Below are 56,285 nucleotides of genomic sequence, written 5' to 3'. Positions count from 1 at the left end.
GCGCGCGCGGCGCGCTCTGGATGAATTCGAGGTCGCGGGCCTTCCGACCGTCCTGCCGTTCCACCGCAAGGTCGTCCGCGACCCCGCCTTCACCGCCGAGGACGGCCGGTTCGGCGTGTACACGCGGTGGATCGAGACCGAGTTCGTCAACGACATCCCCGCCTGGGACGGAGAGCTCGAGGCTCCGGCAGCCGCAGCCGCGCGCCACACCGTGGTCGTCGAGGTCGCCGGCAAGCGTCTCGAGGTGAGCCTGCCCGACCGCGTGGCCGTCGCCGCCGGGACCGCCGGACGCCCCGCCGCCGTCCCCCCGTCCCGGCGCAGCCACGCCACCTCCGTCTCCGCCGGAGCATCCGGCGACGCCGTGAAGTCGCCCATGCAGGCGACCGTCGTCAAGGTCGCCGTCGAGGACGGTCAGCAGGTCGTCAAGGGCGATCTGGTCGTCGTTCTCGAGGCGATGAAGATGGAGCAGCCCCTTCAGGCGCACAAGGACGGCGTCATCGGCAACATCAACGCGGACGCCGGAGCCACCGTCTCGGCCGGGCACCAGCTGCTGACCATCAGCTGACGCGCACGTAGACGGGAAGGGCGCCTCACCGCGGTGAGGCGCCCTTCCCGTCTGTCCGGAGATGCTAGGAGATGTTGACGAGGTGCATCGCCCGTGAGGCATCCGTGATGCTCGACGACAGCGACGGGTACGCCGCGAACACGCGCGAGACCTGATCGACGGTGAGCCGCCGCTCCACCGCCACGGCGATGGGATAGATCAGCTCGGACGCCTTCGGCCCCACGATCACGCCGCCGATGACCGTCCCCGATCCCTTGCGGGCGATGAGTTTCACGAAACCGTCCTTGATGCCCATCATCTTCGCGCGCGGGTTCGCGGCGAGCGGGAGCTTGTAGACCATGCCGTCGGCGACGCCGTCCTCGACGTCCTTCTCGGAGTAGCCCACCGTCGCGATCTCCGGTGCCGTGAAGATGTTCGACGTGATCTTGATCTGCTCGAGCGGGATCACGATGTCGCCGAGCGCGTGGAAAACCGCCGTGCGTCCCTGCATCGAGGCGACGGAGGCCAGCGGGAAGAAGTTCGTGCAGTCGCCGACCGCGTAGATGTTCGGCACCGAGGTGCGTGCCACGCGGTTGACGCGGATGTGGCCGCCCTCGCTGAGCTCGACGCCGGCCTCCTCGAGACCGATGGATGCCGTGTTGGGGATCGACCCGACCGCCATGAGGCAGTGGCTTCCCTCGACAGTGCGCCCGTCGGACAGCGTCACGAGCACGCCGGAATCCGTCTTCTCCACCTTCTCGGCGCGCGCTTTGGAAAGCACCTGCATCCCGCCGCGCTTGAAGACCTTCTCCAGCACGCGTGCCGCGTCCTGGTCCTCGCCGGGAAGCACCTGCTCGCGGCTGGACACCAGCGTCACCTTCGCGCCGAGGTTCATGTACGCCGAGGCGAACTCCGCGCCGGTGACACCGGAGCCGACGACGACGAGGTGCTCAGGCAGCGCCTTCATGTCATAGAGCTGCGTCCACGTGAGGATGCGCTTGCCGTCGGGCCTGGCCGAATCCAGCTCGCGCGGCGACGCGCCGACGGCGACCACGATGGTGTCCGCCTCGACGCGGTCGAAGTCCGTGCCGTCCGGACCCGTCGCGACGATGATCGCGTTCGTGCCCTCGAGTCGTCCGTGCCCGGACAGGATGCGCACGCCGGCCTCGAGGAGCGACGAGCGCATGTCCTCGGACTGCTGCGCGGCGAGCGCGAGGAGTCGCTTGTTGACGGCGGCGAGATTGATCGCGATCTCGGGCTTGAGCGGCTTGCCGTGCTCCCCCTTCGCGAAGAACTGCACGCCGAGGTCGCTGGCCTCCGAGATCGCGACCGCGGCGTCCGCCGTCGCGATGAGGCTCTTGGAGGGCACGACGTCCGTCAGCACCGCCGACCCGCCGACGCCGACGCGCTCGACCAGGGTCACCTCGGCTCCGAGCTGGGCGGCGGCCAGAGCCGCCTCGTATCCGCCGGGGCCGCCGCCGAGGACGGCGACGCGCTGAGTGCGCTCGAAGGGAGTTGAGGACATGACCCTATTCTTCCTCACTCCGCACCCGAGCGCCGTCCGCCTTTCCCTGGGCAGTCCTCCTCACTCCGCACCCCGTGCCGCCGCTCTTCCCGGAGCATTCGTCCGCAATCCTGGCCCCGGTGCCATCCGCTTCCTAGAGTGGATCCATGACCGACATTCAGCACCACCCCCTCGACGACCCGAACGCGAACCCGTTCGAGGTCGCAGCCGCAGCGGCCGCAGACATCGCGCGCATCACCGGCGTCGAGAAGCACGACATCGCCCTCACCCTCGGCAGCGGCTGGGGGAAGGCCGCAGACCTGATCGGCGAGACCGTCGCCACGATCCCGGCCACCGAGGTCACCGGGTTCTCGAAGCCCGCTCTCGAGGGGCACGTCGGAACGCTGCGCTCGATCCGCACACCCGGCGGCAAGAACGTGCTCGTGATCGGCGCGCGCACGCACTACTACGAGGGGCACGGCGTGCGACGCGTCGTCCACAGCGTCCGCACCGCCGCCGCCACGGGCGCTTCGATCATGGTGCTCACCAACGGCGCGGGCGGTGTGCGCGAGACGTGGAAGCCCGGCCAGCCCGTCCTCATCAGCGACCACATCAACCTGACGGCGGACTCGCCGCTGGAGGGCGCGACCTTCATCGATCTCACCGACCTGTACGCGAAGCGGCTCCGCGACATCGCGCGCTCGGTCGACCCGACGCTCGACGAGGGCGTGTACACCCAGTTCCGCGGACCCCACTACGAGACCCCGGCCGAAGTGCAGATGGCGAAGCACATCGGCGGCCACATCGTCGGGATGTCGACCGCGCTCGAGGCGATCGCCGCTCGCGAGGCGGGCATGGAGATCCTCGGATTCTCCCTGATCACGAACCTCGCCGCGGGCATCCAGAAGACCCCGCTCAGTCATGCCGAGGTCATCGAGGCCGGTCGCGAGGCGGAGCCGGTGATCTCCGCCCTGCTGGCCAAGGTGGTCGAGGCGCTGTGAGCGACGCGCTGCTGACCACGGCGCGCGCCTGGCTGCGCCAGGATCCGGATGCCGAGACGAGGGACGAGCTCGCCGGTATCATCACGCTCGCCGCGGGCGGGAACCCCGCGGCTCTGGCCGACCTCGCCGATCGCTTCGGCGCACGCCTGGCGTTCGGCACCGCGGGTCTGCGCGGCGCTCTCGGAGCCGGGAGCAACCGGATGAACCGCGTGCTCGTGGCGCAGGCCGCTGCGGGCTTCGCGGCATACCTGCTCGAACGCGCCGGCGGCGCAGTTCCCACCGTCGTGATCGGCTACGACGGGCGCCGCAACTCGCGCCGGTTCGCGCAGGACTCCGCCGAGCTGTTCGCCGGCGCCGGACTCCGGGCGATCCTGCTGCCGAGGTTGCTGCCGACGCCCGTGCTCGCGTTCGCCGTGCGTCATCTCGGCGCCGATGCGGGCGTCATGGTGACCGCCAGCCACAACCCGCCGAACGACAACGGCTACAAGGTCTATCTCGGGGGCGCGGACCAGGGCTCGCAGATCGTGTCGCCCGCGGATGCCGAGATCGCACGGCACATCCAGCAGGTGGCCGACGCCGGGGACGTCGGGAGCCTTCCCCGTTCGGACGCCTACGAGATCGCGGACGAGCAGGTCGTCGAGGCGTACGTGGCCGCCACCGCCGCCGTCGCGCCCGCCGGAGAGGGCGCGCGCGGACTGCGGTGGGTGTACACCGCCATGCACGGGGTCGGATGGGAGACGGTCGAGAAGATCGTCACGGCAGCCGGATACCCGCGACCGACCGTCGTGCGTGCGCAGCAGCATCCCGATCCGACGTTCCGCACGGTCGCGTTCCCCAACCCCGAGGAACCGGGCGCGATGGATCTCGCGTTCGACATCGCCCGTTCGACCGGTGCCGAGCTCATCCTCGCCAACGACCCGGATGCGGACCGGCTCGCCGTCGCGATCCCCGACCCGGACGCCGACGGCGGCTGGCGGCGTCTCAGCGGGAACGAGGTCGGCCTTCTGCTCGGCGCCCGCGCGGCGCGCGCCGCCGAGGGGACGCCCGGGGCGGCACTGGCCTGCTCCCTCGTCTCCTCCCCCGGTCTCGGCGTGATCGCCGAACGGCACGGTCTGGGCTTCGCCGAGACGCTCACTGGGTTCAAGTGGATCTCCCGCGCGCCCGGCATCGTGTTCGGATACGAGGAGGCCCTCGGGTACCTGGTGAATCCCGGGACCGTGCGCGACAAGGACGGCATCTCGGCCGCCGTGGCGGTGCTCGGCCTCGCCGCGGAGGCACGGGAGCGCGGCGAGAGCCTCGCGACGCTGTTGGCCGAACTGGGCGAGACGTACGGCCACTTCGCCAGCGGGCAGGTCTCGGTGCGCGTCGAGGACCTCTCCGTCATCACGGCCGTGATGGCGTCCCTCCGGCAGGTGCCGCCGACCGCCGTCGGCGACGCTGCGGTCGCTTCCGCCGAGGATCTGCTGGTCGCAGCGCCCGGGCAGCCCGCCGGGGACGTGCTGCGCTACCGCCTCGCCGGAGGCGGTCGTGTCATCGTGCGCCCCAGCGGTACGGAGCCGAAGCTGAAGGTGTACATCGACGCGCAGGGGGACTCTGCGGATGCCGCGACCGCAGCCGTTGCGACGATCGAGTCCGGCGTGCGCGCGCTGCTGGAGGAGCGTTCCTGAGCCGCACGTCCCGATGATCCTCCTGTTCGCCGGCGCGGCCGCGGCCGTGGCCGCCGTGATCCAGCGTCTCACCGGTCTCGCCTTCGTCCTGGTGCTCATCGGTCCGGCCGTCCTGATCTACGGCGCGGTCGAGGGCGTCACCGTGGCCGTGCTGCTCTCGGTCGTGGCGGCGCTCGTCGCCGTGCCCTCGGGCTGGCGACTGATCGACTGGCCGCGCACGCTCTGGCTGCTCGGCGCCGGGATCGCGGCTGCGCCGTTCGGAGTGCTCGTGACGCGTGTTCTTCCGGAGGCGGCACTGCTGCTCCTCATCGCGGGACTGGGGATCATCGCCCTGCTGACGCCGCGGTTCGGCGGTCCTGCCGCGGCCGTGCTGAAGGGTCGCAGGGGCGCGCTGTACGCCGGGGCGACGGCGGGGTTCCTGCACGCCTCCAGCGGGCTGTCCGGACCCGCTCTGGCGGCCTACGCGCTGGGCGACCGATGGGAGCAGCGGCGGTTCGCCGCGAGCGCCCAGGTGGTGTTCCTCGGATACGGCGCGGTGTCGGTGCTCCTGCGCGGCCTCCCCGCCGAGCCGGCCGGCGAGATGCTCGTCCTGAGCACCTGCACGGCGGTGGGCATCGTCGCCGGCGCCGCGTTGACCCGCGTCGTCCCGGTGCGGGTGGCACGCGCCATGATGCTGTCCTGCGCGTGGGCGGGGATCGCCGTCACCCTGGTCAGGGGCGTCCTCGCCCTGGCCGGGTGAGTGCGGATAGCATCGCTGCATGCCCCTGCGCCAGGTGACGATCAGCACGCTCGGCGGTGCGCACGCGCGGCCGGTCGCCGAGCTCGCCCGCCTCGCGATGGCGCACCCGGCTCCGGTCACGCTCGCGACCGCCACGGGGGCCGTGGTCGAGCTCGCCAGCATCCTCGCCGTCATGGACCTCGCGCTCACCGAGGGAGACGTGGTCGTGCTGGAGACGCCGGCATCGCCCGACGCCGACGCCGTCCTGGACGCGATGGCCGAGGTCCTCGCGCCGCGCTGACGCGCCTCAGCCGTCGATCACGGCGACGAGTTCATCGAGGAACGACTCGAAGGTCGTCCCGCGGCGCACCAGCCGCTGCACGCTCTCGCGCTCGCTGAAGACCTCGACGAGCTGCTCGAACACCGTCTGGAACGCGGCGCGATCGCTCTCGCTGAAGGCGGCGAGCGCGACCACCTGGACGCGTCCGTCCCCCCACGCCACCGAGCCGTCCGCCACGCCGATCGCGATCGCCGTCCGACGGGCCGTCATGTGCAGCGAGTGCGGCACGGCCAGGGCGTCGGTGAACGCCGTGGACGACATGCGCTCGCGCTGGACGGTCTTGTCGACGTAGTCCTGATCGATCAGCCCCGCCTGCACGAGGAGCCCTCCGAGCCGCCGGATGATCGCCTCGTCCCCGACGTCCTCGAGCGGGTGCACGAAAGCGCTGGCGTCCAGATAGCGGGCAAGTTCCGTCCGCAGGCGCGCGAGGCGCCGGGCTCGCCGCAGGCGCGCGGCGGCCTGCTGGACCCGCTCCACATCCGCCTCGCCGAGGAACGGCTGCACCCGCACGAACCGGTCGCCCCGCAGCCCCGGTTCGATCGTGGACAGCACGAGATCCGTGTCGAAGGCACGCCAGTCCGGGTCGACGGACGTGACGACGTGCGTGACCTCGATGGCCGAACCCAGCGAGCGATCGACGCTGGAGCGCAGCAGCTCGTGCAGCTCGTAGTACCCCGGGCAGACGATGGTGGCCGTCAGGATCGACTCGGACTTGCGACTGCGCTCCAGTCGTCCCCCGATGTGCATCGCGATGTACGCGATCTCGTCGTCGTTGACCGGAAGGTCGAGCCGGTCGTGCAGGCCGCTTGCGATCGACACGGCCACCTCGAAGATCATCGGGTACGAGGACTTCAACGACCGCGTCAGAGGATTGCGCGTCCAGGCCTGCTCCTTCGCGCGTCGCAGGAGGTTCTGCACGTGCAGGGCGAGCCGCAGCAGGAACGCGTCGTCGACCAGATCGACCTGGTAGTCGCCCGCCGCCCGCGCCACCTCGGCGCGCACGGCTTCCTCCACGACAGGATCCACTCCACTGCGCGCGAGGTCCGACCCGCTCCCCCGCCCCGGCGCGACGACCCGCGTCAGGACGAGCGTGGCCAGATGCGCGGCATCCCCCTCGCCGAGCCGGACGCCGAAGTGCTCGTGCGCGAGGCGCGTGATCTGCCCGCCCACGCGGCCGATCTCCCCCTGCGGGTCCCGCGCGGGTCCGGAGCCGGTCTCGGTCTCCAGCGCCCTGCCCGCCGCCACGCGGTCGGCTGCGATCGCGATGTGCAGCAGCACGTCCGAGATCGCCAGTTCGTTGACGAAGTATCCGAGCGCGCCCAGCTCCCGGACAAGCGCGATCTTGAAGGCCGCGACCGCCTCGGGCCCCACGACGTCACCCGCGAGCGCGTGCCGGATGCTCTCCGGGTGGAAGGATCCCGCATCCATCTCGTCGTGCGCGAGCCGGCTCAGCAGGCGTCGCTGCGCGGCCTCCGTCCCCCGCAGTCGGATCGTCTCGCGCTCGCGTTCCAGGACGAGTTCGGTGCCCTCCAGAAGAGCGCGCACGCGTGCGAGGTCGGACTCGACCGTCGCCTCGCTCACGTGCAGCCGGTCCGCCGTCTCATAGAGGTCGACCCCGCCGGGCTCGTCCAGGAGCAGCCGGACCACGGCGTGCAGCCGATCCCGCGGCGCGGACTCGTCCGCTCGGGCGCGCAGGGCCGCGCGGGCGCCGGCCGCGGCGCGATACCCGGCCGGCCCGGATTCCACGGCGTCCGCCTCGTCGACCCTGGCGTTCAGCGCCGCGACGTACGAACGGACGCTGCGCGGCGTGACCCCCAGCTGGTCGGCGAGGCTCGCCGCCGTGGCCCAGCCGTCCTGGCGCAGCAGAACGGACAGGAGCTGGTCCTGGCGCTGACGCGTCATGGTCCCTCCGAATCCCGAGTGCGCTTCGTCGCCTCCCATGATGTCAGCAGGCGACGGGCGGCAGGACCCCGCCGTCGGTTCCGCGGGGGCGGAAAGAACCCTGGTGGTGCGGTTCTCAGCCGGTTCCCAGAATGGAGTCATGGCATCGAAGAGGATCCTCGTGGTGTGCGGGGCGGGTGCGTCGAGCACGTTCGTCGCACAGCGCCTGCAACGCGCGGCCTCGGTCGCAGGGCTCGCCTGGCAGGCATCCGCGGGTACCGAGACGTCCGTCTCGGCCCACGCCGCCGATCTCGTCCTCGTCGGGCCGCACCTGGCCGACCGGATGGATGCCGTCCGCGCAGCGGCGGGGTGCCCGGTCCTGCATCTGCCCGACGACGTCTTCGCCGACCGCGACGGGACGCGCACGCTCGCGCTCGCGCGGTCCGCCCTCACCGCCGAGAAAGGAACATCATGACCGCCGTCTCCCGTACCGTCCGCATCGGATCCTCGCACGGGCTGCACGCCCGACCGGCCAAGCTCTTCGCACAGGCCGCGAAGGATGCCGGCATCCCCGTCACGATCGCCAAGGATTCGGGCAAGCCCGTCAACGCCGCGAGCATCCTCGGCGTCATCGCGCTCGGCGTGGAGCACGGCGACTACGTCACGCTCACCGCCGACGGCGACGGCGCCGACGCGGTGCTGGACACCCTGTCCGAACTGCTCACGACGGATCACGACGAGGACCCGGCCTGATGGGCGTCCTGCGCGGTGTCGGGATCGGATCCGGCGTCGCCACCGGCCCGGTCGTCCGGATGGCGGAGCCCCTGCCCGCTCCGGAGAACGCCCCCAGCGGTGCTGGTGCGGATGCCGAGCGCGTCCGCGTGCGCGAGGCGATCGCCGCCGTCGCAGCCGAGCTGACCGCCAGGGCCGAAGCGGCAGGCGGCTCGGCACAGGAGGTCCTCGAGGCCCAGGCGATGATCGCCGAGGACCCGACCCTGCTCGACGAGGTGGATGCGCGCATCGACGCCGGCAGCACCGCCGAGTGGGCCGTGCACGACGCGTTCGCCGGGTTCCGCGCGACCCTCGAGGCCGTGGGCGGGTACCTCGGGGAGCGCGCCGCCGACCTCGACGACATCGCGCAGCGCGTGCTCGCACGGCTGAGCGGAGTGCCGGCTCCCGGCATCCCGGACCCGGGTCACCCGTTCGTCCTCGTGGCGCGCGACCTGGCCCCGGCCGACACCGCGCTGCTGAACCTCGATCAGGTGCTGGCCCTGGTCACCTCGGACGGCGGTCCCACCTCGCACACGGCGATCCTCGCCAGGGAGAAGGGCATCGTCGCCGTTGTCGGGGTCGCCGAAGCCGCTCGGCTCGCAGACGGCGAGACGGTGATCGTGGATGCCGCGGCGAGCGCGGTCACGACGGATCCATCCGCCGACGAACGCACGCGCGCCGAGGAGCGGGCGTCCGCCCGGCTCAGCGCCGAGGCGCTGCCTCCCTCCCCCGGCGCCCTCGCCGACGGCACCCCGATCGCGCTGCTGGCGAACCTGGGCAAGCCGGCCGACGCGGCCGACGCGGTGGCGCGGGGCGCGGAGGGCGTCGGGCTCTTCCGCACCGAGTTCCTGTTCCTGTCGGCCTCGCAGGCGCCCACTGTCGCTCAGCAACGAGAGGCGTACCGCGAGCTGCTCGCGGCGTTCGGCGGCCGCAAGGTCGTCGTGCGGCTGCTGGACGCCGGGGCGGACAAGCCGCTCGCCTTCCTCAACGACGCGCACGAGGAGAATCCGGCGCTCGGTCTGCGCGGACTGCGCGCGCTGCGCGCGAGCGAGGACATCCTGCGCGAACAGTTGACCGCCCTCGCCGAGGCGGATGCCGACACCGGCGCCGACCTCTGGGTCATGGCTCCCATGGTCACGACCGTCGAGGAGACCCGCTACTTCACCGACCTCGCCCGCGAGTACGGCCTCAGGACGGCCGGCGTCATGGTCGAGGTGCCGGCGAGCGCGCTGCTCGCGGATCGCGTCCTCGCCCACGCGGACTTCGCGTCGATCGGCACCAACGACCTGACCCAGTACACGATGGCCGCGGATCGGCTGCTCGGCTCGGTCGCGGATTTCCAGGACCCCTGGCACCCCGCCGTCCTCCGGCTGGTCGGCGAGGTCGGAGCCGCCGGGGCGCGCGCCGGCAAGCCGGTCGGCATCTGCGGCGAAGCCGCTGCCGACCCGCTGCTCGCCGTCGTCCTCGTCGGCCTCGGCGCGACCAGCCTGTCGATGGCTCCCGCCGCGCTGGCCGACGTCCGTCTCGCTCTCGCACAGCGCACTCTCGACGACGCGCGCCGGCTCGCCGAGATCGCGCTCACCGCCGACGACGCCGCCGGCGCTCGCGCCGCCGTCGCCGCGGCGGCCGAAGACCTCACCCCCCACCCGAACACACAGCAGAAAGAGACGACATCATGACGACGACGTCACCGACACCGAAGCAGAGCGGACTCCGCGTGGGCGTTCAGCGCTTCGGCACGTTCCTGTCCGGCATGATCATGCCGAACATCGCCGCCTTCATCGCCTGGGGCTTCATCACGATGCTCTTCATCGCGGTGGGCTGGTTGGGGTGGTGGACTCCTGTCGCACCACTGCTCGGAGGCTTCGGCGATGCTGACGCCATCAACTGGCCCGGTGCGATGACAGCCGTGGCGCTCGACGACAACGGCGATCCCTTCAACCAGTTCGTCGGACTCGTCGGTCCCTCGATCACCTATCTGCTGCCGCTGCTCATCGCCAACACGGGCGGTCGTATGGTCTACGGCGAACGCGGCGGCGTCGTCGCCTCGATCGCGACGATGGGCGTGATCGTCGGCACGAACATCCCGATGTTCCTGGGCGCGATGATCATGGGGCCGTTCGCGGCACTCATGACGAAGTGGATGGACAGGATCTGGGACGGCAAGATCAAGCCGGGCTTCGAGATGCTCATCAACAACTTCTCCGCCGGCATCCTGGGCATGCTCCTCGCGATCCTCGGATTCTTCGTGTTCGGTCCGGCCATCCTGTGGGTCAGCGACGTCCTCGGATTGGCGGTCGGATGGCTCGTCGCCTACAACCTCCTTCCGCTCGTGTCGATCATCGTCGAGCCGGCCAAGGTGCTGTTCCTGAACAACGCCATCAATCACGGCGTGTTCACACCCCTCGGGATCGAGCAGGCTCAGGAGACCGGCAAGTCGATCCTGTTCCTCATCGAGGCCAACCCTGGTCCGGGCATCGGACTGCTCCTCGCCTTCACGTTCTTCGGCATCGGCGCGGCGAAGGCCTCGGCGCCCGGAGCCGCGATCATCCAGTTCTTCGGCGGCATCCACGAGATCTACTTCCCGTATGCGCTGAGCAAGCCGATGACGATCCTCGCCCTGATCGCCGGCGGCGCCACGGGCGTCACCACGAACATGATCCTCGGCGGCGGCCTCGCCTTCCCGGCGGCTCCCGGCAGCATCATCGCCGTCACCGCCGCAGCGGTCAGCCCCGCTGCCGGCGGCGTCGCGAACCTCCTCGTGGTGTACCTGTCCGTCCTCCTGGCTGCGACCGTGACGTTCCTCATCACCGCCGTCATCCTGCGCGCCTCGCGCAAGCGCGACCTGCTCGCCGAGGCGGACACCTTCGGAGCCGCGATCGCGCAGACCGAGGCGAACAAGGGCCGCAAGTCCGCCGCCATGGACGCCCTGCGGGTCAGCGGCGATGCCGCGTCCGTCGCCGCGGCCGAGGAGGTCGTGGACAAGCTGGAGACCCAGGCTGAGACGGGCGGTGCCGCCGACGGCGGCACCGTGACCACGCGCACGATCACCGACATCGTGTTCGCGTGCGACGCCGGCATGGGCTCGTCCGCCATGGGAGCGAGCGTGCTGCGCAACAAGTTCAAGAAGGCCGGCATCGACGGCATCACCGTGGTCAACCAGGCCATCGCGAACCTCGACGGCACCGCCGACGTCGTGATCACCCAGCAGCAGCTGACCGATCGCGCGCAGGCCAAGTCCCCCGAGTCGATCCACATCTCCGTGGACAACTTCATGAACTCGCCGAAGTACGACGAGGTCGTGGAGATGGTCCGCGACCAGCGAAAGGAATCATGATGGGCGTTCTCACCCCGGACCGTGTCCGCATCCACGCCGGCACGGCGACCCAGGACGCCGCCCTCCAGGAGGCGACCGACCTGCTCGTGGCGGCGGGAGCCGTGACCCCCGCCTATCTCGACGCGATGCGTCAGCGCGAGCAGACCGTGTCGACGTTCATGGGCAACGGCCTGGCGATCCCGCACGGCACCAATGACGCGAAGGACGCGATCCTGGCGTCGGCGCTGTCGGTCGTGCGCTACGACGGCGGGGTCGACTGGGCCGGGGACCCGGTCACGTTCGTGATCGGGATCGCCGGCGTCGGCGACGAGCACCTGGAGATCCTGTCCCGCATCGCGATCCTGTTCTCGGAGGAGGACGACGTCGCCCGGCTCTCGGCCGCGCAGACGCCGGAGGATCTGTACGCGCTGCTGGCGGAGGTGAACGAGGAATGAGCACCGCCGTCCACTTCGGCGCCGGCAACATCGGGCGCGGCTTCGTGGGGCTGCTGCTGCACGAGGGCGGGTACGAGGTCGTCTTCTCGGACGTCGCCGAGGCCCTCGTGGACGCCTTGAACGCGGCCGACCGATACACCGTCCGCGAGGCCGGTCCCGGCGGCGTCAACCGGATCGTGACCGGATTCCGAGCTGTCAACAGCCGGACGGACCCGGAATCCGTCATCGCCGCGGTGGCGACCGCCGACGTCGTCACGTGCGCCGTCGGTCCCACGGTGCTGCGCTTCATCGCCCCCGTGATCCTCGAGGGACTGCGAAGACGATCGCCGGATGCCGCGCCGCTGGCCGTGATGGCCTGCGAGAACGCGATCGGGGCGACCGACCAGCTGCGCGGCGAGATCGAACGCCTCGCCGAAGAGGCCGGAGAGGACCCCGCCGCGATCACGGCCCGCGCGGCGTTCGCGAACACGGCCGTGGACCGTATCGTCCCGGCGCAGCCGGAGGGCGCCGGGATCGATGTGACGGTCGAGCCGTACTTCGAGTGGGCGATCGAGGCGGGTCCCTTCGGCGCGGATCGGCCGAGCATCCCTGGCGCGCATTTCGTCGACGACCTCGCTCCTTACATCGAGCGCAAGCTGTTCACGGTGAACACGGGGCACGCCGCCACGGCATACCTCGGTGCGCTGGCCGGCCACGAGCGGATCTCGGACGCCCTCACGGATCCCGCGGTCTCCTCGGCCGTCGGCGAGGCGCTCGAGGAGACCTCGGCCATGCTCTCCGCCGTGCACGGGCTCGATCCGACCGAGCTCGCCGCGTACCGCGCGACGATCCTGGACCGCTTCCGCAACCCCGAACTCATCGACACGGTGCAGCGCGTGGGACGCCAGCCGCTGCGCAAGCTGTCCCGGAACGAACGGTTCATCGGACCGGCCGCCGCCGCGGCGGAGCGTGGTCTGGCCACGGGCGCCCTCGTCGCCGCCGTCGCTGCGGCGCTGGCCTTCGAGGATCCCGAGGACGAGCAGTCCGTCGAGCTGCAGCGGCGACTGGCCGAAGAGGACCCGGAGGCCTTCACGACGTCCGTCACCGGGCTAGAGCCAGGGCATCCGCTCTTCCAGGCCGTGCGCGACGCAGTCGCGGCACGGCAGCGCGGCATCCGCACAGGACCGGGCCGATAGCGTAGGAGGGTGCGGAGAAGTCGCGGCCGGAAGGTCGTCATCGGGATCCTGTGGGGGCTGGTGGCCCTCCTCGTGCTCGGCGTCGTCGGCATCCTCGTCTGGAGCCAGGTCGGCGTCATGGCGGCCGAGCCCGAGCCGCTCGCCGCGGTGCGGGAGAACCCGGACATCGTGGTCGAGGACGCTCCGGAGGGCATCGTGCTCTCCCCCGCGGACGGCGCAGGCGACGTCGGGCTGGTGTTCATCCCCGGCGCGAAGGTCGACCCCTGGGCCTATGCCGCGATCCTGCAGGGCATCGTCGCCGAGGATGACGTCACCGTCGTGATCACCCGGCCGTGGCTGAACCTGGCGTTCTTCGATCCGCGCGGCCTGGACGCATTCACCTCGGCGGCGCCGGAGGTGGACGCCTGGGCGGTGGGCGGGCACTCCCTGGGCGGCGTCCGTGCCTGCCAGCTGGCACCGGATGCCGAGGCGCTGGTGCTGTTCGCCTCGTACTGCTCGTCGGACATCTCGGCGTCGGACGTGCCGGTGCTGAGCCTCGCGGGCAGCAAGGACGGCCTGTCCACCCCGGAGAAGATCGCCGACGCCCGTCATCTGCTGCCGGCGGACGCCGACCTCGTGGAGATCGCCGGCGCATCGCACGCGTCGTTCGGCGATTACGGACCGCAGCCGGGGGACGGGAACCCGACGATCCAGGACGAGCAGATGCACGCCGAGGCCACCGATCTCCTCGGCCGCTTCGCGGACTCGCTCGCCCCCTGAGACCGGGAAACGCGGCCCCGCACGCGAAGCGGTGACGCCTTCAGAGCAGGATCGGATCCAGCAGCGGGTGGAGATGGCGCGTGCCGAGGACCGTCGATGCCGAGCGCGCGCCGGCTTCGAGCGCCCGCGGGACGTCGAGACCCGAAAGGCGGGCATCCAGGACACCGGCGAGGAAGGCGTCTCCCGCCCCGTTGGTGTCGAGGACGTCGGCCACGACTGCGGCGACGCGGTGCTCGACGCCCTCGGCGTCCACGGCGACCGCCCCGTCCGCTCCCAGCGTGCAGACAGCGAGCGACGCCCCCGCGTCGATCCGGCTGCGCAGGAAGCCCACCGGGTCGGCGAGCCGATCCGCGTTGCAGAAGACCGCGTCCGCGACCGCGAGGAACGGCCGATGGAACTCCGCCTCGCCGTCATAGTCGTGCACGTCGACCCAGATCGGCACTCCGGTCCGCGCCGCCACGGGCAGCAGCCGCGCGGGCTCCGCCGCGAGGTCCAGCACCAGCGCGTCGGCATCCGCCATCGCATCCCGCAGCAGGGCGTCCTGCGCACCGGACGCGGCCTGCGGGGCCGACAGGTACAGCGAGACCCGCTCGCCCGCTCGCGTCATGAGGTTCACGTGGCGTTCGGTGTGCGCGCTGCGATCCCAGAGCGCCGGCACCCCGGCATCCGACAGTGCGGACCGTATCCGAAGACCGTCCTCGTCCTCGGCGCTGAGGCCGTACAGGAGCACATCGCGTCCGAGAGCGGTGAGGCTCAGCGCCTTCCCCGCACTCGTGCCGCCCAGCGTCTCCCAGGAATCCTCGGCGAACTGCATGTGCGGCACGGGCTCGGGCAGCCGATCGAGCAGCACCAGGCGGTTCCAGGATGCCGGTCCGGCGATGAAGACCGCCACCCGGGTCAGTCCTCGAAGCCTTCGGCGATCATCTCGACGAGCTCCTCGCGCTCCTCGACGGGGAGGAAGGCCGCGGCGGCCGCATTGAACTGGAACGTCTCCAGGTCGTCCAGGTCGTACCCGAACGCATCCACGAGCAGCGACAGCTCGCGGGTGAGCGACGTGCCGCTCATGGTGCGGTTGTCGACGTTCACGGTGACCGCGAAGCCCAGCTGGTACAGCAGGTCGAAGGGATGGTCGCCGAGCTCGGTTCCCCACGCGGCGATCGCTCCGGTCTGCAGATTCGACGACGGCGACAGCTCGAGCGGGATCTCGCGATCACGGACCCAGCGTGCGAGATCGCCGAACTGCACCTGGACCTCGTCGTCCTCGCGGCTGACGACCCGCAGGTCCGAGGCGATGCGCACACCGTGGCCGAGTCGCAGCGCGCGTCCGTCCAGCAGCGCCGAACGGATCGACGCCAGCCCCGCGGCCTCGCCCGCGTGCACGGTCACGGGGAAGAACTGCTCGGCGAGGTAGTCGAACGCGGCGCGGTGGTCGGACGGCGGGAAGCCCTCCTCGGGACCGGCGATGTCGAAGCCGACGACCCCGCGTGTGCGGTACGCGACCGCGAGCTCGGCGATCTCCCGGGAGCGGGCGGTATGGCGCATGGCCGTGATCAGCTGACCGACGCGGATGCTGCGCCCGTCGCGATCGGCCGCGTCCTCCCCCTCCTCGATGCCCTGCTGCACGGCGTCGACGGCCTGCTCCAGCGTGAGTCCGCGCGCCAGATGCTGCTCCGGCGCCCAGCGCACCTCGCCGTAGATGACCCCGTCCTCGGCGAGGTCCTCGACGAACTCGCGGGCGACGCGCGTGAGCTGCTCGGCGGTCTGCATGACGCCGGTCGTGAGATCGAAGGTCTTCAGGTACTCCACGAGCGACCCGGAGTCGCCCTGCTTCGCGAACCAGGCGGCCAGCCGCCGGGCGTCCTTCTCAGGGAGGTCGAGTCCCGCCTCGTCGGCGAGTTCGATCACAGTCGACGGGCGCACCGCGCCGTCGAGGTGGTCGTGCAGCGAGACCTTCGGCAGGCTCCGCAGCGAGACGCCCTGGACGGTGGCGTCGCCGGTCGGTTCGATCGACATGGAGGACCTCTCAGGAGAGCGGATGGAGGGGCGGGTCACAGCCTACGCGGTGATCCGCTCGCGGACGAGCGGTCCGGACTCCGGCCCATCCGTCCCGATCGCCCAGGCGCCGTCGACGGCCTCGAGAGCGCGCGCGAACCGGGCCTCTTCGTCGGCGGACAGCGTGAACAGCGGCTGCCCGGCGACCACCCGGTCCCCCGGCTTGGCGTGCAGATCGATGCCGGCCGCGGGGACCACGGCGTCCTCGGCCCGCGCGCGCCCCGCCCCGAGCCGCCAGGCGGCGATGCCGAACGGCAGAGCCTCCATCCGGGTGACGACGCCGTCCGACGGCGCCGTGACGACGTGCGTCTCCCGCGCCGTGGGGAGGGCTGCGTCCGGATCCCCGTCCTGGGCGCGGATCATCGCCTTCCAGCTGTCCATCGCGCGGCCGTCGTCGAGAGCGGCCTCCACATCGGCATCGGGATGGCCCGCGAGCGCGAGCATCTCCCGAGCCAGCGCCACCGTCAGCTCACGGACGTCGGCCGGTCCGCCTCCGGCGAGCACCTCGACGGATTCGCGCACCTCGTTCGCGTTGCCGATCGCCAGGCCGAGCGGCACGTTCATGTCCGTGAGCAGCGCCGTCGTCGCCACGCCGGAGTCGGTCCCGAGCTCGACCATGGTGCGCGCGAGCTCGCGAGCACGGTCGATGTCCTGCATGAACGCCCCCGAGCCGAACTTCACGTCCAGCACGAGCGCATCCGTGCCCTCGGCGATCTTCTTGGACATGATGCTCGACGCGATCAGCGGGATCGCCTCGACGGTGCCCGTCACGTCGCGCAGCGCGTAGAGCTTCTTGTCGGCCGGCGCGAGGCCGGAGCCGGCGGCGCAGATCACGGCACCGACGTCGGACTGCATCTGCGCGAACATCTCGTCGTTCGACAGCGCGGCCCGCCAGCCGGGGATCGACTCGAGCTTGTCGAGCGTCCCGCCGGTGTGCCCGAGTCCGCGGCCGGACAGCTGCGGGACGGCGACCCCGAACGAGGCGACCAGGGGTGCCAGCGGCAGAGTGATCTTGTCCCCCACGCCGCCGGTCGAGTGCTTGTCGACGGTCCGCTTGCCGAGAGAAGCGAAGCTCATCCGCTCCCCGGAGGCGATCATGGCGTCGGTGAGGACCCGGATCTCGTCGCGCTGCATGCCCCGCTGGAACACGGCCATCGCGAACGAGGCCATCTGGGCGTCGGACACGTAGCCGCGCGTGTACGCGTCGACCATCCAGCGCAGCGCCGGCTCGGGAACGGTGCCGCCGTCGCGCTTGGCACGGATGACGTCGACGGCGTCGAAGGCCTCGACCATCAGCGCACCTCCTCGAGGTCGCGCGGGCCGAAGGCATCGGGCAGCACCTCGTCGATCGTGCGGATGCCGGACACGGTCTCCAGCAGCATCCCCGGTGTGGCGTGCTCGAACAGCAGCTGACGGCAGCGGCCGCACGGCATGATCGTCTGGCCCTCGCCGTTCACGCACACGAACGCGACGAGACGCCCGCCGCCGGACATGTGCAAGTCACCGACCAGCGCGCACTCGGCGCACAGCCCGACGCCGTACGACGCGTTCTCGACGTTGCAGCCCGCCACGATCCGGCCGTCGTCGGCGAGCGCCGCGGCGCCCACCCTGTAGCGCGAGTACGGGGCGTAGGCCTTCCGCATCGCCTCCGTCGCGACGGCGCGCAGTTCGTCCCAGTCGATGTCAGTCATGTCCTCGGTTCTGTCCGATCAGCTCTTGATGTAGGGAACGCCGGATGCGGCCGGAGGACGGGAGCGCCCCACGAGACCGGCGACGGCGAAGATGGTGACGATGTACGGCAGCATCAGCATGAACTGGCTCGGCACAGGCGAGCCGATCACGCTCAGCACGCCCTGCAGGTTCGACGCGAAGCCGAACAGCAGTGCGGCGAGGGTCGCCTTGATCGGATCCCACTTGCCGAAGATCACGGCGGCGAGCGCGATGAAGCCGGCCCCCGCCGTCATCTCGGAGTTGAAGCGCGGGACGGACACCAGCGTGAAGAACGCGCCTCCCATGCCGGCGACGGCACCGGCGAGCATCATGTTGCGGTACCGGGTGGCGGCGACGTCGATGCCGACGGTGTCGGCCGCCTGCGGGTGCTCGCCCACGGCGCGCAGGCGCAGACCCCAGCGGGTGCGGTACATGCCGAACCACACCAGGAACACCACGATGTACATCAGGTAGACGACGACCGTCTGGCGGAACAGGATCGGTCCGATGACCGGGATGTCGCTGAGCACCGGGATCGCGATGGCCGTAAAGGGCTGCGGCGAGTTCAACGTGGCCTGGTTCGGGTCGAGCACCTGACGGAACAGGAACGTCGTCACGCCGACCACGAGCACGTTGAGCACGACGCCGACGATGACCTGGTTCACGAAGTACGTGATCGCGAACACGGCGAGGACGAGCGAGACGAGGACGCCGGCCACCATCGCGGCGACGAGACCCGCCCATGGGCTGCCGGTGAGCGAACCCACGAGCGCCGCGCAGAAAGCGCCCGCGAGCAGCTGAGCCTCGATGGCGATGTTCACGACGCCGACCCGCTCGCCGATCACGCCGCCCAGTGCTCCGAAGATCAGCGGCGTCGCCAGAGCGAGCGCGCCCGAGAGCAGGCCGATCAGCGGCAGGGTGGCGCCGGCGGACGCCCACACCAGGAAGCCGAGCAGCAGGAACACGACGTACACCGAGATCAGCCACAGCGGCACGGAGCGCCGTCCCGCCACGAGCACGAACGCGACGACGGTCAGTGCCACGAGGATCCCCACGCACACCCATGCGGTGGCCGTCGACGGCAGGACGAGGTCCGGCAGCGCGATCGCCTCGCGCCCGGCGACCAGGCGGAACGTGCTGACCCCCTCGCGCGGTGCGAGCAGAGGCAGGAGCGCCACCAGCACGGTCATCACCGCGAAGATGATGGGCGTCTTCCACGACACGACCGCGACGTGGCGCTGCTCCTCAAGGGGAGCCTGTGTCGTCAGAGCGCTCATGCCGCCACCTCCTTCGACGTCTTCGCCGCGCGCTTGCGTCGTGGCCTGCCGTCCGGCTGCGGAAGCCCGAAGATCGCCCGCACCAGCGGAGGCGCGGCGATGAACAGCACGATCAGGGACTGCACGACCAGGACGATCTCCACCGGGACCCCCTGAGAGCTCTGCATCGTGAAGCCTCCGGCCTTGAAGGCGCCGAACAGGATGCCCGCGCCGAGCACGCCAAGCGGCGTCGACCTGCCGAGCAGGGCGACGGTGATCGCGTCGAAGCCGATGCCGGCGTCGATGCCCTCGCTGAACCCGCTCGTCACCGTGCCGAGCACCTGGCTGGATCCGGCGATGCCGACCAGCCCGCCGGCGAGCACCATCACGAGGAAGTACATCCGCCCGACACTGATGCCCGCGACCTTCGCGGCTGCGGGGTTCTCCCCCACGGCGCGGAAGCGGAAGCCCAGGCTCGACCGCTCAAGAAGCCACCAGGTGAAGGCGACGGCGAGAAGCGCGATGATGAAGCCCGCGTGGAGCTTGAACTGCGGTCCGAGGATGCCGGGGAGCACCGCCGTCTCCGCCATCGGCGCGGTCTTCGGGTTGCTCGAGCCCGGCGCCTGCAGTACGCCCTGCGTGGCCAGCATCCAGGCGAGCAGGTAGACCGCGATGTGGTTGAGCATGATCGTGACGATCACCTCGTGCGCGCCGGTGCGTGCCTTGAGGAGTCCGGCGATTCCGGCCCAGATCGCGCCCGCCACGATGCCGGCGAGCACGGCTGCGAGCATGTGCAGCGGCCACGGCATGTCGACCGCCGTCGCCACCCAGCCGGCAGCAGCCGCGGCCATGAGCATCTGTCCCTGACCGCCGATGTTGAACAGGCCGGCACGGAAGGCCAGCGCGACGCCGAGTCCGGCGGCGATCAGCGGGGTCGCGAACTTGAGCGTCTCGGTGAGCGGACGGATGCCGACGATGAAGCTGTCCGCCGTGAAGTTGTAGATCGAGCCGCGGAACAGCGCGGCGTACGCGCCGGCCACGGCATCCCAGATCGCAACGAGCGTGTCAGTGGGCCGCGCGAAGAAGTAGGTCGACGCCTCCTGCACCTCGGGGTTCGTGAAGGCGATCATGATCGACCCCACGATGACGGCGAGCAGCACCGCGAGCACCGAGATGATCGCGTTTCCGGTCACCACCCGGCGCCAGGCCGCGTGCCAGCGCGATTCCTCGGGGACGGGCTGCCCGGACTTCGGGGGGTCCGGCAGCGGTACGCCGGGTGCGGCGAGTCCGGACGCGGATCCGGCGGCTCCGGTGACCGTGCCGCCGGTGCGGTCCGGTCCGCTCTGGCCGGCCGAACCGGGTGCTGCTTCGGAGTCGCTCATGCGGTGGCTCCTTCTTCGGTCATGCCGGCCATCATCAGGCCGAGGCGGTCTCGCGGGGTGTCGCCGGGGACGATGCCGACGATCCGGCCGCGATACATCACCATGATGCGATCGGCGAGCGCGGTGGCCTCGTCGAGCTCGGTCGAGATCACGACGACCGGGACGCCGGCGTCGCGGGTCGCGATGATGCGCTTGTGGATGAACTCGATCGAACCGACGTCCACACCGCGGGTGGGCTGGGCTGCGACGAACAGGGACAGGTCGCGGCTGAGCTCCCTGGCCAGGACGACCTTCTGCTGGTTCCCTCCGGAGAGCCGGCCGACCGGCTGGTCGGGGCCCTGCGTGCGGATGTCGAACTCCGCGATCTTGTCGGAGGCGAAGCTCTGCAGAACGCCCCGCTGCACTGTTCCCGCCTTGACGAAGGGCGCGCCGTCCGAGCGGTCGAGCATCAGGTTCTCGGCGATGGAGAACTCCTTGACCAGCCCGTCGACGCTGCGGTCCTCCGGGACGAAGCCGACGCCGTCGTCGAGGATGTCCTTGACCGATCGGCCGACGAGTTCGCGGCCGTTCAGGCGGATGCTTCCCTGCACGCGGGGCTGAAGACCGACGAGGGCCTCGGTGAGCTCGGTCTGCCCGTTGCCCTGCACTCCGGCGATCGCGAGCACCTCGCCCCCTCGAACCGAGAAGGTGACGTCGTCCACCAGCACGGTCCCGACATCGTCCGTGACGGTGAGCCCGGTGACGGTGAGCGCCTCCTCCCCCAGGTTCGGGGCGCCCTTCGCGACGGTGAGCTCGACGGCGCGCCCGACCATGAGGGAGGCCAGCTCCTCGTTCGTCGCTGTCGGCGACGCCTCCCCGACCACCTTGCCGAGCCGGATCACGGTGATGCGATCGGCGACCTCGCGCACTTCGCGGAGCTTGTGGGTGATGAAGACGATGGATGCGCCGCCGTCGCGCAGCTGGCGCATGGTGGCCATCAGCTCGTCGGTCTCCTGCGGAGTCAGCACGGCGGTCGGCTCGTCGAAGACGAGCACCTTCGCGTCGCGCGAGAGCGCCTTGATGATCTCGACGCGCTGCTGCACGCCGACGGGAAGCTCTTCGACGACGGCATCCGGATCCACGTCGAATCCGAAACGATCGGAGATCTCGATGACCATGCGCCGCGCCGCGGCCAGATCGAGTCGCCCGCCGAACCGGGTCTGCTCGTGCCCCAGCATGACGTTCTCGGCGACCGTGAACACGGGGATCAGCATGAAGTGCTGGTGCACCATGCCGATGCCGGCCGCCATCGCGTCGCCGGGGCCGGCGAAGTGCTGCACGACGTCGTCCAGCAGGATCTCGCCCTCGTCGGCCTGATACAGACCGTAGAGCACATTCATCAGCGTGGACTTGCCGGCGCCGTTCTCACCGAGGAGGCAATGGATCTGCCCCGGTTCGATGGTGAGATCGATGTGGTCGTTGGCCGTCAGCGCGCCGAACCTCTTGGTGATGCCGCGCAATTCGAGCTTCATGTGTTGATCCTAGTCAGCGGGCAGGGTGCGCCCTCAAGCAGATGGCGCGGGTCGGCGCCGTGGACTGGGGAGAGGGAGGCCGGCGGTGGCCGGCCTCCCTCTCAGCGTTTTCGGTCCTCGATCAGTCGAGGTACGACGTGACCGTGACCTCGCCGTCGATGATCGCCTGCTGCAGCGCCTCCACCTCGGAGACGAGCTCGGCGTCCACCTTGTCGGCGAAGTTGTGCAGGTCGGCGATGCCGACGCCCTCGTTCTCCAGGGTGCCGATGTACGGGGTCGCGTCGAACTCGCCGTTGGCGCTCGACATCACGGCCTCGTAGGTCGACAGGTCCATGGCCTTCAGGATCGACGTGAGCACGTAGTCCTCGGTCGTCGGGTCGGTGACGAACAGGTCGGCGTCCGTGCCGATCAGGGCGATGTCGCGACCGGACTCGGTGATCGCCTGGAGAGCCGACTGGTAGATCGGACCGCCGACGGGCAGCAGCACGTCGACGCCCTGGTCGATGATGTTCTGCGCGACGGTCTTCGCCTCCTGGTTGGCCTCGAAACCACCGGTGAACGAACCGGTCGAGCCGTCCCAGCCCACCACCTGGACGGAGGTGCCCTTCTCGGAGTTGTAGTAGTCGACGCCCTGCTTGAAGCCGTCCATGAAGATCGTGACGGTCGGGAACTCCATGCCGCCGAACGTGCCGACCTTGCCGGCCTCGGAGTAGCCCGCGGCGAGGTAGCCGGCGAGGAACGCCGCTTCGGCCGTGTTGTAGAGCAGCGGCTTGACGTTCTCGGCATCGGCCTGGCCGTCGAAGTCGGCGTCGGCGGCGTCGTCGACGAGGATGTAGTCGACGTCGGGGTTCGCCTGCGCGCTCTCGACCGTGGCAGCCGAGAGGGCGAAGCCGACCGCGACGATCGCGTTGCAGCCCTCGGCGACGAGGTTCTCGACGTTGGGTCCGTAGTCGGTCTCGGTGTTCGACTCGACGTCGTTCAGCTGCACGCCCAGCTCGTCGGCCGCCTTCTGGGCGCCCTCGAGGGACAGCTGGTTGAACGACTTGTCCTGGAACCCGCCGAAGTCGGAGACGATGCAGGGCAGGAAGTCGAGCGCTTCCCCGCCCGGTCCCTCGGACTCCTCCGGGGCGGCTCCACAGCCTGCGAGCGAGAGGGCGACACCGGTCGCCACGAGCGCGGCGAGTGCGCGCTTCCGGGTGGAAATGGTCACGTAAGCCTCCACGGACTACTGGCCTGCGCCGATCGCAAGGCCCCAGGCATAAGTTACCCAGTGTTACGCGACGCCCGCCCGTCGCCGCGGTTAATGGTTACAAACCCGAAATAGATCCGACATCCGCCCGGTCAGAGCACATCTCCGCGACCGGTCACCTTGAGCGATTCGACGACGCCCTTCACGCGCTGCGCGTGCTCCGTCGTGGTCACCAGAAGCGCGTCCGGAGTGTCCACGACGACGATGTCCTGCACGCCGACGAGGCTGATCACGCGCGAGGTCTGGCTCACCAGGATCCCGGTCGCGGCGTCCGACAGCACCCGCGCCTTCGGCCCGAGCACCGCGAGGTCGTTCTTGCGTCCGCCGGTGATGAGCTTGGTGAGGGAGGCGAAATCCCCCACGTCGTCCCAGTCGAAGTGGCCGGGGATCACCGCCAGGCGCCCCTTGTCGGCCGCGGGCTCCGCGACGGCGTAGTCGATCGCGATCTTCTTCAGTCCCGGCCATATGCGATCCACCGCAGGTCCGCGGAGCTCGCGATCGTCCCACGCCTCGGCAAGCTCCCGCAGTCCCGCATGCAGCTCGGGTTCGTTCTCCGCGAGCTCGTCCAGCAGCACGCTCGCCTTCGCGATGAACATTCCGGCGTTCCACAGGTACGAGCGGTCGGCGTAGTAGCGCTTCGCCGTCTCGAGATCCGGCTTCTCCACGAAGCTCTCGACCGTCGCCGCCTCGGGGGCGCCGTCCACGATCAGCTCGTCGCCCTTGCGGATGTAGCCGAAGCCCACGGACGGCTCGGACGGCTGGATGCCGATCGTGCAGATATAACCGGCGCGGGCGACCTCCACGGCCTGCTGCACGGCGAACTCGAAGGTGCGCGTTCCGCGGATGACGTGGTCCGCGGCGAACGAGCCGATGATCACGTCCGGGTCGCGGCGGTGCAGGATCGCGGCAGCCAGCCCGATCGCCGCCGACGAGTCGCGCGGCTCGGACTCGAGGAAGACGTTCGGATCGGGGATGCCGGGGAGCTCCGCCTCGACGGCTGCGCGATGCGCGCGGCCGGTGACGACCGCGATGCGGTCGGCGCCCGCGAGCGGCTCGAGCCGGTCCCAGGTGTCGCGCAGCAGCGAGTTGCCCGAACCGGTCAGGTCGTGCAGGAACTTGGGCGCGTCCGCACGCGAGAGCGGCCACAGCCGGCTCCCGATGCCGCCAGCGGGGATCACGGCGTAGAAGTCCTCGATCGGCTCCGTCATGCCCCCACCCTACCCGGGACAACAATCTCGACATCGAGACAGTTAGGGTCCCCTTCCTCGATCCCGGCGCGTGGACGGGAATAGGATGGTGAGCGTTCGGGCGTGCCTGCGCACGCTGCCGAGACAGATCGATCAGGGAGGACGACCGTGTCCGCAAGCACTCGCTTGACACCGTCGATTTCGGAGACGACATCCAAGACCCCGCGCGGCACCCTCTACCGAGGCCGCGAAGGCATGTGGTCCTGGGTGCTTCACCGCATCACCGGTGTCGCCATCTTCTTCTTCCTCCTGGTGCACGTGCTCGACACGGCGCTGATCCGCGTGTCGCCCGAGGCGTACGACGCGGTGATCGGCACCTACAAGAACCCGGTCATGGCCTTCGGCGAGGTCGTCCTCGTCGCCGGCATCGCGTTCCACGCTCTCAACGGCCTACGCATCATCCTCGTCGACCTGTGGTCGAAGGGGGCGCGGTACCAGCGCCAGATGTTCTGGATCGTCATCGGCCTGTGGGCGGTGCTGATGGCCGGATTCGTCCCGCGCCATCTCGCCCTCGCGTTCGCCGGCTTCGGAGGGGGACACTGATGACCGCTCAGACCGCAGTGCCGGCATCCGGGCGTCGCGCCCGCCGCTTCAACCTCGAGAAGTGGGGTTGGATGTTCATGCGGGTGTCCGGGGTGCTCCTGGTGATCCTGATCTTCGGCCACCTTTTCGTGAACCTCATGCTCGGCGACGGCATCCACGCCCTCGACTTCGCGTTCATCGCCGGCAAGTTCGCCGACCCGTGGTGGCAGTGGTGGGACGTGCTCATGCTGTGGCTGGCGCTGATCCACGGCGCGAACGGCATGCGCACCATCGTCAACGACTACGTCACCCACCCCGGTGCTCGCAAGGCGCTGGTCTGGGCGCTGGGCCTGGCCGCCGGACTCCTCATCGTCCTGGGCACGCTGGTCGTCTTCACGTTCGACCCGTGCCTCGGCGTGACCGAGTCGAGCAGCCTGTGGGACATGTGCGTGGCCAACGGCAGCGTCGGGAACTGAGAGAGAGCCAGAGAGTGACCACCCAGACTCACGATTCCGTCGTCCGCGACGGCGTGCACTACCACCAGTTCGACATCGTCATCGTCGGTGCCGGCGGCGCCGGCATGCGGGCGGCCATCGAGGCCGGCCCCGGCGCGAAGACCGCCGTCATCTCGAAGCTGTATCCCACTCGCTCGCACACCGGCGCCGCACAGGGCGGCATGGCGGCTGCCCTCGCGAACGTCGAGGAGGACAGCTGGGAGTGGCACACCTTCGACACGGTCAAGGGCGGCGACTATCTCGTCGACCAGGACGCCGCCGAGATCCTCGCCAAGGAGGCGATCGACGCGGTCATCGACCTCGAGAACATGGGTCTGCCGTTCAACCGCACCCCCGAGGGCAAGATCGACCAGCGCCGCTTCGGCGGGCACACCGCCGAGCACGGCAAGACCCCCGTGCGCCGCGCGTGCTACGCGGCCGACCGCACCGGCCACATGATCCTGCAGACTCTCTTCCAGAACTGCGTCAAGCTCGGCATCGACTTCTTCAACGAGTTCTACGTGCTCGACCTGATCACGGTGAAGGATGCCGAGGGCAGGACACAGATCGCCGGCGTCGTCGCCTATGACCTCGCCACGGGCGAGCTGCACGTGTTCCACTCCAAGGCCGTGATCTTCGCGACCGGCGGTTTCGGCAAGATCTTCAAGACCACCTCCAACGCGCACACCCTCACCGGCGACGGCGTCGGCATCGTGTGGCGCAAGGGACTGCCGCTCGAGGACCTCGAGTTCTTCCAGTTCCACCCGACCGGTCTCGCCGGTCTCGGCATTCTGCTCACCGAAGGGGCCCGCGGCGAGGGAGCCATCCTGCGCAACGCCTCGGGCGAGCGCTTCATGGAGCGCTACGCGCCGACCATCAAGGACCTCGCCCCGCGCGACATCGTCGCCCGCTGCATGGTGCAGGAGGTCGCGGAGGGACGCGGTGCGGGTCCGCACAAGGACTACGTGCTGCTGGACTGCACGCACCTCGGCGCCGAGGTCCTCGAGACCAAGCTCCCCGACATCACCGAGTTCGCCCGCACGTACCTGGGCGTCGACCCGGTCGTCGAGCCGGTGCCGGTCATGCCGACCGCGCACTACGCGATGGGCGGCATCCCGACGAACAACGACGGCGAGGTGCTGGCCGACAACGACACGGTCGTGCCCGGTCTGTACGCTGCCGGCGAGTGCGCCTGCGTCTCGGTGCACGGCGCCAACCGGCTCGGAACCAACTCGCTGCTGGACATCAACGTGTTCGGCAAGCGCTCGGGCCGCAACGCGGTCGAGTACGTCAAGACCGCCGAATTCGTCCCGCTGCCGGAGAACCCGGCGGCGTTCGTCTCGGACATGCTCGAGGGGCTGCGCAACAACCAGGGCACCGAGCGCATCGCCGTGCTGCGCAAGACGCTGCAGGACGAGATGGACAAGGGCGCGCAGGTGTTCCGCACGCACGACTCCCTGGAACACGTCCTCGGCGTGATCGCGGAGCTGCGCGAGCGCTACAAGAACGTGCACGTGGACGACAAGGGCCACCGGTTCAACACCGATCTGCTCGAGGCCGTCGAGCTGGGCTTCCTGCTCGACATCGCCGAGGTCGTCGTCTATGCGGCCCAGAACCGCGAGGAGAGCCGCGGCGGCCACATGCGCGACGACTTCCCCCAGCGCGACGACGAGAAGTACATGAAGCACACGATGGCGTACCTGACGGGCGACCCGCACTCGTCGACGCCGAGCGACCACATCCGGCTCGACTGGAAGCCGGTCGTCTTCACGAAGAACGAGCAGGGCGAGTTGAACTACCCGCCGATGGAGAGGAAGTACTGACATGTCCACCGCTGTCGCAGAAGCGCCTGCCGCTGATTCCGCCGCGGACACGGGCGTCCAGTCCTTCCTGGTGACCTTCATCATCCGCCGGTTCGACCCCGAGGTCGACGCCGAGCCGCACTGGGTCGACTACGACGTGGAGCTGTACTCGACCGACCGCGTGCTCGACGCGCTGCACAAGATCAAGTGGGAGGTCGACGGCTCTCTCACGTTCCGACGCTCCTGCGCCCACGGCATCTGCGGCTCCGACGCCATGCGCATCAACGGCCGCAACCGCCTCGCCTGCAAGACGCTGATCAAGGATCTGGACATCTCCAAGCCGATCTACGTCGAGGCGATCAAGGGCCTGCCGCTGGAGAAGGACCTCGTGGTCGACATGGAGCCGTTCTTCGCGTCCTACCGCGAGGTGCAGCCGTTCCTCGTCGCGAGCACGACGCCCGAGAAGGGCAAGGAGCGCACGCAGTCCATCGCCGACCGCGCCATCTTCGACGACACCACCAAGTGCATCCTGTGCGCCGCGTGCACCTCTTCGTGCCCGGTGTTCTGGACCGACGGGCAGTACTTCGGCCCCGCCGCGATCGTCAACGCGCACCGCTTCATCTTCGACTCGCGCGACGACAACGCCGGCGTCCGCCTGGACATCCTCAACGACAAGGAGGGCGTGTGGCGCTGCCGCACGACCTTCAACTGCTCCGAGGCGTGCCCGCGCGGCATCGAGGTCACCAAGGCGATCGCCGAGGTCAAGCAGGCGGTGCTGCGCGGTCGTCCCTGACCCTTCGCTACCCTGACAGGGTGAGCCGCTCCGACAGCACCTCGACGCCGCGCAGCCCTCGCGAGCAGCGCGGGGCTGCGGACGTGGCGGCACGCGAGGAGCAGCATCTGCGCGCCCGCTGGGAGCAGACGCAGCAGAACCTCCGCGAACGCTTCGAGGAACCGCTCTCGCGTGCCACCGAGCTCACGCATCGCACGCTCGCCTGGTTCCCGGTCCGGGTGTGGCGCAACTTCCTGCAGCACGAGGGCTTCCTGCTCGCGGCCGGGGTGAGCTATCAGACGCTCTTCGCCGGCTTCGCCGCCGTCTACGTCGCGTTCGCGATCACCGGTCTCTGGCTGGGCGGGAACGCGGATGCCGTGGACGGCCTGATCAGCGTGATCAACAACTTCATCCCGGGCCTCATCGTCACCGACGGCGTCATCACGCCCGAGCAGGTCCAGGACATCGCCAGCGGGAACACCGGAACCCTCAGCATCACCGGCGCGATCGCCCTGGGAGCCCTCATCTGGACGGCCATCGGCGCGATCTCGTTCGCGCGCCGAGCCGTCCGAGGCGTCTTCGGCATCCCTCCCGACCGCCGGAACTACTTCCACCTGAAGGGCCTGGACCTGCTGGCCGCGATCGTCTTCGGGGCGGGGCTCGTGCTCGGGACCATGCTCGGCACGCTCGGGACCTGGGCCCTGGGCCTGGCCTTCGAGCTGATCGGCCTGAGCGAGGCGTCGCCGGTGTTCTCGCTGACCGTCCGGCTGGTCACGGTGGCGATCCTCTACATCGTCAACACCGTGCTTCTGGCCGGCCTGTTCCGCTTCCTCACGGGCACGCAGCTGACCTGGCGGCGCATCATGCCCGGCGCGTTCCTCGGCGCGGCGGCGACCACGGTGCTCCAGCTCGGGTTCGGCCTGTTCCTCGGCTACACCCCGTCCAACCCGCTGCTGGCGACGTTCACCGTGTTCATCGTCATGCTCCTCTGGTTCCGCCTCATCGGGATCGTGCTGCTCGTCGCGGCCTCCTGGATCGCCGTGGCCGCACAGGACAATCACGTGGCTCTCCTGCCGCAGTCGGAGGCCGAGCGCCTCGCCGCCGAGCACAGGGCGCTGCTGCTGGCGGCCCAGGTGCGGCTGCGCACGGCGCAGGAGGCCAGGGCGGGGGCGCCCTGGTACCGGATCTGGGCGGCCGATCGCGCGGTCCGCGAGGCGCACGACGAGCTGGAGCAGGTCGAGGCCGCCACCCCTCCCCCGCCGCAGCGGGGGCGCAGGCCCCGTCCCGGCTTGGGGGCGACCGTTCCGGAGGGCGATGTCCGTCCCTCCGCCTAGGCTGGAGGCATGCCACATCTGCGTATCGCCTCGGTCAACGTCAACGGAATCCGGGCGGCCGCCCGCAACGGCATGAGCACCTGGCTGGACGCTGCGGACGTCGACATCCTCACCCTGCAGGAGGTGCGCGGACAGGATGAGCACCTGGAGGCCGCACTCCCCGGCTGGTCGATCATCCACGACGAGGCCACGGCCAAGGGGCGTGCGGGCGTCGCGATCGCCAGTCGCACCCCGGCCCTCGCGGTCAGGACGGACTTCGGACCGGCCGATTTCGACTCGAAGGGGCGCTGGATCGAAGGCGACTACCTGATCGGGGATCAGCCGCTGACGGTGGCGAGCGCCTACGTGCACACCGGCGAGGCGGACACCCCCAAACAGGACGAGAAGTGGAAGTTCCTGGATGCGTTCGGCGACCGTCTCACCGAGCTGGGCGCCGACGGTGCGCTCGCTCTCGTCACGGGCGACCTGAACGTCGGGCACCGCGAGCTGGACATCAAGAACTGGCGCGGCAATCGCAAGAAGGCCGGATTCCTCCCGCGAGAACGCGCGTACTTCGATCGCTTCCTCGGCGCAGCCGGAGCCGACGTGGATGCCGTGGACGGCACGACCGGACGCGGTCTGGGCTGGGTCGACGTCGGGCGCCGCTTCCACGGCGAGATCGACGGGCCGTACACGTGGTGGTCGATGCGGGGCAAGGCGTTCGACAACGACTCGGGATGGCGCATCGACTACCATCTGGCGAGCCCGGCGCTGGCCGACCGCGTGGAGTCCTACCACGTGGCGCGTGCGGCCTCCTACGATCAGCGCTGGAGCGATCACGCGCCCGTCGTCGTCGACTATCGGTACTGAGTCGCCGACGGAGCCGTCTTCTCGCCGGGCTCCGGAATCGCTCTCGTGACAGGGAGGCCGCGCGGAGACGCACCGAACGCGTGAGCATGTCGGTTTCGACGGCGCTCGCGCTCCGCGCGGACGCGCGGTCACGCCGTCAGGCCGTCAGGCCGTCAGCAGCGCGGCGAACAGCCCGATGCCGACGACGAGGAACGCGGCGAGACTGATGATCGCCGCGACGAGTCTGCGGCCGGCCGGGAACACGAGCGGGATCGACACCGCGGTCGGGATCGCGAGCACCAGCGCGAACAGCGTGCCGAAGATGAGCGTGTAGCCGTGAGGGTCGAAGGCACCGCCGAAGCGGCTGCTGAGCACCAGGACCGTGAACACGAGGAACGGCACGCCGAACAGCGCCGTCAGCACGATGCCGAGGATGCGCAGCCCGGCGCCGGTGGAGCGAGGTCCCGGAGCGGTCATACCGTGAGTCTGGCATCCCGCGGCGGACGGCATCCCGTCTCCCCATAGGATTGATACCGTGACGAAACCTCGCCTGTACTCCGGAATGCAGCCCTCCGCCGATTCCCTGCAGATCGGCAACTACATCGGAGCGCTGCTGCAGTGGCGGGAGCTGCAGACCTCCTATGACGCGTTCTTCTCGGTCGTCGACCTGCACGCGCTGACCGTGGCGCAGGACCCGAAGGAGCTGCGGGAGAAGACACGGCGCACGGCCGCGCAGTACATCGCCGCCGGCATCGAGCCGTCGCAGTCGACCCTCTACGTGCAGTCGCACGTGCGGGCGCACGCCGAACTCGCCTGGATCCTCTCGACGATCACAGGGTTCGGCGAGGCCGGCCGCATGACCCAGTTCAAGGACAAGTCTGCCCGCTACGGCGCCGAGGCGACGTCTGTGGGGCTGTTCACCTATCCGGTGCTGATGGCCGCCGACATCCTGCTGTACCAGACCGATGTCGTGCCGGTCGGCGACGACCAGAAGCAGCACGTCGAGCTCACCCGCGACCTGGCCGAGCGGTTCAACGCGCGTTTCGGGGAGGCGTTCGTGGTGCCGGTGCCGGTGATCCAGAAGGACACCGCTCGCATCTACGACCTGCAGAGCCCGACGGCGAAGATGTCGAAGTCGTCCGAGAGCGACGCGGGTGTGCTGTGGCTGCTCGACGACCCCGCGGCGACGGCGAAGAAGATCATGCGTGCGGTCACGGACAACGAGGGCAGCGTGCGCTTCGATCGCGAGAGTAAGCCGGGCGTCTCGAACCTGCTCACGATCTATGCGGCGCTCACGGGGCGCCAGGTCGCGGCGATCGAGGACGAGTACGCCGGCCGCGGGTACGGCGACTTCAAGAAGGGCCTCGCAGACGTCGTCGTGAACGAGTTCGAGCCGGTGCGTGCGCGCGCGCTGGAGCTGCTGGACGATCCGGCCGAGCTGGACCGAATCCTCGCCGCGAACGCGGAGAAGGCGGATGCCGTCGCCGACGCGACCCTCGCCTCGGTGTACGACAAGGTCGGGCTGCTTCGACGCGTCTGAGCACGCGTGTTCCGAACTCCTCCAGAATCGTCGGATTCCGGCCCGGCGCCGGTCCCGGCATCCGGATCTGCAGGTTTCGACACGCGGATCGAGCACCCCTCCCCCGTAGGATGGGGGCGTGACCGATCCGCAGCTGCCAGACGGCTTCCGCCCCGCTCCCCCGCCCGCGCCTCCGGTTCCGCCGGCAGGTGCCGAAGCCGGACAGCAGACTGCCCCGAGCGGGCGGCCGGACGGCGGCACGCCGTCACCCGAGGGTCCCGCACGCGACGTCGCACCCTTCGGCGCGCCCGCACCCGGGGCGCAGCCGGGCGGCGATGCGTTCTCCGCGCCCGCGTTCCCAGCGCCGACGCCCCCGTACCAGGCCCCGGGCGGCGCCTACCAGGTGCCAGTGGGCGGCTATCAGACCGCCGCCGGGGCGTACAGCGTCGCGATCACGCCGGAGACCCCGTCCCGGACCACCGGGGTGATCGCACTGGTCCTGTCCCTCGCGGCCGCGATCCTGATGCCGGTCATCGGCGGCTTCGCGTCCTGGGAGGTGGGACGACGCATCCCCAGCGCCCTGGAGAACGTCACGACCGCCGATCTCGAGTCGCTCGCGTTCCTGTCACCGGCACGCGACCAGGTCCTGTGGGCCGAACTGTCGTTCTGGGCGGGTACGGTGCTCGGCATCGCCGCGTTCATCCTCGGCGTCATCGCGATCGTCAAGCGCCGCGGCCGGGGTATGGGCATCGCCGCGCTCATCGTCGCCGTGATCGGGCCGGTGATCTTCTTCACCGTGGCGTTCTTCGCGCTCAGCATCGGCGCCGCCGTCGGCTCCGCGGCGCTCCTCGGCGCGGTCTGACGCCGCTCAGCGCGGCGCGTGGTGCGTCTGCTGCGCGGCGAGCAACCCGTCCGCGACCAGCGTCTCGACGGCGTCCGCGGCATCCGAGACCAGGATCGGCAGGTTCTTGCGCTCCTCGCCGCCGAACGGCGCGAGCACCCAGTCCGACGGATCCTGGCGTCCCGTCGGACGTCCGATCCCGACGCGCACGCGCGGGAACTCCGCCGTCGTCAGTGCGCTCGCGACGTCGCGGACGCCGTTGTGCCCGCCGTGACCGCCGCCGGTCTTGAGCTTGATCGTGTCGAACGGGATGTCCAGCTCGTCGTGCACGACGATCACGCGCTCGGACGGCACGGTGTAGAACCGCGCGAGCGCCGCGACGGGGGTCCCGGAGACGTTCATGAACGTGTTCGGCTTGGCCAGCACGAGCTTGTCCGCTCCCGGGCGCAGCCAGGTCTCCACGACCCTGGCCCCCGCCTTGTGCACGCGGAAGGTCTCGCCCCGACGCGCGGCGAGCTCGTCGACCACCATCTGACCGATGTTGTGCCGTGTCGTCTCGTAACGCGGACCCGGGTTCCCGAGCCCGACGACCAGCCACGTGTGCGCCACGGCACGCTCCTCTCGAACATCGCCAGGATATGGCAGAGGGGACACGATCACTCGCGTCCCCTCTGCCGGAAGTGCGGCGGAGATTACTCCGCAGCTGCCTCTTCGGAAGCCTCTTCGCCGGCCTCGGCCTCGCCCTCCGGCTCCTCCGCAGCCTCGGTGGCGGCGGGAACGGAGATCGCGACGACCAGCAGCTCGGGGTCGGCGAGCAGCGTCGCACCCTTGGGCAGCTTCACGTCGGCCGCGGTGATGTGCGCGCCCTCCTCGAGACCCTCGATCGAGACCTCGACGTGCTCCGGGATGTGCGTGGCCTCGACCTCGACGGCGAGCGTCGTGGCGTCGAGGTTCGCGATGGTGCCCGAGAACGACTCACCGGTGAGGACGACAGGGACGTCGACCTGGATCTTCTCGCCCTTCTTCACGACCAGCAGGTCGATGTGCTCGATGATCTGGTGCACCGGGTCCTTCTGGACGTCCTTGACCAGGGCGAGCTGGCTCTTGCCCTCGATGTCGAGCTCGAGCAGCGCGTTGGCGCGGCGGATGATCAGCGCGACCTGGTGGCCCGGGAGTGCGACGTGCACCGGGTCGGTGCCGTGGCCGTAAAGCACGGCGGGGATCTTGCCTGCAGCGCGCAGGCGACGGGCGAAGCCCTTGCCGAAGCTGTCGCGCAGCTCGGCGATGACCTTGGTGTCGTCAGACATGGGTTCTCCTTCTGGCACGCGACGGACGGCCGCGTGGTGGTCTTGAGTTCGGCTTCTCGAACGCAGACGCGAGAATCCAGCCACGAGGACTGCTTCGCCGCGTCGATCACGGATGCCGCGCACGCGAAGCATCCCTCGCCGAGGAACTTCTCAATCGTACCCGATGCCCGGGTAGGCTGAAGACACCCGACTTCCTTCCCACGAACCAGGAGTTCTGCAATGCTCGACGGCGCCTTCTTCTCCCACGCGATCGCCTGGCTCATCGGCGCCATGGCGGTGTGCGCCACGGTCGGCGTCGCCGGAGCCCTGTTCGCGATGGGCCGCTCGGGCTACCGCAAGGACTGAGCCGCACAACGTAACCCGCGCGTCGTGAGCGGCGCGTCCGGGTAATCTGGAAGGGTCCGCAGCCGCGCGGTTCCGCGCCCGGGCGATCCCCCTCACGGAAGGTGCATCAATGTCCTCTGCCGGCCAGGCAAACATCGGAGTCGTCGGACTCGCCGTCATGGGCTCGAACCTCGCCCGCAACCTCGCCAGCCGCGAGGGCAACACGGTGGCGATCTTCAACCGCAGCTTCGAGAAGACGCAGACGCTGCTGGACGAGCACCCCGAGGCCGGCTTCATCCCGGCATCCACGTATCAGGAGTTCGCCGACTCCCTGCAGAAGCCGCGCACCGCGATCATCATGGTCAAGGCCGGTGGACCGACGGATGCCGTGATCGACTCCCTGCTCGAGGTCTTCGAGCCCGGGGACATCATCGTCGACGGCGGCAACGCGTACTTCCCCGACACCATCCGCCGCGAGAAGGCGGTCCGCGAGACGGGCGTGAACTTCGTCGGCGCCGGGATCTCCGGCGGCGAGGAGGGCGCGCTCACCGGCCCCAGCATCATGCCCGGCGGCTCGGACGAGTCGTGGGTCACGCTCGGCCCGATCCTCAAGTCCATCGCAGCGGTCGCCGAGGGCGAGCCCTGTGTCACGCACGTCGGTCACGACGGCGCGGGGCACTTCGTGAAGATGGTGCACAACGGCATCGAGTACGCCGACATGCAGCTCATCGCCGAGGCGTACGACCTGATCCGCCGCGGCACGGGCAAGACCCCCGCCGAGATCGCCGACATCTTCGCCGAGTGGAACAAGGGCGAGCTCGAGTCCTACCTGATCGAGATCACCGCCGAGGTGCTGCGTCAGATCGACGCGGCCACCGGCAAGCCGCTCGTCGACGTCATCCTCGACCAGGCCGGAGCCAAGGGCACCGGGGCCTGGACCGTGCAGACCGCGCTGTCGCTCGGCGTCCCGGTCTCGGGCATCGCCGAGGCGACCTTCGCCCGTTCGCTGTCCAGCCACCCCGAGCAGCGCGAGGCCGCCGCCTCCCTGCCCGGCCCGGACGAGGCGTTCTCGGTCTCTGACGAGGCGGCGTTCATCGAGGACGTCCGCCTGGCGCTGTACGCCTCGAAGATCGTCGCCTACTCGCAGGGCTTCGACGAGATCCGCGCAGGTGCGGCCGAGTACGGCTGGAACATCGACCTCGGCGCCATCAGCAAGATCTGGCGCGGCGGCTGCATCATCCGCGCGCAGTTCCTCAACCGCATCGCGGACGCCTACGCCGAGACCCCGGATCTGCCCGTCCTCATGACGGCGCCGTACTTCGCTGAGGCGCTCACCCGCGGCCAGGCCGCGTGGCGCCGCGTCGTGGTGACCGCCGCTCAGGCGGGGATCCCGGCTCCGGCGTTCTCGTCGTCGCTGTCGTACTACGACGGCATCCGCGCCGACCGCCTGCCGGCGGCACTCGTGCAGGGGCAGCGCGACTTCTTCGGCGCGCACACCTACAAGCGCATCGACAAGGACGGCACGTTCCACACTCTGTGGTCGGGCGACCGCACCGAGATCGAGGCCGAGGACACGCACTGACGTCTCGCGGACGCTGAAGGTCCGGGGAGCCCGCGGGCTCCCCGGACCTTCGCTTTCACGGCACGATGTTGTGATTGCGCCGGAACAGGTTCTCCGGATCCCAGGTCCGCTTGATCTCCCTCAGGCGCTCGCGAGCAGCCGGCGCGAACATGCCGGCCACCGCCTCGGGGCGCTCCGTGGGGGAGAAATTGCTGTACTCGGCGATCCGGTTCCGCTCGATCACCGCCCAGTCCGCGAGGATCTCGGCCCTCGTGTCGTCGTCGACGAGCCCCGGGATGTCGAAGGCGCCGGCCATGACGAACCAGGTCGCCTCCCGCGCGGGGAAGGCCGTGGCCTCCTGCGTGACGTCTCCGAACGCACCGCCGAGCGAGCGCAGGAACAACACGGATGCCGGGTATGCGGCGCGGAACGCGAGCAGGCGGTCGATGAGATCGTCGTCCAGACGCGCGTAGAGGCCGTTGCCGCCGACGAAACCGGGCGGCACCTGCTCCTCACCCTCCGCCGGCACCGGCGGCTCCATCAGGATGTCGCGATAGGCCGGCGTGGTGATGTCGGCCTCGACGCCGTCGAGCCGCGTGATGGGCTCGAGAACAGCGCGCAGACGCTCCGCGTCGGCTCCCGCCCACACGGCGCTGAGGCTCGCCCCCGCGGGCGCACTCGGATCCATCGGCGGCACGTCCATATAGGTCACGGTGAGCTCGCGCGGTGCATCGGTCAGCAGGTCGCGTACCGCCCGCAGCACGGACGCCGGATCCGCGAACCGGGTCTCGGCGAAGGCGATGCCGTCCAGGCGGTGCGCGGCGAAATCGAATCGCGTCACGACACCGAAGTTTCCGCCTCCCCCGCGCAGCGCCCAGAACAGATCAGGGTTCTCGTCGGCAGACGCCTCGATGACGTCGCCGTCCGCGGTCACGACCTCGACGCCGATCAGCTGATCAGCCGCCAGCCCCCAGGAGCGGACCATCCATCCGACGCCTCCGCCGAGGGTCAGCCCGCCCACGCCCACCGTCGCGGTGTCACCGGAGCTGATCGCGAGTCCGTGACCGGCCAGGGTCGCCGCGACATCGCCCCACACCGCCCCGCCGCCGACCCGCACGGTCGTGCCGTCCACGTCGACACTGTTCAGCTCCGAGAGCTCGATACGCAGCCCCGGGCTCGACCCATGGGACCAGGGTCCATGCCCGCCGGAGACGACGGTCACGGGGAGGGACTCCTGCTTCGCACGCCGCACCGCGGCGGCGACGTCTTCAGTGGTGGAGGGGCGGATGACGACAGTGGGTTCGGTCATGCCGCCACGCTAGCCTCCCGGTCAGACATCGACCAGAGACAGTCAGAGCACGACAGCCGATCCTCGCTCCCGGCCGCTCACCACTCCGCCACAGAGCCGTCCGGATGCCGCCACACGGGGTTCTGCCAGCGCTCCCAGCGCCCCGCGGCATCCCTGACCGCTCGCTCGTCGATCTCGATCCCGAGCCCCGCTCCGGTGGGCCGCGCGAAATGACCGTCCACGAACTTCAGCGGCGCTGTATCGGCGACGTAGTCCAGCACCTCGGCGCCGGCGTTGTAGTGGATGCCGATCGACTGCTCCTGGATGAGGTGGTTCGGAGACGCGAAGCCGACCTGGAGACAGGACGCCAGGGCCAGCGGTCCGAGGGGGCAATGCGGGGCGATGACGGCATCGAAGGTCTCCGCGAGCGAGGCGATGCGGCGCACCTCGGAGATGCCGCCGGCGTGCGACACGTCCGGCTGGAGGATCGCCGTCCCGGCCTGCAGCACGGGCAGGAACTCCTGCCGGCTGTACAGCCGCTCCCCTGTCGCGATCGGGATCGTCGTCGCGTCGACGACGCGGCCGATCATGTGCGAGTTCTCCGGGACGACCGGCTCCTCGATGAAGAACGGATGCAGCGGCTCGAGCAGCGGCGCCAGACGGCGTGCCGTGGCGAGAGTGAAGCGCCCGTGCAGGTCGACGGCCACGTCGCGGTCCGGACCCAGCACCTCGCGCGCTGCGGCGACCCGGGAGACGACGCCGTCGAGCTCGGCCACCGAGCCGTTGCGGCTCATGCGACCGGACGCGTTCATCTTCACCGCGGTGAGTCCCACGTCGAGCTGCGCGGCGATGTGATCGGCCACCTCGGAGGGCTCGTCACCGCCGACCCAGCCGTAGGCGCGGATGCGTTCGCGCACCGCCCCTCCGAGCAGATCGTGCACGGGAACGCCGAGCCGCTTGCCCTTGAGGTCCCACAGCGCCTGGTCGACCCCGGCCACGGCGCTGGCGAGCACGGCACCGCCCCGATAGAACTGGCCCTTGGCGAGCACCTGCCCGTGCTCCTCGATCAGACCGGGGTCCTTGCCGACGAGGTACACCGCGAACTGGTCGACGGCGGCGCGCACCACGTCCGCATAGCCTTCGAGCGAGGCCTCGCCCCACCCGACGAGGCCGTCCGCCGTCTCGATCCGGACGAACAGCCAGCGCGGAGCGACCGGGAACGTCTCGACGCGTTCGATCACGTCGCTCATGCGCCGCCCTCCGCCCGGATTCCGGAGTAATCCGCCAGCACGATGTCCACGATCTCCTCGGGCGTGGACACGACGCTCACACGGATTCCGTCCTCGTCCGCGGCCAGCGGCTCGAGGGTGTCGTACTGCGACTGCAGGAGCGTCGCGGGCATGTACTCGTGATCCCGCGCGCCGACGCGCTCGGCGACCAATTCGATCGGCCCCCAGGGCTCGACGAAGTAGGCGTGCGGTACGTGCGCGCGGATGAGGTCGCGGTAGCGGCGGCGCAGTGCGGAACAGGCGATGACGGCTCCCCCGGACGACTCGCGCTCGGCGAGCACGCCGCCCACCAGGTGCAGCCACGGCTCGCGATCGGCATCCGTCAGTGGCGTCCCGGCCGCCATGAGGGCGATGTTGCGCTCCGGGTGCAGGTCATCGCCGTCGACGAACGCGACGCCGAGCGCCTCGGCGAGCCTGCGCCCGACGGTCGACTTGCCCACTCCCTGCGTTCCCATGACCACGATCGAGACCGCGTGCTGCTTCGTCACCGTCGACACTCCTCACTTCCGCCCCCAGGCTATCGAGAATAAGTATGATGAATCAACTCCTCGGAGCGGGAAAGGTATGCTTATCCTGTGACCGAGCCCGAGGAGACCCCGCCGTCCGGGAACGGCGATCTGCGCGGCATCGTGCTCGACACGCTCGGGCACGAGATCTGCGACGGCCTCATCGCGACGGGAGCCACCTTCACGACCGAGTCGATCCAGACCCGCTTCGAGGTCTCGCGCTCGGTCGTCCGCGAGGCGCTGCACGCTCTGGAGGCCCTGGGGCTGATCTCCGCGAAGCGCCGCGTCGGCGTGCGCGTGCTGCCGGAGAGCCACTGGAACGGCTTCGACCTCCAGGTGATCCGATGGCGCCTGGCCGGTCGGGGCCGGATCGCGCAGCTGCGGTCGCTCACCGAACTGCGCGGCGCCATCGAACCCGCCGCCGCTCGACTCGCCGCCGTGCGCGCACCGCTGGAGGGCGCCGGAGATCTCGTGGGGGTCGCCGGGCGGCTGTGGGCCGCGGGGCGCGAGGGCGACGCCGACGCCTTCCTCCACCTGGATGCGCGGTTCCACCGCCTCGTGCTCGAGATGAGCGGAAACGAGATGTTCGCCCAGCTGCACCCGCTCGTCGAGGAGGTCATGCGCGGACGCACGCGATACGGCCTCATGCCGCAGCATCCGGCCCCCGAGGCCCTGCAGTGGCACATCGACATCGCGACGGCCATCCAGGCCGGTGAAGCCGACAGGGCCGCGGCCGCGATGTCCGCGATCACCGAGCGCTCCCTCGCGGAGATGAGCTCGATCTGGGGCCGCGACACCGGCGACGGATTCACAGCCAGGACATAACGCGCTCCATAGAAATCACATAGGAGACTCCGCAGAATGGGGTCATGACCAACGATCTGCCTGATCTCCGCCGCCCGGACGGCTCGCCGCTGCGCATCCTCGCCGTGGACGACGAGCAGATGCTCACCGACCTGCTCGCGATGGCGCTGCGCATGGAGGGCTGGGAGGTGCGCACGGCCTCGTCCGGCCTCGAGGCACTGCAGGTGGCCAGGGAGTTCGAGCCCGACGCGCTCGTCCTCGACATCATGATGCCGGACCTGGACGGCATGTCCGTGCTCAAGCGGCTGCGCGAGTCGGGGAACTTCGTGCCCGTGCTGTTCCTGACCGCGAAGGATGCCGTCAGCGACCGCATCGCCGGGCTCACGGCGGGGGGCGACGACTACGTCACCAAGCCCTTCAGCCTGGAGGAGATCATCGCGCGGCTGCGCGCCATCATCCGCCGCACCGGTCACGCCACGGCCGACGATGCACAGTCCATCCTGCGGGTGGCCGACCTGACGCTCAACGAGGACAGCCACGAGGTCGTGCGCGCGGGCGACGAGATCGAGCTCACCGCGACCGAGTTCGAGCTGCTGCGCTACCTCATGCGCAACGAGCGACGGGTCCTGTCCAAGTCCCAGATCCTCGATCGCGTCTGGAGCTACGACTTCGGCGGCAAGTCCTCCGTCGTCGAGCTGTACATCTCATACCTGCGCAAGAAGATCGACGCGGGACGCACGCCGCTGCTGCACACCGTCCGCGGCGTCGGGTACATGATCAAGGCACCGCAGTGACGACGGCGAACCCGACCCGCCGGCCGGTGAGCCTGCAGACCCGGCTGATGGCGGCGGTCATCGGGTTCGTCTCCCTCATTCTCATCATCGTGGCGCTGATCACGAGCGCGACGCTGGGGCGGACGCTCGAGGACCAGCTCGACCAGAAGGTGCTCTCCAACCTCGGCCAGCTCAGTTCCCTGACGGATCCGCGGATCCAGCGGGCCGAGCTGTACGGAATCGAGCCCACGGCCCAGACCGTGATCGAGGGCGTCCCCTCCGGCGACGGCGTGCTGTTCGCGATCGCCGGCGGGCCCGACGCCATCGCGCCGAGCGGAGTGATCGTCGAACAGGGCGAGACGAACGAACTCACCTCGGATCAGCTGAGCCAGGTCGCCAAAGGCATCCAGCACAACCTGACCACGGTCACCATCGACGGACTCGGGTCGTACCGCCTGGCCGCAAGCCAGACGGAGCACGGCATCACCGTCGTCACGGGGCTCCCCCGTGATGAGATCCAGAACACGCTGACGCGCCTGTTCACGGTCATCGCGATGGCGACGCTCGGCGGGCTGATCCTGCTCGCGCTCACCACGGCGATCACGATCCGGGTGGGCCTGCGCCCGCTCCGGGCGGTCGCCGCCACCGCGACCCGCGTCGCGAACCAGCCGCTCGACCGGGGCGAGGTCTCGATCACCGAACGCGTCCCCGCCGCCGAAGCGGACCCGCGCACCGAGACCGGGCTCGTGGGCGCCGCGCTGAACACGCTGCTCGACCACGTCGACAGCTCGCTGTCCGCGCGCCAGCAGAACGAGGAGCGCATGCGGCGCTTCGTCGCCGACGCGAGCCATGAGCTGCGCACACCGCTCGCCTCGATCCGCGGGTACTCCGAGCTGTCGCTCAAGGCGCTCGACAAGGCGGAGAAGGACGGCACGGCGCAGTCTCCCGCGGCCATGCAGAGCACGGAGTCCGCGCTCGAGCGCATCCAGGCCCAATCGCTGCGGATGACGCGGCTCGTCGAGGACCTGCTGCTGCTCGCACGTCTGGACGAGGGACGCGAGCTCGTCTACGGCACGGTCGATCTCACGCAGCTGGCCGTGGAGGGAGTCGCCGATGCACGGCCGACCGCACCGGACCACGTCTGGAATCTCGACGTGCCCGAGGAGCCGGTCGTCGTCCTGGGCGACACCGGCCGGCTGCACCAGGTCGTCACCAATCTCCTGGCGAACGCGCGCACCCACACGCCGGCCGGCACCGAGATCACGCTGACGGTCGCGCGCGAGGGCGAGCACGGCATCCTCCGCGTGCACGACGACGGCCCGGGCATCGATCCGGCCGTGCGCGACGAGCTGTTCGCGCGGTTCGCCCGAGGAGACAGCTCGCGGGCCCGCCAGACCGGAGGCACGGGACTCGGCCTGGCGATCGTGAAGGCGATCGTGGAGGGTCATCACGGAGACATCGCGGTGGACAGCCGACCGGGGTCGACGACGTTCACGGTCCGGATCCCCGCGAATCCGGCCTCCGTCGACGCGCAGCCGGACGAGGCCGCGAACGCCTGATCGCGTCAGTACCCCGCGAACGCGTCTGTCGTCAGGGACCGGGCCTTGTGCAGCGCGGGGGCGAGATCGGCGATCAGACGCGGCGGCCCAGAGATGTACGCGTGTCGCAGCGGCAGATCGCCCACCACGCGTTCCAGCCCCGCCGCGTCCAGTCGGACTCCCTGCGCCCAGCTCCAGTGCGGCGGGAGGTCGGCCGGCTCGTCCCGGGTGAACACGACGACCGGGACGCCGGTAGCCGCCAGCTCGTCGCGGAAGGCGAGCTCCGACGCCTCGGCGGCCACGTACACGAGCACGACGTCGCGCTCCCGCCCGGTGAGCTGCAGCTGACGCAGCTGCGAGACGAACGGCGTGACGCCGATGCCGGCCGCGACCATGAGCACGGGTGCCTCGCCGCGCGGCAGCAGGAAGTCCCCCCACGTGCCGGTGACGGCGAGCGTCGCGCCTGGCTCCGCCGCGGCGAGCGCGCGCTTGTAGCTGGACGGATGCTTCTGGTCGCCGTTCTTGTACGCGATGCGCAGCGTGGGCAGATCCGCGGGCGCGGAGACGATGCTGAACTCGCGCCGGGTCCCTCGGGCGTCGGGATGCCGGTGAGGCACGTCGAGCTCGAGGTACTGCCCCGGCAGAAAACGCAGCCTCCCCCGGGTCTGGAACGTCAGCTCCTGCACGGTCGGGGTGATGGATTCGCGCGTCGCGAGGGTGAGGCGCACGGATCCGCGCAGCGCGAACACGAAGGCGAGGAGGTTACCGATCAGCAGCGCCCGCTCCTGCCCCAGGGTGAACAGTCCCGCGACCGAGATCGGCCAGCCGGCGAGCACGCCGACGACGCCCGCGACCCAGAACTGCTGCCAGCGCCGGGGCGGCAGGGTCAGGGGCTCCGACAGCATGAACGCGCCGAGGAAGAGGAACGGCGTCTGCAGCACCGCGAAGGACAGCGCCGAGGCGAGATCGACGTCCAGGCCGGCCTGCTGCCCCTGCACGAACTGGCGCAGCACCGCCGTGCCGATCGCGATGAGCACGAACAACAGCACCACGCGGACCTTCTCGGTGCGCCACAGCACGATCAACCCGAGCAGGGCGACGGGGACCGCCAGCGACGGCGTGCCGACCCACCAGGACGCCGAGGTCCCCAACCAGGCGAATGCGCCGAAGGAACCGAGGATCGACACGAACGCCGCGCCGAAGGCGGCCGGGTTCAGGACGTGCCGACCCCGCCAGGCGATCAGGTACTTCGACAGGCTGGCCACGACGCCGGCGATAGCGATGCCCAGGATCGCGGCGGGCTCGTAGCCCGGTCGCAGCACGAACAGCAGGATGAGCGCGGTGACGAGCGAGGACTCGATGCGCCAGGGCAGGCGCAGGATGCGCTGCGCCGCGGCATCCACCGCCGAGATCACGACGGCGAGGACCGCGAAGGAGACCAGGATCTCCAGCGGCGAGGGCGACACGATGACACCGAGGGCCGACAGCACGAGGGCGATCAGGCCCAGCGCCATGAGCGAGAACAGCACGAGCCGGTACATCGACAGCGAGCCCAGCAGCGCCAGCACCCGCTGGCGGAGGGCGGTGAAGGAGGTCGTCACGGTTCCACTCTTCCTCATCGTCGGCTCTGCGACATCCCCGGCCTCGCGCGCCGTCAGGATGCCGCGGTGAACAGCTCGACGGGACACCCCGACGAGCGCTGCGCTCGCCCGTCGGTGCTCATCCTCACCCACTCGACACCCCAGCGCGCCGCCAGCTCCGCGCCGCCGTCGAAGAACAGGGCGGTGGCGGCGGCATCCGCATGCATCGCGTCGTCTGCGATCGCCCAGGTCGCGGCCCACGTGCGCACCGGCATGCCGGTCCGGGCGTCCAGGACGTGATGAAGACCGTCGCCCCACGCGCGCCGATTGATCGCCGAGGCGCAGAGCGCCTGATCGGCGATCGTGGCGACGCCGATCGCCCGGCGCGCGTCGAAGGGATGCTCCAGGGCGATGCGCACAGCGGCCCCGCGGACGGCGAGATCACCGGAGGCGTCGACGACGAGGTTCCCGGGGATGTGGGCGAGCTCCGCGCGGACCAGGTCGACCAGGCGTCCCTTCCCGAGAGCGCCCACGTCGATAGCTGCGGGCTCGGTCAGCGTCAGCCGCTCCGTCCAGCCGAGGATGTCCTGCCAGTCTTGCGGCGCCGGGCGTGCGGCACCGGCGACCAGCGAGATCGACGCGTCGTATCCCAGCGCGCTCAGGCCCGCACCGACCAGCGGGTTCACGGCGCCGTCGGTCGCCTCGGACAGCTCGCGGTACAGCTCCAGCATGTCCGCGGCGTCCGCAGGCAGTTCCGCCGACCCGCCGCCCCCGAGCGACGACACCACCGAGTCCTCGCGGAAACGCGACCATTCCCGATCGAACCGCTCGATCACGGCGTCGACCGCGGCCCGCTCGTCCTCGCCGAGTTCCCGTGCGGTCTCGATGTCCCACCGGGTTCCGATGGCATCGAACCGCCAGAGCGCCATCTCCGTCCCCTAAGCCGCGGCCTGTTCCTTGATGTCCTCGACGGCGGCGTTGAAGCCGCCGCTCGTGAGCGAGGAGCCGGCGACACGGTCCACGGCCAGCTCGTCGATCGCGACGCCCACGACCTCCTCCTCGATGCCGTCGATGAACTGGCCCTGGTACTGCTCGGTCTCGCGCGCCTGCGGATCACCGGTCACCTCGACCTCCGTGACGACGCCGTCAGCGAGAGTGAGCGTCACCGAGATCGTCTCGACGGTCTCCGGCGTCTGGTACGACCCTTCCGCCGTGTAGGTGCCGTCGGCGTAGTCGCCCGTGGACCCGCCGTTCGTGCCGGCATCAGACGTCGTGCCGGCGTCGGACTGGCCCTCGGCATCCGCCGCGCCGGAGCAGCCGGCGAGAGCCAGCATCCCGGCGACGCCGACGACGGCGGCTCCGGTGCGGAGGGGAAGGGGAACGGTCGTGCGGTTCATGGCTGGTCCTTCCTGGAATGGTCGGTTGCTGCGAGCCTAGGGCCGCACACTATGGCTGGGCTGTGGCTTCCGCGCGCGGTGCGCCTGGTAGGGTTCCCGCGTGCGAGCCAACAGGACGATCGGACTCGCGATCATGGCGATCACCGTCACAGTCGGAACCGGCGGATGCGCTCTGATCGCGCCAGAGGTGCCGATGGCGCAGATCGTCCTCGAGGCGCCGCCCGGCACCGAGGACGCACGCGATCTCGCGGCCGCGCTCGAAGAGCGTCTCGAAGCGCTCGATGCCGCGCACGCGGTCGAGGTCGACGGCACGGCGATCACCATCGACTACGAGGCGGGCGCCGTGCCCGGCGGAGACGAGCTCTTCACAGCCGGCGGCGCGACATCCCTCCGTCCCGTCCTCGCCGACGACGCCGCTGCGACGACGCCGTGCGCGGATGCCGCGGCCGAGGAGCCCTGCTCGGGAACGGACCCCGGTTCCTCCGCACCGCTCCGGCTCGGCCCGTCCTCACCCCTCGGAATCGCGGACGCGACCGCGGACCTGCAGGACACGAACTGGGTCATCGAGGTGGACTTCACCGAGTCCGGCGCCGGGACGATGCAGGAACTGAGCGCCGCCGCCGCCTGCGCTCAGGGGCAGGAGAACCGCATCGCAATGGTGCTCGACGGTGAGATCCTCACGGCGCCGAGCGTCGCCGTGGGGTGCGGCGAGTCGCTGGAGAGCGAACTCGTGATCTCGGGCGGATTCGACCGGGACGACGCGATGCTGCTCGCCGCCGTGCTCGCGTCGCCGATCCCGGCGGGCGTCACCGTCGTCGAGCAGAGCGGCTGAGACGCCTCAGGCGTCGCCGCCGAACATGCTCGTGACCGATCCGTCCTCGAAGACCTCGCGGATCGCGCGCGCCAGCAGCGGGGCGATCGGCAGGATCGTGAGGTTCTCCCACTGACGGGACTCGGTCAGCGGGATCGTGTCGGTCACCACGACCTCGTCGATCGAGGAGTCCTGCAGGCGCTCGGAGGCCGGGTCGCTGAAGATCGCGTGCGTCGCCGCGACGATGACGCGGTGCGCGCCGTTGGCCTTCAGCGCCTGGGCGGCCTTGACGATCGTGCCGCCGGTGTCGATCATGTCGTCCACGAGCAGGCAGGTGCGGCCCTCGACGGTTCCGACGATCTCGTGGACGGACACCTGATTGGCGACCTTCGGGTCGCGGCGCTTGTGGATGATCGCCAGCGGTGCGCCCAGGCTGTCCGACCACGTGTCGGCGACGCGGACGCGGCCCATGTCGGGAGAGACGACCGTGAGGATCTCGCGGTCCTCGGGGCTCAGCGTGCGCTCGAAGTGGTCCAGCAGCACAGGCTTGGCGAACAGGTGGTCCACGGGGCCGTCGAAGAAGCCCTGGATCTGCGCGGCGTGCAGGTCGACGCTCATGACGCGGTCCGCGCCGGCGGTCTTCAGCAGATCGGCGACGAGGCGGGCGCTGATCGGCTCGCGTCCGCGGCCCTTCTTGTCCTGCCGCGAATACGGATAGTACGGCGCGACGACCGTGATCCGCTTGGCCGAGGCGCGCTTGGCCGCGTCGATCATGATGAGCGTCTCCATGAGCCACTCGTTCACCGGCTCCCCGAAGGTCTGCACGAGGAACAGGTCGCACCCGCGGATCGACACCTCGAACCGCGAGTAGATCTCCCCCGACGCGAACGTGCGGTGCTCGGTGGGTGCGAGCTCCGTGCCCAGCGCCTCGGCGACCGCGCGCGTGAGCTCGGGGTGGGACCGGCCGCCCGCGACGACCAGGCGCTTCTTCGTCTTGGCGACGAGTCCCGGCGCTACGCCGTTGTCCCGATCCAGTTCAACGGTCTTCTTCTTGCGCGCCATCGCCTGCCTTCTCTGCCGCTTCGTGAGCACGGGATGCCGCCTCAGCCGCGCCCGTGCCCGCCCTGTTCTTCTCGACCCACCCCTCGATGTTGCGCTGAGGGGCCACGCTCATGGCCAGGGCACCCGCCGGGACGTCCTTGCGGACGACGGCACCGGCTCCGGTCTTCGCTCCAGCACCCAGCCTAACGGGAGCCACGAGCACCGTGTGCGAGCCGGTGTGCACCTCGTCGCCGATCTCGGTGCGGTGCTTGTTGACGTCGTCGTAGTTGGCCGTGATGGTGCTGGCGCCGAGGTTGACGCCGCGGCCGATCGTGGCGTCTCCGACGTACGACAGGTGGGGCACCTTGCTGCCCTCTCCGATCTCGGCGTTCTTCGTCTCGACGTACGCGCCGATCTTGCCCTTCGCCCCCAGCACGGTCCCCGGTCGCAGGAACGAGAACGGGCCCACCGTGGCTCCGGCGCCGATGACGGCCAGGGTGGCGTCGGTGCGCTTGACGACGGCGTCCTCGCCGATCTCGCAGTCCACCAGTGTCGTGTCGGGGCCGACGGTCGCACCGGATGCGACGACGGTGGCGCCGAGGATCTGCGTGTGCGGGAGCACGGTGACGTCCGGGGACAGCTTCGCGTCGTCGTCGATCCAGGTCGTCGCCGGATCGACGACCGTGACGCCCTCGAGCTGCCAGCGGCGCACGATGCGCTGGTTGAGCAGCCGGCCCACCTCGGCCAGCTGCGCACGGTCGTTCACGCCGTAGGTCACCGTGACATCGGAGACGACGGATGCCGCGACGCGGTCGCCGGCCAGACGCAGCAGCCCAGGGACGTCGGTGAGGTACTTCTCGCCCTGCGCGTTGTCGGTACCGATGGCCGGCAGGTGCGCGCGCAGCGCCGCGGCGCGGAACACGTACATCCCGGCGTTGATCTCGTGGACCGCTGCCTCCTCGGCGGTGGCGTCCTTCTGCTCCACGATGCGGTCGACATCCCCGGCGGCGTCGCGGATCACCCGGCCGTATCCCGTCGGGTCCTCGACGACCGCCGTCATGAGGGTGGCGGACGCCCCCGCGGCACGATGCTCCGAGACGAAGGCGGAGAGCGTGTCGGCGTCGGCCAGCGGGCAGTCTCCGGACAGGATGAGCACGTCGCCGTCGAAGTCCGGGATCGCGTCCAGCGCGACCTCGACCGCGCGCCCGGTGCCCGGGATCTCGTCCTGGTCCACGAAGATCGTGCCGGGGTACACGTCGGTCAGCGCAGCGACCACCTGGTCGCGCTCGTGCCGCACGACGACCTCGATGCGATCCGCGCCCAGACGTGCAGCCGTCGTGAGCACATGGCCCACGAGCGGCCGTCCGGCCACCGGGTGCAGCACCTTCGGCAGGCGGGACTTCATCCGCGTCCCCTGACCTGCGGCGAGGACGACGATGGCGAGGTTGTTCTCCGTCATGCTCCGCCGCCAGGACTCGAACCTGGACCTCACAGCTCCAAAGGCTGTCGTGCTGCCATTACACCACGGCGGACCGCGGCCGTCGTCGGGCCGCCCGTCAAGTCTGCCACGTCTGCCCTGCGCGGCCGGTGCGCAGGGGATGGACGTCTCGTCATCCGGAGGAAACACGGGGCTGGGATGCTGAGGCGATGGACATCGTCATCGACCGGATCACGGCGGCGACCCCCGCGCTCGCCCGGTTCATCGCCGCCCATCACGCGGAGATGGCGGGTACCGCTCCCCCGGAGAGCCAGCACGCGCTGCCGCTGGAAGGCCTGCTCAAGCCCGGTGTGCGGCTGTTCGCGGCGTCCGAGGACGGTCGGCCGGTCGCGACCGGTGCGCTCGCGGTCGTCGCGGACGGACACGAGGAGCTCAAGTCGATGCGCACCGACCCGCGTCTGCGCGGGCAGGGCCACGGCCGGGCCATGCTCGCGTTCCTCATCGACGACGCCCGAGGCCGCGGCATCCGCAGACTGTCGCTGGAGACGGGAGCCGACGACTTCTTCGCGCCCGCTCGGATGATGTACACCCGATTCGGCTTCACCGAGTGCGAGCCGTTCGGGAGCTATCTGCCCGACCCGCTCAGCACGTTCATGACGCTGTCGCTCGTCCGGTCCGCGCGCCCCGACGCGCGATAATGGACGGATGAGCCAGGCGGACGAGGTCGATCGGATCGTCGAGGCGTGGAACGCGCAGCGCCCCGATCTCGACTTCGCGCCCCTCGAGGTGCTCTCGCGCATGGACCGCCTGACGCGGCTCCTCGACCGCGCGCGGCGCGAGGTGTTCCGCCGCAGCGAGCTGGAGCCGTGGGAGTGGGATGTGCTCTCGGCGCTGCGCCGCGCAGGCGCACCGTTCCAGCTCAGCCCGAAGCAGCTGCTGCAGCAGACCCTGGTCTCCAGCGGGACCATGACCAACCGCATCGATCGCCTGGTCGCGCGGCGGCTCGTGCGGCGCGAAGCCGACCCGGGCGACGGGCGCAGCATCCTCGTCACCCTGACGGATGACGGTCGCATCCGCGTGGATGCCGCGATCACCCGCCTTGTCGACGTCGAGGCCGATCTGCTGCAGGGACTCTCCCGTGGCGACCGCGACCGGCTGGCGGCCCTGCTGCGCAAGCTGAGCCTGACCTTCGAGTCCTGACGGGAGCATCCCGATGGGCATGCCCTCTCCCCTGCCGGTGCGCGACGGCGTCGGCGCCACGCGCCTGCACGTGCCCCTGCGCGGCGCCTGGCCGACGATCTCGGCGTACATGGTGGAGCGCTTCTTCCACCTCGATCCCGAGCGGCTGCTCGTGCGCTTCGACCGCGGCGAGATCGTCGCGCGGGACGGCAGCCCGCTGACCCGGGAGACACCCCTGGGGGCCGAAGAGTTCGTCTGGTACTACCGCGAGCCCCCCGTGGAGACGGAGATCCCGTTCGAGATCGAGGTGCTGCACCAGGATCCGGACCTCGTCGTGATCGACAAGCCGCACTTCCTGCCTACGACGCCGGGCGGGAAGTACCTGCAGAACTCGGCGCTCGTCCGGCTGAGGCGGCTGCTCGGCAACGACGAGCTCACGCCGATCCATCGCCTCGATCGCGCCACGGCGGGGCTCGTGATGTTCTCGGCGCGGGCGCAGACCCGCGGCGCCTACCAGCTGATGTTCGAGAACCGCGAGGTCGAGAAGGTCTATGAGGCGGTCTCGGCGCGGCCGAGGGACGGCGTACTGCCGGCCTTCCCGCTGGTCTATCGCAACCACATCGTCAAGGACCGCGGGCACGTCTGCGTCCGGGTGGACGCCGAGCGCATCCCCAACTCCGAGACGCGGATCGAGCTGATCGCCGCCGACGAGGACGTCGTGCACACGCTGCTGCGGCCGCACAGCGGCAAGATGCACCAATTGCGCGTGCACCTGGCGGCGCTCGGACTCGGCATCCTGAACGACGGGTTCTACCCCGTTCTCCTGCCGGAGCGGCCGGACGATTTCGAGCGGCCGCTGCAGCTGCTCGCGAGGCGGCTGCGATTCGTGGATCCGCTGAGCGGCGAGCCGCGGGAGTTCACCACGCGGAGACGGCTCGCCTTCGCGCCCTGACGCGGCGGGCCGGTTCCCTACCGGCGCATCACCTTGCGGGCGAGCCACGTGCCGAGCACCTGCACCAGATGCACGAACACGACGATGAGGACGATCGCCGCCCACATCACCACGGGCTCGAACTGGCGGAACCCATAGGTCTGGGCGAACGCGCCGAGGCCGCCTCCGCCGATCATCCCGGCCATCGCGCTCATGTCGATGAGCGCGACGACGATGAACGTGAAGCCGAGGATCAGCGGGCCCAGCGCCTCGGGGATCGCCACGGTGAGCAGGATGCGCCAGGGTCCCGCTCCCATCGAGCGCGCGGCCTCGATGGTCCCGGGAGACACCGTCACCAGATGCTGCTCGACGATGCGCCCGATCGCGAACGACGCGGCGATGCCGATCGCGAAGGCGCCGGCGGTGATCCCGATGCCCGTGCCGACGACGAACCTCGTGAGGGGCTGCATCACCGCGAGGAAGATGACGAACGGGATGGGGCGGAAGAAGTTGATGAGCAGGTTCACGACCGCGTAGACCGCCCGGTTGGGCAGCACACCGCCCCGTCGCGTCGCGTACAGGGCGACGCCGAGGACGAGTCCGAGGACGCCGCCGAGGACCAGCGCGTAGGTCACCATGTAGAGCGTCTCGACGGCGGACTTCCAGAACTCGTCCTGCAGCTCGATGAGTCGGTCCATCAGCGCACCTCCCCCCGGTCGATGCGGGTCACTTCGACCTGTTGCCCGATCTTCGACAGCGCCTGGTCGATCGCAGCGTCCGCGCCCCGGATCGCCAGGGTCAGATGTCCGAACGCGCGCCCGCGGATGTCGTTGATGCCGCCGTAGACGAGCTCGAACTCCAGCCCCGCCTCGGCGAGGTCGACGAAGACCCCTGCCTGTGACGAGTCGCCGTCGCGGAACGAGAACGTCACCAGCTCGCCGATGTGGCGCTCGCGCAGCACGGACAGCTCGCTGGGCGACGGGACGCCCTTGATGACGGTTCCGACGAAGCGCTGGGATGCCGGATGCTGCGGTGCCGAGAAGACGTCGAACACGTCGCCGCGCTCGATGACCCGACCGGAGTCCATCACGGCGACCTTGGTCGCAATCGTCTGGATCACGTCCATCTCGTGCGTGATCACCACGATCGTGACGCCCTGCTCCTCGTTGACCCGCTTGAGCAGCGCCAGCACCTCGTGCGTCGTCTCGGGGTCCAGTGCACTGGTCGCCTCGTCGGCGAGCAGGATCGCGGGACGCGTGGCGAGCGCGCGGGCGATGCCGACGCGCTGCTTCTGCCCTCCGGAGAGCTGTTCGGGGAACGACCGCGCCTTGTCGCTGAGGCCGACGAAGCTGAGCAGCTCCGCGACCCGCGCATCGATGTCGGCCTTGGACCAGCCGGCGAGCTTGAGCGGGAAGGCGATGTTCGCGCGCACGCTCTTGGCGGCGAACAGGTTGAACTGCTGGAAGATCATGCCGATGCCGCCGCGGACGCGGCGCAGCTCGCGCTCGGGCAGCGCGGTGATGTCCTCGCCGTCCACCACGATCGATCCGCTCGTGGCGGGCTCCAGGGCGTTGATCAGGCGGACCAGCGTCGACTTACCTGCGCCGGAGTAGCCGATGATGCCGAAGACGTCGCCCTTCTCGATCTCGAGCGTGACGTCGTCGACGGCGAGGACCTGCGCGTCACCGCCGGACGGCGAGGGGTACGCCTTGGTGACGTTCGTGAGGGACACGATCGGCATGGGAACTCCGGTTCTGTGGGACGGCGGCCGGGAGGAACGACGAATCGGGCGGTGCGCAGAAGGCACCGCCCGATTCTCTCGCATCAGACGCCTACTCGGATGCGGCGATGTCCTCCTGGACCGTGGTGAGCGAGTCGACCAGATCCGCCGCCGGGATCTGGAGCGGCACGGCGGTGTCGCCCGAGGACTCCTGGAGCCCGGCCTGGACGGCCTCGTCGGTCTGGAAGATCTCGACGAGCTTCAGGTAGGTCTCGTTGTCGGCGTCCTCGGCGCGCGACGCGAAGATGTTCACGTACGGCAGGGCGTTCGGGTCCTCCGGGTCGTCCTGCGCGATGGCGTCCTCGAAGCTGAGTCCGGCGTCCTCGACGAAGTCGTTGTTGATGATGGCGGCCGCGACATCGGGAAGGGAGGTCGGGATCAGCGCCGCCTCGAGCGCGGTGACCTTCACCTTGGACTTCGCCTCGTCGACGTCGGCCAGGTCGGACAGCGTGGTCCCGCCGCTCTTGAGCTCGACGAGCCCGGCCGACTGCAGCACGAGCAGCGCGCGCGCCTGGTTGGAGGCGTCGTCCGGGACGGCGACCGTTTCGCCCTCGGGGATGCTCTCGACGTCGTCGTACTTCGTGGAGTACAGCCCCAGCGGGTAGATCGCGGTCGACCCGATCGGGGTGAGGTCCTCACCGGACGCCTCGTTGTACTGGGCGAGGTAGATGATGTGCTGGAACTGGTTGAGATCCAGCTCCCCCTCGGTCAGAGCCGGGTTGGGCTGCTCGTAGGAGCCGAAGTTGACCAGCTCGACGGTGATGCCCTCGTCGGCGGCGGCCTCGACGAACGGCGCCCACTGCGCGTCGCCGTCGTTCACGACGCCGATCCGGACGGTCTCGGAGCCGCTGCCGCCGTCTCCGGCCGAGGTGTCGGCGGTGGCGCAACCGGCGAGCGCTACGAAGAGCGGGACAGCCGCGAGGGCGGCGATGACAGACGTGGTGCGTCGGGACATGATTCCTCCTGGTGGGACTCGACCACGTTAGGCACCCGGCCCACGGATCGCGGAATCGGGTGTCACAGAACGTCACCGTGTCACGAGCGCATCACGATCGCTTCCGGCCTGCTCTCACCCCGCGCAGATGAGACACGACACGACCGGGACGGCTTCGTGGTGCACTGGCGCCGAACAGCGACCCCGCGCCCGTGTGCGCGCATCGGAAGGGACTCCTCATGGCCGACAAGCCGAACATCCTCATCATCTGGGGCGATGACATCGGAATCTCGAATCTCAGCACGTACTCGGACGGTCTGATGGGCTACCGCACGCCGAACATCGACCGCATCGCCGACGAGGGCGTGAGGTTCACCGACTACTACGGCGAGCAGAGCTGCACGGCCGGTCGCGCCGCCTTCATCACGGGCCAGAACCCCTATCGCACCGGCCTGACCAAGGTCGGGATGCCCGGCGCGAAGCTCGGTCTCCAGCCGGAGGACCCCACCATCGCCGATGCGCTCAAGCACCACGGCTACGCCACCGGCCAGTTCGGGAAGAACCATCTCGGCGACCGCGACGAGCACCTGCCCACCGCGCACGGCTTCGACGAGTTCTTCGGGAACCTCTACCACCTCAACGCCGAGGAGGAGCCGGAGCACCCCGACTACCCGACGGATGACGAGTTCCCCGGCTTCAGCGAGAGGTTCCGTCCGCGCGGGGTCATCCATTCCTGGGCGAACGAGGACGGCACCCAGCGCATCGAGGACACCGGCCCGCTGACCAAGAAGCGCATGGAGACCGTGGACGAGGAGTTCCGCGACGCCGCCGCCGACTTCATCCGCACCCAGGCGGATTCCGACACTCCGTTCTTCGTGTGGTTCAACTCCACGCACATGCACTTCCGCACGCACACGAAGGAGGAGAGCAAGGGTCGCGCCGGTCGCTGGCAGTCGAACTACCACGACACGATGCTCGACCACGACGACGTCGTCGGCAGCCTTCTGGATCTGCTGGACGAGCTCGGTCTCGCCGAGAACACGATCGTCATGTACTCCACCGACAACGGCCCGCACATGAACAGCTGGCCGGATGCCGGGATGACGCCGTTCCGCAACGAGAAGAACTCCAACTGGGAGGGCGCATACCGGGTGCCGGCGATGGTCCGCTGGCCCGGACGCATCCCGGCCGGGACGACCCTGAACGGCATCGTGAGCCACAACGACTGGTTCGTGACGCTGCTCGCCGCCGTCGGCGACGCCGACATCGCCGAGCGTCTGAAGGCCGGGACCGAGCTGCACGGCACGAGCTACCGGGTCCACCTGGACGGTCACAACCAGCTGGACTACATCACCGGAGAGACCGAGCACAGCCCGCGCAGGCATTTCTTCTACGTCTCCGACGACGGCGATCTCACAGCGCTGCGATTCGAGAACTGGAAGCTCGTGTTCCTCGAGCAGCGCGCCACCGGAACGCTTCAGGTGTGGCAGGAGCCCTACACGGAGCTGCGCTTTCCGAAGCTGTTCAACCTTCGCACGGACCCGTACGAACGCGCCGACATCACGTCGAACACCTATTGGGACTGGGTGCTCGAGCACATCTTCCTCTTCGTCCCGGCGCAGGCGTACGTCGCGAGGATGCTCAGCAGTCTCGCCGAGTTCCCGGCGCGCCAGAAGTCGGCGTCCTTCACCATCAATCAGGTCATGGGGAAGCTGGAGGACGCCACGGCCGGCGCATCCTGAACCCGACGTGCGAGGGCGGCCCGGTTCCTCCCGCCGGGCCGCCCTCGTCGCGTCATCCGATCTGCTCGGTCAGCTCGAACCAGCGCAGCTCGAGCGCCTCGACCTCGTCCTGCTGCGCCTGGATCGCCTTCATCTTCTCGCCGAGCCCGGCGTAGTCGGACTGATCGTGCTCGACCAGCGCATGCTTCGCGCGGTCGATCTGTTCGTTGAGCTTCTGCATCCGGCGCTCCAGAGCCGCGAGCTCCTTCTCGGCGGCGCGGCGCGCGGCGCCGTCCAGCGACGGGTTGTCCGGCTGAGGCGCCGCGGTCGCCGGGGCCGCGGCATCCGTCTTCCCCTGCGCCGCGCGCAGCCGAAGGTACTCGTCGACTCCGCCGGGAAGGTGGCGCAGGCGCCCGTCCAGGATCGCGTACTGCTGATCCGTGACCCGCTCCAGGAAGTACCGGTCGTGGCTCACCACGAGAAGCGTCCCCGGCCACGAGTCCAGCAGATCCTCGATCGCGGCGAGCATGTCGGTGTCCATGTCGTTGGTGGGCTCGTCGAGGATCAGCACGTTCGGCTGGTCGAGCAGGACGAGCAGCAGCTGGAGCCGGCGCTGCTGGCCGCCCGACAGGTCCTTCACCGGCGTCGACAGCTGGGCGGACGAGAATCCGAGCCGCTCCAGCAGCTGCCCGGGAGTCAGTTCGGTCGCCTTGGAACCGGTGCCGAACGTGTAGGAGGTCCGCAGTCCCGAGATCACGACGCGCACCGGATCGTTCCAGTGCGGCGCGAGCTCGTCGATCCGCTGCGTGAGGGTGCGGACCTGGACGGTCTTGCCGCGCTTGACCCGCCCGGCGGTCGGCTCGACGGTGCCTGCGATGAGACCGAGGAGCGTCGACTTGCCTGCCCCGTTCACGCCCAGGATACCGGTGCGCTCCCCCGGTGCGATGCGCCATTCGACATCCCGCAGCACCTCGCGCGCCGGAGACGCGTCGGTCGCGGGGTAGGTGACTCCGGCATCCAGGAGGTCGACGACGTCCTTGCCGAGACGGGAGACGGCGAGGGACGCCAGCGACACGGAGTCGCGGATCTCGGGGACGTCCTCGATCAGCTGGTTGGCCGCGTCGATGCGGAACTTCGGCTTGCTCGTACGCGCGGGTGCGCCGCGACGCAGCCAGGCGAGCTCCTTGCGGGCCAGGTTCTGACGCTTGGCCTCGGTGGCCGCCGCCATCCGGTCGCGCTCGACGCGCTGCAGGATGTAGGCGGCGTAGCCGCCCTCGAACGGCTCCACGATCCGGTCGTGCACCTCCCAGGTCTCGGTGCAGACCTCGTCGAGGAACCAGCGGTCGTGCGTGACGACGAGGAAGGCGCCGGCGCCTGCGGCCCAGCGCTTCTTCAGGTGCGCGGCGAGCCAGGTGATCGCCTCGACATCGAGG

General features: G+C 70.0%; 56 protein-coding genes and 1 tRNA gene (1 of these 57 running past the window's edge). 30 read left to right on the top strand and 27 right to left on the bottom strand.

The genetic code is table 11. From position 1 onward, the window contains the following. Positions 1–565, top strand: the final stretch of a protein-coding gene (locus tag KYX17_RS28385; RefSeq protein ID WP_243232486.1) for a biotin carboxylase N-terminal domain-containing protein. Its footprint begins 1,199 nt before the window's first position; only the last 565 of its 1,764 coding nucleotides appear in the window; the start codon falls outside the window, past its left edge; the stop codon is at positions 563–565. Positions 566–629: 64 nt separating this feature from the next. On the opposite strand, the gene KYX17_RS28380 is transcribed toward KYX17_RS28385, so the two are convergent. Further along, on the bottom strand, positions 630–2,069 hold the full coding sequence (locus tag KYX17_RS28380) for an NAD(P)H-quinone dehydrogenase (RefSeq protein WP_243232484.1): 1,440 nt from the start codon (positions 2,067–2,069) through the stop codon (positions 630–632). A 146-nt stretch (positions 2,070–2,215) separates the two neighbouring features. Here KYX17_RS28380 and KYX17_RS28375 point away from each other — a divergent pair, with 146 nt between their 5' ends. Genes KYX17_RS28375 through KYX17_RS28360 form a run of 4 tightly spaced genes read left to right on the top strand, consistent with a single transcriptional unit; the run spans position 2,216 to position 5,735 of the window. Further along, positions 2,216–3,049 (top strand): purine-nucleoside phosphorylase, encoded by an 834-nt coding sequence (locus tag KYX17_RS28375; RefSeq protein WP_243232482.1) that lies wholly within the window; start codon positions 2,216–2,218, stop codon positions 3,047–3,049. Next, on the top strand, positions 3,046–4,716 hold the full coding sequence (locus KYX17_RS28370) for a phospho-sugar mutase (RefSeq protein ID WP_243232479.1): 1,671 nt from the start codon (positions 3,046–3,048) through the stop codon (positions 4,714–4,716). The genes KYX17_RS28375 and KYX17_RS28370 overlap by 4 nt, the downstream gene beginning before the upstream one ends. A 13-nt stretch (positions 4,717–4,729) precedes the next feature. Continuing rightward, positions 4,730–5,455 carry a TSUP family transporter gene (locus tag KYX17_RS28365; protein WP_243232477.1) on the top strand — a complete coding sequence of 242 codons (726 nt, stop codon included), beginning with the start codon at positions 4,730–4,732 and terminating at the stop codon, positions 5,453–5,455. Positions 5,456–5,474: 19 nt separating this feature from the next. Then, complete coding sequence (locus KYX17_RS28360; protein WP_243232474.1) at positions 5,475–5,735, top strand: HPr family phosphocarrier protein; 261 nt, start codon at positions 5,475–5,477, stop codon at positions 5,733–5,735. A gap of 6 nt (positions 5,736–5,741) precedes the next feature. On the opposite strand, the gene KYX17_RS28355 is transcribed toward KYX17_RS28360, so the two are convergent. Continuing rightward, entirely contained in the window at positions 5,742–7,676 is a 1,935-nt protein-coding gene (locus KYX17_RS28355; RefSeq protein WP_243232471.1) for a transcription antiterminator, read from the bottom strand. 139 nt (positions 7,677–7,815) lie between these two features. Here KYX17_RS28355 and KYX17_RS28350 point away from each other — a divergent pair, with 139 nt between their 5' ends. The 7 genes from KYX17_RS28350 to KYX17_RS28320 are packed head-to-tail and all read left to right on the top strand — an operon-like array spanning position 7,816 to position 14,131. Then, positions 7,816–8,130 carry a PTS sugar transporter subunit IIB gene (locus KYX17_RS28350; RefSeq protein WP_243232468.1) on the top strand — a complete coding sequence of 105 codons (315 nt, stop codon included), beginning with the start codon at positions 7,816–7,818 and terminating at the stop codon, positions 8,128–8,130. Then, a complete protein-coding gene (locus KYX17_RS28345) occupies positions 8,127–8,408 on the top strand; it encodes an HPr family phosphocarrier protein (RefSeq protein ID WP_243232465.1) in 282 nt (93 codons plus the stop codon). The genes KYX17_RS28350 and KYX17_RS28345 overlap by 4 nt, the downstream gene beginning before the upstream one ends. After that, positions 8,408–10,105 (top strand): phosphoenolpyruvate--protein phosphotransferase, encoded by a 1,698-nt coding sequence (gene ptsP / locus KYX17_RS28340; protein WP_243232463.1) that lies wholly within the window; start codon positions 8,408–8,410, stop codon positions 10,103–10,105. Before KYX17_RS28345 ends, ptsP begins: the two co-directional genes overlap by 1 nt. Then, positions 10,102–11,763 (top strand): PTS mannitol transporter subunit IICB, encoded by a 1,662-nt coding sequence (locus KYX17_RS28335; RefSeq protein WP_243232460.1) that lies wholly within the window; start codon positions 10,102–10,104, stop codon positions 11,761–11,763. The genes ptsP and KYX17_RS28335 overlap by 4 nt, the downstream gene beginning before the upstream one ends. Continuing rightward, the gene (locus tag KYX17_RS28330) at positions 11,763–12,197 is read left to right on the top strand and encodes a PTS sugar transporter subunit IIA (RefSeq protein WP_243232457.1); all 435 of its coding nucleotides are present in this window, start codon (positions 11,763–11,765) and stop codon (positions 12,195–12,197) included. Before KYX17_RS28335 ends, KYX17_RS28330 begins: the two co-directional genes overlap by 1 nt. Further along, a complete protein-coding gene (locus KYX17_RS28325) occupies positions 12,194–13,372 on the top strand; it encodes a mannitol-1-phosphate 5-dehydrogenase (RefSeq protein ID WP_243232454.1) in 1,179 nt (392 codons plus the stop codon). Before KYX17_RS28330 ends, KYX17_RS28325 begins: the two co-directional genes overlap by 4 nt. A 9-nt stretch (positions 13,373–13,381) precedes the next feature. Next, complete coding sequence (locus KYX17_RS28320; RefSeq protein ID WP_243232451.1) at positions 13,382–14,131, top strand: alpha/beta hydrolase; 750 nt, start codon at positions 13,382–13,384, stop codon at positions 14,129–14,131. 40 nt (positions 14,132–14,171) lie between these two features. On the opposite strand, the gene KYX17_RS28315 is transcribed toward KYX17_RS28320, so the two are convergent. The 9 genes from KYX17_RS28315 to KYX17_RS28275 form a co-directional block, all read right to left on the bottom strand. Continuing rightward, positions 14,172–15,023, bottom strand: coding sequence for a PfkB family carbohydrate kinase (locus tag KYX17_RS28315; RefSeq protein WP_243232447.1), 852 nt, complete (start codon positions 15,021–15,023; stop codon positions 14,172–14,174). A 5-nt stretch (positions 15,024–15,028) separates the two neighbouring features. Beyond that, positions 15,029–16,144, bottom strand: a complete 1,116-nt coding sequence (locus tag KYX17_RS28310) for an adenosine deaminase (protein WP_243232422.1) — start codon at positions 16,142–16,144, stop codon at positions 15,029–15,031. A 42-nt stretch (positions 16,145–16,186) separates the two neighbouring features. Then, the gene (locus KYX17_RS28305; RefSeq protein ID WP_243232419.1) at positions 16,187–17,476 is read right to left on the bottom strand and encodes a thymidine phosphorylase; all 1,290 of its coding nucleotides are present in this window, start codon (positions 17,474–17,476) and stop codon (positions 16,187–16,189) included. Beyond that, positions 17,476–17,874, bottom strand: coding sequence for a cytidine deaminase (locus KYX17_RS28300; protein ID WP_243232416.1), 399 nt, complete (start codon positions 17,872–17,874; stop codon positions 17,476–17,478). The genes KYX17_RS28305 and KYX17_RS28300 overlap by 1 nt, the downstream gene beginning before the upstream one ends. 18 nt (positions 17,875–17,892) lie before the next feature. After that, positions 17,893–19,170 (bottom strand): ABC transporter permease, encoded by a 1,278-nt coding sequence (locus tag KYX17_RS28295; protein WP_243232412.1) that lies wholly within the window; start codon positions 19,168–19,170, stop codon positions 17,893–17,895. Continuing rightward, the gene (locus tag KYX17_RS28290; protein ID WP_243232410.1) at positions 19,167–20,531 is read right to left on the bottom strand and encodes an ABC transporter permease; all 1,365 of its coding nucleotides are present in this window, start codon (positions 20,529–20,531) and stop codon (positions 19,167–19,169) included. Before KYX17_RS28290 ends, KYX17_RS28295 begins: the two co-directional genes overlap by 4 nt. Further along, the gene (locus KYX17_RS28285; protein ID WP_243232407.1) at positions 20,528–22,042 is read right to left on the bottom strand and encodes an ABC transporter ATP-binding protein; all 1,515 of its coding nucleotides are present in this window, start codon (positions 22,040–22,042) and stop codon (positions 20,528–20,530) included. The genes KYX17_RS28290 and KYX17_RS28285 overlap by 4 nt, the downstream gene beginning before the upstream one ends. A 121-nt stretch (positions 22,043–22,163) precedes the next feature. After that, positions 22,164–23,252 carry a BMP family protein gene (locus KYX17_RS28280; protein WP_243232405.1) on the bottom strand — a complete coding sequence of 363 codons (1,089 nt, stop codon included), beginning with the start codon at positions 23,250–23,252 and terminating at the stop codon, positions 22,164–22,166. 131 nt (positions 23,253–23,383) lie between these two features. Beyond that, positions 23,384–24,499: a mannose-1-phosphate guanylyltransferase gene (locus KYX17_RS28275; protein WP_243232402.1), complete on the bottom strand. Its 1,116-nt coding sequence runs from the start codon at positions 24,497–24,499 to the stop codon at positions 23,384–23,386. A gap of 147 nt (positions 24,500–24,646) precedes the next feature. On the opposite strand from KYX17_RS28275, the gene sdhC reads away from it, so the two are divergent. From sdhC to KYX17_RS28245, 6 genes are read left to right on the top strand one after another with little or no spacing between them, the layout of a single operon-like run. After that, positions 24,647–25,081 carry a succinate dehydrogenase, cytochrome b556 subunit gene (gene sdhC / locus KYX17_RS28270; protein ID WP_243232395.1) on the top strand — a complete coding sequence of 145 codons (435 nt, stop codon included), beginning with the start codon at positions 24,647–24,649 and terminating at the stop codon, positions 25,079–25,081. Then, positions 25,081–25,536 carry a succinate dehydrogenase hydrophobic membrane anchor subunit gene (locus tag KYX17_RS28265; protein WP_243232394.1) on the top strand — a complete coding sequence of 152 codons (456 nt, stop codon included), beginning with the start codon at positions 25,081–25,083 and terminating at the stop codon, positions 25,534–25,536. Before sdhC ends, KYX17_RS28265 begins: the two co-directional genes overlap by 1 nt. A 14-nt stretch (positions 25,537–25,550) precedes the next feature. Further along, the gene (sdhA, locus tag KYX17_RS28260; protein WP_243232392.1) at positions 25,551–27,377 is read left to right on the top strand and encodes a succinate dehydrogenase flavoprotein subunit; all 1,827 of its coding nucleotides are present in this window, start codon (positions 25,551–25,553) and stop codon (positions 27,375–27,377) included. 1 nt (position 27,378) lies between these two features. Next, positions 27,379–28,149, top strand: a complete 771-nt coding sequence (locus tag KYX17_RS28255) for a succinate dehydrogenase iron-sulfur subunit (RefSeq protein WP_243232390.1) — start codon at positions 27,379–27,381, stop codon at positions 28,147–28,149. Positions 28,150–28,169: 20 nt separating this feature from the next. Next, the gene (locus tag KYX17_RS28250) at positions 28,170–29,462 is read left to right on the top strand and encodes a YihY/virulence factor BrkB family protein (protein ID WP_243232389.1); all 1,293 of its coding nucleotides are present in this window, start codon (positions 28,170–28,172) and stop codon (positions 29,460–29,462) included. Between the two features lie 9 nt (positions 29,463–29,471). Then, on the top strand, positions 29,472–30,311 hold the full coding sequence (locus tag KYX17_RS28245; RefSeq protein WP_243232387.1) for an exodeoxyribonuclease III: 840 nt from the start codon (positions 29,472–29,474) through the stop codon (positions 30,309–30,311). 144 nt (positions 30,312–30,455) lie between these two features. Here KYX17_RS28245 and KYX17_RS28240 read toward each other — a convergent pair whose 3' ends face one another. After that, positions 30,456–30,767 carry a hypothetical protein gene (locus KYX17_RS28240; protein ID WP_243232385.1) on the bottom strand — a complete coding sequence of 104 codons (312 nt, stop codon included), beginning with the start codon at positions 30,765–30,767 and terminating at the stop codon, positions 30,456–30,458. Between the two features lie 58 nt (positions 30,768–30,825). On the opposite strand from KYX17_RS28240, the gene trpS reads away from it, so the two are divergent. Then, positions 30,826–31,830: a tryptophan--tRNA ligase gene (gene trpS, locus KYX17_RS28235; protein WP_308220975.1), complete on the top strand. Its 1,005-nt coding sequence runs from the start codon at positions 30,826–30,828 to the stop codon at positions 31,828–31,830. 118 nt (positions 31,831–31,948) lie between these two features. Continuing rightward, complete coding sequence (locus KYX17_RS28230; RefSeq protein WP_243232383.1) at positions 31,949–32,671, top strand: hypothetical protein; 723 nt, start codon at positions 31,949–31,951, stop codon at positions 32,669–32,671. A 6-nt stretch (positions 32,672–32,677) separates the two neighbouring features. Here the strand turns inward: KYX17_RS28230 and pth are convergent, their stop codons facing one another. Both pth and KYX17_RS28220 read right to left on the bottom strand, forming a co-directional pair. Beyond that, a complete protein-coding gene (gene pth / locus KYX17_RS28225; protein WP_243232380.1) occupies positions 32,678–33,259 on the bottom strand; it encodes an aminoacyl-tRNA hydrolase in 582 nt (193 codons plus the stop codon). A gap of 83 nt (positions 33,260–33,342) precedes the next feature. Continuing rightward, the gene (locus tag KYX17_RS28220) at positions 33,343–33,957 is read right to left on the bottom strand and encodes a 50S ribosomal protein L25/general stress protein Ctc (protein ID WP_243232369.1); all 615 of its coding nucleotides are present in this window, start codon (positions 33,955–33,957) and stop codon (positions 33,343–33,345) included. A gap of 219 nt (positions 33,958–34,176) precedes the next feature. Between KYX17_RS28220 and KYX17_RS32150 the strand changes: the two genes are divergently transcribed. Next, the gene (locus tag KYX17_RS32150; protein WP_283818247.1) at positions 34,177–34,302 is read left to right on the top strand and encodes a hypothetical protein; all 126 of its coding nucleotides are present in this window, start codon (positions 34,177–34,179) and stop codon (positions 34,300–34,302) included. 109 nt (positions 34,303–34,411) lie between these two features. Then, a complete protein-coding gene (gndA, locus tag KYX17_RS28215) occupies positions 34,412–35,863 on the top strand; it encodes an NADP-dependent phosphogluconate dehydrogenase (RefSeq protein ID WP_243232367.1) in 1,452 nt (483 codons plus the stop codon). A gap of 55 nt (positions 35,864–35,918) precedes the next feature. On the opposite strand, the gene KYX17_RS28210 is transcribed toward gndA, so the two are convergent. From KYX17_RS28210 to KYX17_RS28200, 3 genes are all read right to left on the bottom strand, one after another. After that, positions 35,919–37,151 (bottom strand): FAD-binding oxidoreductase, encoded by a 1,233-nt coding sequence (locus KYX17_RS28210; RefSeq protein WP_243232366.1) that lies wholly within the window; start codon positions 37,149–37,151, stop codon positions 35,919–35,921. Between the two features lie 77 nt (positions 37,152–37,228). Next, positions 37,229–38,380, bottom strand: coding sequence for a galactonate dehydratase (gene dgoD, locus KYX17_RS28205; RefSeq protein WP_243232364.1), 1,152 nt, complete (start codon positions 38,378–38,380; stop codon positions 37,229–37,231). After that, positions 38,377–38,907: a gluconokinase gene (locus tag KYX17_RS28200; protein ID WP_243232363.1), complete on the bottom strand. Its 531-nt coding sequence runs from the start codon at positions 38,905–38,907 to the stop codon at positions 38,377–38,379. Before KYX17_RS28200 ends, dgoD begins: the two co-directional genes overlap by 4 nt. Before the next feature lie 87 nt (positions 38,908–38,994). Here KYX17_RS28200 and KYX17_RS28195 point away from each other — a divergent pair, with 87 nt between their 5' ends. The 3 genes from KYX17_RS28195 to KYX17_RS28185 are packed head-to-tail and all read left to right on the top strand — an operon-like array spanning position 38,995 to position 42,061. Further along, positions 38,995–39,750, top strand: coding sequence for an FCD domain-containing protein (locus KYX17_RS28195; RefSeq protein ID WP_308220974.1), 756 nt, complete (start codon positions 38,995–38,997; stop codon positions 39,748–39,750). A 44-nt stretch (positions 39,751–39,794) separates the two neighbouring features. After that, positions 39,795–40,523 carry a response regulator transcription factor gene (locus KYX17_RS28190; RefSeq protein ID WP_243232361.1) on the top strand — a complete coding sequence of 243 codons (729 nt, stop codon included), beginning with the start codon at positions 39,795–39,797 and terminating at the stop codon, positions 40,521–40,523. 26 nt (positions 40,524–40,549) lie between these two features. Continuing rightward, a complete protein-coding gene (locus KYX17_RS28185; protein WP_374208999.1) occupies positions 40,550–42,061 on the top strand; it encodes a sensor histidine kinase in 1,512 nt (503 codons plus the stop codon). A 5-nt stretch (positions 42,062–42,066) separates the two neighbouring features. Here KYX17_RS28185 and KYX17_RS28180 read toward each other — a convergent pair whose 3' ends face one another. From KYX17_RS28180 to KYX17_RS28170, 3 genes are read right to left on the bottom strand one after another with little or no spacing between them, the layout of a single operon-like run. Beyond that, on the bottom strand, positions 42,067–43,641 hold the full coding sequence (locus KYX17_RS28180; RefSeq protein ID WP_243232359.1) for an FAD-dependent oxidoreductase: 1,575 nt from the start codon (positions 43,639–43,641) through the stop codon (positions 42,067–42,069). 53 nt (positions 43,642–43,694) lie between these two features. Further along, on the bottom strand, positions 43,695–44,549 hold the full coding sequence (locus tag KYX17_RS28175; RefSeq protein ID WP_243232357.1) for an FAD:protein FMN transferase: 855 nt from the start codon (positions 44,547–44,549) through the stop codon (positions 43,695–43,697). Positions 44,550–44,558: 9 nt separating this feature from the next. After that, positions 44,559–45,017 (bottom strand): FMN-binding protein, encoded by a 459-nt coding sequence (locus tag KYX17_RS28170; protein ID WP_243232354.1) that lies wholly within the window; start codon positions 45,015–45,017, stop codon positions 44,559–44,561. A 100-nt stretch (positions 45,018–45,117) separates the two neighbouring features. Between KYX17_RS28170 and KYX17_RS28165 the strand changes: the two genes are divergently transcribed. Next, the gene (locus KYX17_RS28165) at positions 45,118–45,849 is read left to right on the top strand and encodes a hypothetical protein (RefSeq protein ID WP_243232352.1); all 732 of its coding nucleotides are present in this window, start codon (positions 45,118–45,120) and stop codon (positions 45,847–45,849) included. A 6-nt stretch (positions 45,850–45,855) separates the two neighbouring features. Here KYX17_RS28165 and KYX17_RS28160 read toward each other — a convergent pair whose 3' ends face one another. The 3 genes from KYX17_RS28160 to KYX17_RS28150 form a co-directional block, all read right to left on the bottom strand. Then, complete coding sequence (locus KYX17_RS28160; protein WP_243232350.1) at positions 45,856–46,890, bottom strand: ribose-phosphate diphosphokinase; 1,035 nt, start codon at positions 46,888–46,890, stop codon at positions 45,856–45,858. Beyond that, positions 46,865–48,328, bottom strand: a complete 1,464-nt coding sequence (gene glmU / locus KYX17_RS28155) for a bifunctional UDP-N-acetylglucosamine diphosphorylase/glucosamine-1-phosphate N-acetyltransferase GlmU (RefSeq protein ID WP_243232347.1) — start codon at positions 48,326–48,328, stop codon at positions 46,865–46,867. Before glmU ends, KYX17_RS28160 begins: the two co-directional genes overlap by 26 nt. Before the next feature lies 1 nt (position 48,329). Then, positions 48,330–48,401 (bottom strand) — tRNA-Gln (locus tag KYX17_RS28150). Positions 48,402–48,516: 115 nt separating this feature from the next. Here KYX17_RS28150 and KYX17_RS28145 point away from each other — a divergent pair. The 3 genes from KYX17_RS28145 to KYX17_RS28135 are packed head-to-tail and all read left to right on the top strand — an operon-like array spanning position 48,517 to position 50,438. Beyond that, entirely contained in the window at positions 48,517–49,005 is a 489-nt protein-coding gene (locus tag KYX17_RS28145) for a GNAT family N-acetyltransferase (RefSeq protein WP_243232344.1), read from the top strand. Between the two features lie 7 nt (positions 49,006–49,012). Then, on the top strand, positions 49,013–49,507 hold the full coding sequence (locus KYX17_RS28140; protein WP_243232342.1) for a MarR family winged helix-turn-helix transcriptional regulator: 495 nt from the start codon (positions 49,013–49,015) through the stop codon (positions 49,505–49,507). A 19-nt stretch (positions 49,508–49,526) separates the two neighbouring features. Further along, a complete protein-coding gene (locus KYX17_RS28135; protein WP_243232340.1) occupies positions 49,527–50,438 on the top strand; it encodes a pseudouridine synthase in 912 nt (303 codons plus the stop codon). Between the two features lie 17 nt (positions 50,439–50,455). Here the strand turns inward: KYX17_RS28135 and KYX17_RS28130 are convergent, their stop codons facing one another. From KYX17_RS28130 to KYX17_RS28120, 3 genes are all read right to left on the bottom strand, one after another. Beyond that, the gene (locus tag KYX17_RS28130) at positions 50,456–51,115 is read right to left on the bottom strand and encodes a methionine ABC transporter permease (RefSeq protein WP_243232338.1); all 660 of its coding nucleotides are present in this window, start codon (positions 51,113–51,115) and stop codon (positions 50,456–50,458) included. After that, the gene (locus tag KYX17_RS28125) at positions 51,115–52,158 is read right to left on the bottom strand and encodes a methionine ABC transporter ATP-binding protein (protein WP_243232329.1); all 1,044 of its coding nucleotides are present in this window, start codon (positions 52,156–52,158) and stop codon (positions 51,115–51,117) included. The genes KYX17_RS28130 and KYX17_RS28125 overlap by 1 nt, the downstream gene beginning before the upstream one ends. A gap of 91 nt (positions 52,159–52,249) precedes the next feature. Beyond that, complete coding sequence (locus tag KYX17_RS28120; protein ID WP_243232327.1) at positions 52,250–53,152, bottom strand: MetQ/NlpA family ABC transporter substrate-binding protein; 903 nt, start codon at positions 53,150–53,152, stop codon at positions 52,250–52,252. Positions 53,153–53,370: 218 nt separating this feature from the next. On the opposite strand from KYX17_RS28120, the gene KYX17_RS28115 reads away from it, so the two are divergent. Then, on the top strand, positions 53,371–54,873 hold the full coding sequence (locus tag KYX17_RS28115; protein WP_243232312.1) for an arylsulfatase: 1,503 nt from the start codon (positions 53,371–53,373) through the stop codon (positions 54,871–54,873). Between the two features lie 52 nt (positions 54,874–54,925). Here KYX17_RS28115 and KYX17_RS28110 read toward each other — a convergent pair. Further along, a partial coding sequence (locus KYX17_RS28110) for an ABC-F family ATP-binding cassette domain-containing protein (RefSeq protein WP_243232309.1) occupies positions 54,926–56,285 on the bottom strand: 1,360 nt, incomplete at its 5' end.

This window comes from Microbacterium sp. CIAB417, from assembly GCF_022788845.1.
This window is presented reverse-complemented; position numbering and strand designations above follow the sequence as displayed.

Bases quoted from the DNA above. Each gene is read 5' to 3' on its own strand.
- KYX17_RS28160 (WP_243232350.1), bottom strand. From the start codon at position 46,890: ATGGCGCGCAAGAAGAAGACCGTTGAACTGGATCGGGACAACGGCGTA.
- KYX17_RS28375 (WP_243232482.1), top strand. From the start codon at position 2,216: ATGACCGACATTCAGCACCACCCCCTCGACGACCCGAACGCGAACCCG.
- KYX17_RS28210 (WP_243232366.1), bottom strand. From the start codon at position 37,151: ATGACCGAACCCACTGTCGTCATCCGCCCCTCCACCACTGAAGACGTC.
- KYX17_RS28120 (WP_243232327.1), bottom strand. From the start codon at position 53,152: ATGTCCCGACGCACCACGTCTGTCATCGCCGCCCTCGCGGCTGTCCCG.
- KYX17_RS28140 (WP_243232342.1), top strand. From the start codon at position 49,013: ATGAGCCAGGCGGACGAGGTCGATCGGATCGTCGAGGCGTGGAACGCG.
- KYX17_RS28240 (WP_243232385.1), bottom strand. From the start codon at position 30,767: ATGACCGCTCCGGGACCTCGCTCCACCGGCGCCGGGCTGCGCATCCTC.
- KYX17_RS28145 (WP_243232344.1), top strand. From the start codon at position 48,517: ATGGACATCGTCATCGACCGGATCACGGCGGCGACCCCCGCGCTCGCC.
- KYX17_RS28245 (WP_243232387.1), top strand. From the start codon at position 29,472: ATGCCACATCTGCGTATCGCCTCGGTCAACGTCAACGGAATCCGGGCG.
- KYX17_RS28175 (WP_243232357.1), bottom strand. From the start codon at position 44,549: ATGGCGCTCTGGCGGTTCGATGCCATCGGAACCCGGTGGGACATCGAG.
- KYX17_RS28360 (WP_243232474.1), top strand. From the start codon at position 5,475: ATGCCCCTGCGCCAGGTGACGATCAGCACGCTCGGCGGTGCGCACGCG.
- dgoD (WP_243232364.1), bottom strand. From the start codon at position 38,380: ATGAGCGACGTGATCGAACGCGTCGAGACGTTCCCGGTCGCTCCGCGC.
- KYX17_RS28130 (WP_243232338.1), bottom strand. From the start codon at position 51,115: ATGGACCGACTCATCGAGCTGCAGGACGAGTTCTGGAAGTCCGCCGTC.
- KYX17_RS28255 (WP_243232390.1), top strand. From the start codon at position 27,379: ATGTCCACCGCTGTCGCAGAAGCGCCTGCCGCTGATTCCGCCGCGGAC.
- KYX17_RS28135 (WP_243232340.1), top strand. From the start codon at position 49,527: ATGCCCTCTCCCCTGCCGGTGCGCGACGGCGTCGGCGCCACGCGCCTG.
- KYX17_RS28325 (WP_243232454.1), top strand. From the start codon at position 12,194: ATGAGCACCGCCGTCCACTTCGGCGCCGGCAACATCGGGCGCGGCTTC.
- KYX17_RS28355 (WP_243232471.1), bottom strand. From the start codon at position 7,676: ATGACGCGTCAGCGCCAGGACCAGCTCCTGTCCGTTCTGCTGCGCCAG.
- KYX17_RS28190 (WP_243232361.1), top strand. From the start codon at position 39,795: ATGACCAACGATCTGCCTGATCTCCGCCGCCCGGACGGCTCGCCGCTG.
- KYX17_RS28330 (WP_243232457.1), top strand. From the start codon at position 11,763: ATGGGCGTTCTCACCCCGGACCGTGTCCGCATCCACGCCGGCACGGCG.
- KYX17_RS28285 (WP_243232407.1), bottom strand. From the start codon at position 22,042: ATGAAGCTCGAATTGCGCGGCATCACCAAGAGGTTCGGCGCGCTGACG.
- KYX17_RS28115 (WP_243232312.1), top strand. From the start codon at position 53,371: ATGGCCGACAAGCCGAACATCCTCATCATCTGGGGCGATGACATCGGA.
- KYX17_RS28305 (WP_243232419.1), bottom strand. From the start codon at position 17,476: ATGGTCGAGGCCTTCGACGCCGTCGACGTCATCCGTGCCAAGCGCGAC.
- KYX17_RS28300 (WP_243232416.1), bottom strand. From the start codon at position 17,874: ATGACTGACATCGACTGGGACGAACTGCGCGCCGTCGCGACGGAGGCG.
- ptsP (WP_243232463.1), top strand. From the start codon at position 8,408: ATGGGCGTCCTGCGCGGTGTCGGGATCGGATCCGGCGTCGCCACCGGC.
- KYX17_RS28350 (WP_243232468.1), top strand. From the start codon at position 7,816: ATGGCATCGAAGAGGATCCTCGTGGTGTGCGGGGCGGGTGCGTCGAGC.
- KYX17_RS28335 (WP_243232460.1), top strand. From the start codon at position 10,102: ATGACGACGACGTCACCGACACCGAAGCAGAGCGGACTCCGCGTGGGC.
- gndA (WP_243232367.1), top strand. From the start codon at position 34,412: ATGTCCTCTGCCGGCCAGGCAAACATCGGAGTCGTCGGACTCGCCGTC.
- KYX17_RS28380 (WP_243232484.1), bottom strand. From the start codon at position 2,069: ATGTCCTCAACTCCCTTCGAGCGCACTCAGCGCGTCGCCGTCCTCGGC.
- KYX17_RS28220 (WP_243232369.1), bottom strand. From the start codon at position 33,957: ATGTCTGACGACACCAAGGTCATCGCCGAGCTGCGCGACAGCTTCGGC.
- KYX17_RS28125 (WP_243232329.1), bottom strand. From the start codon at position 52,158: ATGCCGATCGTGTCCCTCACGAACGTCACCAAGGCGTACCCCTCGCCG.
- KYX17_RS28295 (WP_243232412.1), bottom strand. From the start codon at position 19,170: ATGAGCGCTCTGACGACACAGGCTCCCCTTGAGGAGCAGCGCCACGTC.
- KYX17_RS28290 (WP_243232410.1), bottom strand. From the start codon at position 20,531: ATGAGCGACTCCGAAGCAGCACCCGGTTCGGCCGGCCAGAGCGGACCG.
- KYX17_RS28275 (WP_243232402.1), bottom strand. From the start codon at position 24,499: ATGACGGAGCCGATCGAGGACTTCTACGCCGTGATCCCCGCTGGCGGC.
- KYX17_RS28265 (WP_243232394.1), top strand. From the start codon at position 25,081: ATGACCGCTCAGACCGCAGTGCCGGCATCCGGGCGTCGCGCCCGCCGC.
- KYX17_RS28365 (WP_243232477.1), top strand. From the start codon at position 4,730: ATGATCCTCCTGTTCGCCGGCGCGGCCGCGGCCGTGGCCGCCGTGATC.
- glmU (WP_243232347.1), bottom strand. From the start codon at position 48,328: ATGACGGAGAACAACCTCGCCATCGTCGTCCTCGCCGCAGGTCAGGGG.
- KYX17_RS28170 (WP_243232354.1), bottom strand. From the start codon at position 45,017: ATGAACCGCACGACCGTTCCCCTTCCCCTCCGCACCGGAGCCGCCGTC.
- KYX17_RS28310 (WP_243232422.1), bottom strand. From the start codon at position 16,144: ATGTCGATCGAACCGACCGGCGACGCCACCGTCCAGGGCGTCTCGCTG.
- KYX17_RS28345 (WP_243232465.1), top strand. From the start codon at position 8,127: ATGACCGCCGTCTCCCGTACCGTCCGCATCGGATCCTCGCACGGGCTG.
- KYX17_RS32150 (WP_283818247.1), top strand. From the start codon at position 34,177: ATGCTCGACGGCGCCTTCTTCTCCCACGCGATCGCCTGGCTCATCGGC.